At 31.9% G+C, this 41881-nt stretch carries 37 protein-coding genes; 29 read left to right on the plus strand and 8 right to left on the minus strand.

What is annotated here, in order from left to right; all coding sequences use genetic code 11:
- From C7954_RS09480 to C7954_RS09535, 12 genes are all read left to right on the plus strand, one after another.
- Window positions 1-930 (plus strand): IS1380 family transposase (locus C7954_RS09480; protein WP_134059763.1); only part of this gene is annotated, 930 nt, incomplete at its 5' end.
- A gap of 239 nt (window positions 931-1169) precedes the next feature.
- A complete protein-coding gene (locus C7954_RS09485) occupies window positions 1170-2303 on the plus strand; it encodes an aldo/keto reductase (RefSeq protein WP_134059766.1) in 1134 nt (377 codons plus the stop codon).
- A 14-nt stretch (window positions 2304-2317) separates the two neighbouring features.
- Window positions 2318-3211 carry a diacylglycerol/lipid kinase family protein gene (locus tag C7954_RS09490; protein WP_134059769.1) on the plus strand — a complete coding sequence of 298 codons (894 nt, stop codon included), beginning with the start codon at window positions 2318-2320 and terminating at the stop codon, window positions 3209-3211.
- 22 nt (window positions 3212-3233) lie between these two features.
- A complete protein-coding gene (locus tag C7954_RS09495) occupies window positions 3234-4514 on the plus strand; it encodes an ABC transporter substrate-binding protein (RefSeq protein WP_134059772.1) in 1281 nt (426 codons plus the stop codon).
- A complete protein-coding gene (locus tag C7954_RS09500; protein ID WP_089716820.1) occupies window positions 4507-6150 on the plus strand; it encodes a glycoside hydrolase family 10-like protein in 1644 nt (547 codons plus the stop codon). Before C7954_RS09495 ends, C7954_RS09500 begins: the two co-directional genes overlap by 8 nt.
- Window positions 6151-6181: 31 nt before the next feature.
- Entirely contained in the window at window positions 6182-7300 is a 1119-nt protein-coding gene (locus C7954_RS09505; RefSeq protein ID WP_089716821.1) for a CBS domain-containing protein, read from the plus strand.
- A 37-nt stretch (window positions 7301-7337) separates the two neighbouring features.
- Window positions 7338-7739: a DUF2177 family protein gene (locus C7954_RS09510; RefSeq protein WP_089716822.1), complete on the plus strand. Its 402-nt coding sequence runs from the start codon at window positions 7338-7340 to the stop codon at window positions 7737-7739.
- 139 nt (window positions 7740-7878) lie between these two features.
- Entirely contained in the window at window positions 7879-8529 is a 651-nt protein-coding gene (locus tag C7954_RS09515) for a Spy/CpxP family protein refolding chaperone (protein ID WP_089716823.1), read from the plus strand.
- 134 nt (window positions 8530-8663) lie between these two features.
- The gene (locus tag C7954_RS09520; protein WP_089716824.1) at window positions 8664-9707 is read left to right on the plus strand and encodes a TolC family protein; all 1044 of its coding nucleotides are present in this window, start codon (window positions 8664-8666) and stop codon (window positions 9705-9707) included.
- Window positions 9700-11001 (plus strand): TolC family protein, encoded by a 1302-nt coding sequence (locus C7954_RS09525; protein ID WP_089716825.1) that lies wholly within the window; start codon window positions 9700-9702, stop codon window positions 10999-11001. Before C7954_RS09520 ends, C7954_RS09525 begins: the two co-directional genes overlap by 8 nt.
- Window positions 10994-12301, plus strand: coding sequence for an efflux RND transporter periplasmic adaptor subunit (locus C7954_RS09530; protein WP_134059775.1), 1308 nt, complete (start codon window positions 10994-10996; stop codon window positions 12299-12301). The genes C7954_RS09525 and C7954_RS09530 overlap by 8 nt, the downstream gene beginning before the upstream one ends.
- The gene (locus C7954_RS09535) at window positions 12301-15342 is read left to right on the plus strand and encodes an efflux RND transporter permease subunit (RefSeq protein ID WP_134059778.1); all 3042 of its coding nucleotides are present in this window, start codon (window positions 12301-12303) and stop codon (window positions 15340-15342) included. Before C7954_RS09530 ends, C7954_RS09535 begins: the two co-directional genes overlap by 1 nt.
- A gap of 82 nt (window positions 15343-15424) precedes the next feature.
- Here C7954_RS09535 and C7954_RS09540 read toward each other — a convergent pair whose 3' ends face one another.
- Complete coding sequence (locus tag C7954_RS09540) at window positions 15425-16279, minus strand: hypothetical protein (RefSeq protein WP_134059781.1); 855 nt, start codon at window positions 16277-16279, stop codon at window positions 15425-15427.
- 382 nt (window positions 16280-16661) lie between these two features.
- Here C7954_RS09540 and C7954_RS09545 point away from each other — a divergent pair, with 382 nt between their 5' ends.
- The 3 genes from C7954_RS09545 (at window position 16662) to C7954_RS09555 (ending at window position 18236) form a co-directional block, all read left to right on the plus strand.
- Window positions 16662-17072: a bacteriohemerythrin gene (locus tag C7954_RS09545; RefSeq protein ID WP_089716829.1), complete on the plus strand. Its 411-nt coding sequence runs from the start codon at window positions 16662-16664 to the stop codon at window positions 17070-17072.
- A gap of 17 nt (window positions 17073-17089) precedes the next feature.
- A complete protein-coding gene (locus C7954_RS09550; RefSeq protein ID WP_089716830.1) occupies window positions 17090-17545 on the plus strand; it encodes a chemotaxis protein CheX in 456 nt (151 codons plus the stop codon).
- A 142-nt stretch (window positions 17546-17687) separates the two neighbouring features.
- Window positions 17688-18236, plus strand: coding sequence for a hypothetical protein (locus tag C7954_RS09555; RefSeq protein ID WP_089716831.1), 549 nt, complete (start codon window positions 17688-17690; stop codon window positions 18234-18236).
- A gap of 35 nt (window positions 18237-18271) precedes the next feature.
- On the opposite strand, the gene C7954_RS09560 is transcribed toward C7954_RS09555, so the two are convergent.
- From C7954_RS09560 to fliK, 3 genes are all read right to left on the minus strand, one after another.
- A complete protein-coding gene (locus tag C7954_RS09560) occupies window positions 18272-18568 on the minus strand; it encodes an EscU/YscU/HrcU family type III secretion system export apparatus switch protein (protein WP_134059784.1) in 297 nt (98 codons plus the stop codon).
- 126 nt (window positions 18569-18694) lie between these two features.
- Window positions 18695-19918 carry an ISL3 family transposase gene (locus C7954_RS09565; protein WP_134059788.1) on the minus strand — a complete coding sequence of 408 codons (1224 nt, stop codon included), beginning with the start codon at window positions 19916-19918 and terminating at the stop codon, window positions 18695-18697.
- Between the two features lie 119 nt (window positions 19919-20037).
- A complete protein-coding gene (gene fliK / locus C7954_RS09570) occupies window positions 20038-21621 on the minus strand; it encodes a flagellar hook-length control protein FliK (RefSeq protein WP_134059791.1) in 1584 nt (527 codons plus the stop codon).
- Between the two features lie 187 nt (window positions 21622-21808).
- On the opposite strand from fliK, the gene C7954_RS09575 reads away from it, so the two are divergent.
- The 5 genes from C7954_RS09575 to C7954_RS09595 all read left to right on the plus strand — a co-directional run bounded on the left by C7954_RS09575 (window position 21809) and on the right by C7954_RS09595 (window position 25940).
- Complete coding sequence (locus C7954_RS09575) at window positions 21809-23284, plus strand: 4Fe-4S binding protein (protein WP_134059793.1); 1476 nt, start codon at window positions 21809-21811, stop codon at window positions 23282-23284.
- A 201-nt stretch (window positions 23285-23485) separates the two neighbouring features.
- On the plus strand, window positions 23486-23779 hold the full coding sequence (locus tag C7954_RS09580; protein WP_134059795.1) for a hypothetical protein: 294 nt from the start codon (window positions 23486-23488) through the stop codon (window positions 23777-23779).
- Between the two features lie 33 nt (window positions 23780-23812).
- Complete coding sequence (locus C7954_RS09585; RefSeq protein ID WP_089716973.1) at window positions 23813-24610, plus strand: TIGR00266 family protein; 798 nt, start codon at window positions 23813-23815, stop codon at window positions 24608-24610.
- 111 nt (window positions 24611-24721) lie between these two features.
- The gene (locus C7954_RS09590) at window positions 24722-25399 is read left to right on the plus strand and encodes an HD domain-containing protein (protein WP_089716972.1); all 678 of its coding nucleotides are present in this window, start codon (window positions 24722-24724) and stop codon (window positions 25397-25399) included.
- A 40-nt stretch (window positions 25400-25439) separates the two neighbouring features.
- The gene (locus tag C7954_RS09595; RefSeq protein WP_089716971.1) at window positions 25440-25940 is read left to right on the plus strand and encodes an FxsA family protein; all 501 of its coding nucleotides are present in this window, start codon (window positions 25440-25442) and stop codon (window positions 25938-25940) included.
- A gap of 66 nt (window positions 25941-26006) precedes the next feature.
- Here C7954_RS09595 and C7954_RS09600 read toward each other — a convergent pair whose 3' ends face one another.
- Window positions 26007-26234 carry a hypothetical protein gene (locus C7954_RS09600; protein ID WP_243833667.1) on the minus strand — a complete coding sequence of 76 codons (228 nt, stop codon included), beginning with the start codon at window positions 26232-26234 and terminating at the stop codon, window positions 26007-26009.
- Window positions 26235-26697: 463 nt separating this feature from the next.
- Here C7954_RS09600 and C7954_RS09605 point away from each other — a divergent pair, with 463 nt between their 5' ends.
- From C7954_RS09605 to tkt, 3 genes are all read left to right on the plus strand, one after another.
- Complete coding sequence (locus tag C7954_RS09605; RefSeq protein ID WP_208320682.1) at window positions 26698-27180, plus strand: RpiB/LacA/LacB family sugar-phosphate isomerase; 483 nt, start codon at window positions 26698-26700, stop codon at window positions 27178-27180.
- Window positions 27181-27254: 74 nt separating this feature from the next.
- Window positions 27255-27908: a fructose-6-phosphate aldolase gene (gene fsa / locus C7954_RS09610; protein WP_134059797.1), complete on the plus strand. Its 654-nt coding sequence runs from the start codon at window positions 27255-27257 to the stop codon at window positions 27906-27908.
- Window positions 27909-27918: 10 nt separating this feature from the next.
- Complete coding sequence (gene tkt / locus C7954_RS09615; protein WP_134059799.1) at window positions 27919-29889, plus strand: transketolase; 1971 nt, start codon at window positions 27919-27921, stop codon at window positions 29887-29889.
- A gap of 447 nt (window positions 29890-30336) precedes the next feature.
- Here the strand turns inward: tkt and C7954_RS09620 are convergent, their stop codons facing one another.
- The gene (locus tag C7954_RS09620) at window positions 30337-31773 is read right to left on the minus strand and encodes a transposase (RefSeq protein ID WP_134059801.1); all 1437 of its coding nucleotides are present in this window, start codon (window positions 31771-31773) and stop codon (window positions 30337-30339) included.
- Window positions 31774-31941: 168 nt separating this feature from the next.
- On the opposite strand from C7954_RS09620, the gene C7954_RS09625 reads away from it, so the two are divergent.
- From C7954_RS09625 to C7954_RS09635, 3 genes are all read left to right on the plus strand, one after another.
- Window positions 31942-33486, plus strand: a complete 1545-nt coding sequence (locus tag C7954_RS09625) for an FGGY-family carbohydrate kinase (protein WP_134059803.1) — start codon at window positions 31942-31944, stop codon at window positions 33484-33486.
- 225 nt (window positions 33487-33711) lie between these two features.
- Window positions 33712-34572 carry a class II fructose-bisphosphate aldolase gene (locus tag C7954_RS09630; RefSeq protein ID WP_134059805.1) on the plus strand — a complete coding sequence of 287 codons (861 nt, stop codon included), beginning with the start codon at window positions 33712-33714 and terminating at the stop codon, window positions 34570-34572.
- A 76-nt stretch (window positions 34573-34648) separates the two neighbouring features.
- The gene (locus tag C7954_RS09635; protein WP_134059807.1) at window positions 34649-35902 is read left to right on the plus strand and encodes a zinc-binding dehydrogenase; all 1254 of its coding nucleotides are present in this window, start codon (window positions 34649-34651) and stop codon (window positions 35900-35902) included.
- A gap of 133 nt (window positions 35903-36035) precedes the next feature.
- Here the strand turns inward: C7954_RS09635 and C7954_RS09640 are convergent, their stop codons facing one another.
- Window positions 36036-36806, minus strand: a complete 771-nt coding sequence (locus C7954_RS09640) for a DeoR/GlpR family DNA-binding transcription regulator (RefSeq protein WP_134059809.1) — start codon at window positions 36804-36806, stop codon at window positions 36036-36038.
- A 518-nt stretch (window positions 36807-37324) separates the two neighbouring features.
- Between C7954_RS09640 and C7954_RS09645 the strand changes: the two genes are divergently transcribed.
- From C7954_RS09645 to C7954_RS09655, 3 genes are all read left to right on the plus strand, one after another.
- A complete protein-coding gene (locus C7954_RS09645; protein WP_134059811.1) occupies window positions 37325-38656 on the plus strand; it encodes a sn-glycerol-1-phosphate dehydrogenase in 1332 nt (443 codons plus the stop codon).
- 172 nt (window positions 38657-38828) lie between these two features.
- Complete coding sequence (locus C7954_RS09650) at window positions 38829-39638, plus strand: HAD-IIA family hydrolase (RefSeq protein WP_134059813.1); 810 nt, start codon at window positions 38829-38831, stop codon at window positions 39636-39638.
- 62 nt (window positions 39639-39700) lie between these two features.
- Entirely contained in the window at window positions 39701-40726 is a 1026-nt protein-coding gene (locus C7954_RS09655) for a dihydroxyacetone kinase subunit DhaK (protein WP_134059815.1), read from the plus strand.
- 225 nt (window positions 40727-40951) lie between these two features.
- On the opposite strand, the gene C7954_RS09660 is transcribed toward C7954_RS09655, so the two are convergent.
- On the minus strand, window positions 40952-41881 hold a 930-nt coding region (locus tag C7954_RS09660; protein WP_134059817.1), incomplete at its 5' end, for an IS1380 family transposase.

Raw genomic sequence — 41881 nt, forward strand, 5'->3', positions numbered from 1 at the left:
GACTTTGATGATACAGTCTGTACTGTTTTTGGTAATCAGGAAGGTTCTGAAAATGGATATAATCCAAGATATAAAGGCAGACCTTCTTTTAAAGAAAAAGTTGGTATCATTTCTAAGACTGATGAACTACTTAACCTGACACTGGAAGAAGGCACTCATCACAGCAACCATGAATTCCTTAGTTTTTTAGAATCCTGTATTGAGACTCTACCTAAAACCTGGTATCTAAAAAGGATCAGAGCAGATCGAGGTTTCTTTGACCAGAAAAACTTCAGATACTGTGAAGATAACGGTATCGAATATGTGATCAAAGCTAAAATGCAAAATGGTGTCAAAAAGATTATTGATTATGTTAATGAGAATCCAGATCAATATCCCTGGGTCAAAATTGATAACACATTTAGTGTTACTGAAATTAGAGTACCACTAAAAAGCTGGGATAGAGAGCGTAGATTTGTTTTAATCAAAAAATCATTACCAAAAAACAACAAAAATGGTCAGCTTCTTTTTGAAGAGTTCACCTATGAATATCAGGCCATAGTTACTAATGTTGACTATCTAACAGCTGAAGAAGTATTCAATGACTACAACCAACGCTGTAATATTGAAAACAAGATTGACGAGCTGAAAGAAGGTTTTGCCTTTGACCAGAACACTCAGATTAATCGCAAATGTAATGAACTGTATTTACTGATTAAAATGATTGCTTTTAACCTTAATAACTGGTTTAAAAGAACTTTCTTACCTGAAAGTATGCACCATCATGAGATAACAACGATCAGAAGAATATTTTACAAAATAGCAGGTAATATCTGCGGCAGTGGCTGGTACAAACACATCCGCTTTGCCCCAAATAAACTGCTGAAAAAAACAATTACACATCTTAGAAAGGCGTTAACAGATTTTAGAAAGAAGGTGGTCCTAAATTAAAACCACCAGTACAGTTTAGACTTATTTTTAAGCTATGAAAACCATAGTTTAGTTAAGTGCGTCTAAAATCTGGAAGCTGGATAATTTATTTAACTGGTTATTTAAATTAAGACTAAATCTTTAATTTTAATAGATTGAAATGATTTTTTAACGGCAAAAATCTAAAAAGAACTACTTTAACTTTTTACTTGCCGAATTCAAGTTTAAATATTTATTATAAAAAATGGGGGACTAAAATAATGAAGTACAGAAAACTAGGTGAGCTTGATTTAGAAGTTTCGGCACTCGGTTTTGGTGCTATGCGTTTACCGGTCATAGATGATAATTCAGCAAATATTGATCAAGAAGAAGCAGTTGAAATGATTCGCTATGGAATTGACAATGGAATTAATTATGTGGACACAGCCTGGCCCTATCATCAGGGAGAAAGTGAGAAGGTTGTAGGTAGAGCATTAAAAGATGGATACCGGGACAAAGTTTATTTAGCGACTAAACTTCCTGTCTGGAAATGTGAAACAGAAGCTGACTTAGATAAATATTTTGAACAGCAGTTAGAAAAACTTCAGGTAGAAAAAATTGATTTTTATCTTCTCCATGCTCTAAATACTGAGCGGTGGCAGATTGTTAAAGATCTTAATATTATTGAATGGGGAGAAAAGAAGAAAAAAGAAGGTAAGATTTCTTATCTAGGTTTTTCTTTTCATGACAATCACGAGGTATTTAATGAGATTTTGGATGCCCATGATTGGGATTTTTGCCAGATTCAGTATAATTATTTAGATACAGAATACCAGGCAGGTCAGGCAGGACTAAAAAAAGCTTATGACCAGAAAACAGCTGTAATAATTATGGAGCCAATTCGAGGTGGCTGGTTGGCACAGGAGCCACCACAGGCTGCAAAAGCATTATTTGAATCCGAAAATAAAGATCGTAGCCCTGTAGAGTGGGCCTTACACTGGGTCTGGAGCCAAAAAGAACCCGGCGTAGTACTTAGCGGCATGAGCAATTTACAGCAGCTTAAAGAAAATCTGCAGACAGCTTCTGAATCTGAGATAGGATTATTGAGTCAATCTGAGTTTGAAATGATGGAAAAAGCAGCAGAAGAAATGAGAGGACCAATCACCTGCACCCGCTGTGAATACTGTCTTCCCTGCCCTGAAGGAGTAAATATACCACGAAACTTTTATTTATATAATAAAGCCAAATTGCTTGATACAGGTGAAGAAATGAAAGAAAAATATTTGAAAATGGATAAAACAGCTAGAGCCAGCAACTGTGTAGAATGCGGACAGTGTGAGCCGCAGTGCCCACAAAACTTGGAAATTATTGAACTTTTAAAAGAAGTAGAAAAATACTTTGAAGATGCTGTTTAATAGGAGATGATTAAATGCTTAATAAAAAGGTTAAATTAATTTACAATCCAGCCGCTGGAGATCAAAGTTTTAATTCTTCTTTAGACATGTTTTTAAAGTATTTTCAGGGAGCTGGTTTTAAAGTAGATATCTTTAGAAGTATGGAGCCAGGCGATTTTGAAGAAGGTTTAAAAAATATTGATGACAAATTTGAAGCTGTTATTGTTGCCGGGGGAGATGGTTCAGCAAGTGAAATATTAAATTTACTGCAAACAAAAGAGATTGATCTCCCTTTAGGCATAATTCCAGCAGGTACTGCTAACGATTTTGCTTCATTTTTGGGGATGACTCAGGATATCGAAAAAAGTATAAAAAGGATTTTAGATTGGAAGATTAGAGAAATAGATGTGGGAAAAGTGAATGATAGATACTTTTTAAATGTTTGTTTAGGTGGTATTATCTCCCAGATAGCCCATGGTACGGAAACAGATATGAAAAACAAGCTTGGTAAAGCGGCCTACTATCTGCAGGGATTAAAAGAGCTACCAAATATTAAATCAATGAAATTAAAAATCGAAAGCACTGACAAAGTAATTGAAGGTGATTTTTTAGGATTTTTCGTTTTTAATAGTAAAGATGCTGGAGGTTTTAAAAACATAGCCAAACTGGCTTCAATTGATGATGGGCTTTTTGATTTATTAGCAGTTAAAACAGGTAATATTATAAAACTCAGTTCAGCTGCAGCGGATTTATTTAATGGTAAAGATATTAAAAATGATAATTTGATTTATTTACAAGATGACTATTTAAAAATAACGATACTCAATGCTGAAAAAGAAATACACTGTAATATTGATGGAGAAAAAGGGCCAGCTTTTCCTTTAGAAATAAAATTAATTCCTTCAGCTCAAAAGGTTTTTACAGTTTAATTAAAGATAAAGGAGCATAAAGATGCTGAATTCAAAAAAAATAATATTTGTTTTAATCTTAATTCTATTATTTTCTACAGCAGTTCAAGCAAAAAAAGAAATAGAATTTTGGACTATTAGTTTAAGACCGCAACATGATGATTATTTTCTAAAAAAGATTGATGAATTTGAAAGTAAAAACCCTGCTTATAAGATAATCTGGGAAGATACAAATTTTTCTTCGATTAATCAAAAACTTCGGTATCGAATTGCAGCAGGAAATGCACCAGAAGTAGTTAATCTTTCACCCCAATTAATGTCTTCACTGCTGCAGGAAGATTTATTATATCCAATTTCTGATTTAGAGCAGGATTACAGTCGAAATTTTTATCCACTGCTCTGGGAAAATGGGTTATATCAGGAAAAATACTATGCTTTCCCCTGGTATGTTAGTTCTAAATTAATGGTCTACAATCAGGAAATATTTAAAATAGCAGGTCTAGATCCAACAAAAGTTATTAATAACCGGGAGCAGTTATTTGCAGCTGCTAAAGAAATAACTAAAAAAACAGGAATCTATGCTTTAATGCCCCAATTAAAAATTCACCATGAGTTTATAGAGGCAGGGATAGATTTATTTGAAGATAATAATAAAAGAGAAAAAGCAGCATTTAACACTAAAGCTGCTGAAGAAATAATCATTAGATACCAAAAATTAGCTGAAGCCGGTGTAATTCCAAAAGATACTCTTAACTCTGGTTTCAATGTCGCCTTAGAACGCTATAAAAAAAATGACCTAGCCATCTTATTTGCTGCACCACAATTTTTAGATGAAATTGAAAACGAGTCAGATTATTTGAGGGAACAAACAGCTTTGGCGGTTATTCCAACAGCTAAAGATGGTATAGTTAATTCCCCGTTAATGAATTTAGTTATTCCAAAAGGAGCGGATCATAAAAAAGAAGCAGCAGAGTTTGCCGCACTGATAACTTCACCGGCATCACAGCGAGAATTTAGTCAGAGAACTTCAATCTTATCTTCTGCTGTAGATGATAGTGCAGAATTAGAAACAGAAAAAGAAGAAATCATCACAAAAATTGAGTCTAAAAAAGCTTTGAAAACTGAAGCTCAAAAGATTTTACGAGAACAGCTGCCAAAAAGTAAAGATCTAACTTTAATCCACCCTAAAGCAGATAAACTAATCAAAGTATTAGATGAGGAGTTTGCTAAGGCATTTGCTAACAAAATTACTGCTGAAGAAGCCTTAACTAATATGGAAAAAGAATGGAATCAGATCTTAAATGAGGAGAATAATAATGAATAGGAAAATAAAATTTATAATTTTAATTGTTGCTGCAGTATTATTTGTTTATTCCCTCAGTTCAGCTGCATATTTTGAACCAAAGGAATATCGAAAGTCATTATTAGAGCTAAGAGATGCAGAACGTGCTTTAAATAATTTGGATAAAAATTTAAAAGAAGCTGAATCTGACTTTAGGATTATAGATAAGCAAACAGTTGAATCCAATTTAAAAGAACTAGATAGTCTATACCAGGAACTTATTCAGGCATATCAGCAGCAAAGAGATCGTCAAGTCCAGGAATTAGAATATATTATAACCAATAAATCCGACGAAATACGAATGAAAATTATAGAATCAAAACCAGTACAGCTTAGAGCCTTCTGGCTGGACAATGGAACTTTTGCCAGATTAAATGGTAGAGCTGGAGTTCAAAAATTATTAGATAGGGCTCAAAAAGCAAATTTTAATGTGATATTTCCTGAAACATTTTATAAGGGAAAAGCAGTTATTCCTGATAATAAATTATTTGAACAAGATTCCCAATTCAGCAGTTGGGAAGAAGATCCTTTAGAAATTTTAATTGAAGAAGCAAAAAAAAGAAAGATAGAAATCCATCCCTGGGTCTGGGTTTTTAATGAGAATACAAGCGGCAGTCCGGGCAAAATTTTGACTGAAAATCCGGAATGGGCTAATCAAGACAAAGAAGGTAATATTGTCAGCTATCATGATTCAACCTGGCTTTCACCTGCCAGAGAGGATGTAAAAGATTTTCTGCAGCAGAGATACCTATATTTAGTTAAAAATTATGATATCCAGGGAATTAATCTAGATTATATTCGTTTTCCAGAAGAATATAGAGGTAGTTTTGGTTATGATAAAAGTACAGTAGAAGGATTTAAAGAAAAATATGGAATGGATCCCTTTCAAATAAAAAGCTCCAGTTCAGATTTTTCTCTCTGGAATAAATATAGAGAAAATTTAGTTACTGAAATGGTAAAAGAAGTTTCTAAAAAGCTAAAAAATGTTGATCCCAAGTTATTGATATCAGCTGATGTGATCCCAGGAAGAGAGGAAGCTCGCTATCGGGCGTTACAGGATTGGTCGCTCTGGCTTGAAAAAGATTTTGTAGATTTTGTAGTTCCAATGACCTATACAGAAAACCTCTTTTCGGAATTAAGACGCTGGATTAAAGAAGATCGAAATGTGCTAACTGATCCACTCTATCCTGGTATCTCAGTTTTTAAATTAACCCCCGATCAATTAATAGATCAGGTAGAAGAAGTCAATAGAATAAATCCAAATGGAGCTTCTTTATTTGCAGCAGCTCATTTAACAGCAAATGATTACCATAGTTTATCTCAGGGAGTTTATTCAGAGGCAGCCCTTTTACCTTATAAAAACAAAGCAGCTTCTTTAAAAAGCATACAAAAATTAATTTTAAAAAGGCTAGAGTTGATTAAAGAAAAAAATAAAATTGATAATTTTTCCATTATCAAAATAAGAGGCTATTTAAATCAAGCAGCTCAAGCTGATTCAGAAATTGATGTTAAATTTGAGCAATTTATCATTGATAATAAGATAGAGCTTTCTGAAAATGTGATGAGAGTTTTAAAAGCAGACTTTGATTATTTAATGGATCAAAAAAGACTTTATTAATGTTCATCATTTCTGGATTGGGGTGATAAAAATGAAAAATTCTTTTACAGTTGGTCATTTATTTGGAATACCTGTAAAAATTCATTTTAGTTTGCTGTTGGTTTTGCCGTTTTTTGCCTGGGCCTTTGGCAGTAATATTATTTATCTAACCGAAAATACGGACATTGCCAGGAGAGAGCTGATTTTAAACCCTTATTTATTAGGCTTTATCATGGCAGTGATGCTTTTTATCAGTATTTTAATTCATGAACTGGCACATTCACTTGTAGCTAGAACTAAAGATGTTAAAACAACAGATATTACTTTAATGCTTTTTGGAGGACTGGCAAATATTGAAGAAATTTCTAAAGATCCTAAAAATGAGGTTAAAATTGCAGCAAGTGGTCCTTTAACTAGTCTTTTTATTGGTTTTCTATGTGTGGCTGCAGCTCGTTTTGCTCCAACATTTATATTTGAAGATCTGCGTTTAATCATTTTATATACAGGTCAGTTAAATATATTCCTTGCTATTTTTAACTTGATACCTGCTTTTCCATCGGATGGTGGTCGGATGTTAAGGGCTGTAATTGCTCAAAAAACATCATTTAGAAGGGCAACTGAAATCGCATCTAGAGTTGGGAAAGCATTTGCCTTGGTTTTTGGTATTTTTGGTTTTATGAGCGGGAACTTTCTCTTAGTTTTTATTGCTTTTTTCATTTATATTGGAGCATCACAGGAACATCAATTCAGTAATATTAAATTTGCTCTCTCTAATTTAAAAGTAAAAGATTTAATGACAACAGATGTAAAAACAGTTCCGGTAAACATGAGTATTCACCGCTTAATCGAAAAAATGCTTGCTGACAAACATTCTGGTTTTCCTGTTTTAAGAGATGAAAAAGTGGTTGGGATAGTGACAATGGAAGATGCAAAAAAGATTCCTCAGGATGAATATCGCAATACTCCAGTTCAAAGTATAATGAATAAAGATTTACACTGTGTTAAAGAAGAAGATGAATTATTTGAGGCATTTAAATTACTTTTTCAAAAAGATATTGGAAGACTTTTAGTTATGAAAGGTGATGAATTAAAAGGCATAATCACTCGTTCAGATGTAATGACAGGCTTACGGGTCAGACAGTTAGAAAATATTAAAGTAGAAGATGATTGAAAATATAAAATAATAGAAATAGAAAAGAGGAATAAAGATGTTTTATATAAAATCATATTTAATTGCAATTGTAGTCTTTTTTTCTGTTGATCTTGTCTGGCTAGGTGCCGTAGCTAAAAATCTCTACAGAGAGCAGCTTGGCTTTTTACTTAAAGATAATTTTAATATGACAGCAGCTGCAGTATTCTATATCTTTTATATAGCTGGCCTGCTCTTTTTTGTAATAAATAGAGCAGTAGAATTATCAAGCTGGCAATATGCCTTAGGTGTTGGTGCTTTCTTTGGCTTCATTACTTACGCTACCTATGATATGACAAATCTAGCAACTATCAAAGATTGGCCTGTGATGATTACTGTGATCGATATTATCTGGGGTAGTGTATTATGTGGACTAACTTCACTGATAACTTATCTTTTAATTAACTATTTTAAGATATGATAAAAAACTAAAAAACAGAAAACCTCGATAAAAATTTAAAATTAATTTAAGAAATTCATAATTCCTTCATATTTCACTCTTATAATGAAGTCAGAAGTTAAGAAAAGCAAATAAAAAATACTTAAGGAGTGAATTAGATATGAAAAAATTATTAACAACTTTATTGGTGATGCTTTTATTAGGAACAGTATTTACAGGTGCAGTTTTTGCTCAGGGGGCACAGTCTAAAATGGGAGCTGCAAATAATCAACCCCGTTACAATCAGGATCAAAGAGATTATGGTGTTGGCTATAACAGAGTTGAACTAAGTGAAGAACAGATCAATCATATTGCTGATTTAAGAGAAGAATTTTATAATGAAACTGCAGATTTAAGAGCTCAACTACAGGATTTAAACCGTGAAATAAGAGATTTAGAATTCCGAGGAGCATCTTATGCAGAAATTGGAGCAGTAGAAGATGAAATAGAAACTGTTTTAGTTGAAATGGATGAAAAAAGAATTGCTCACCAGGAAAATATAGAAGCAGTAATGACAGAAGAACAACTACAGCAAATTGAAGAAAATCGTTTAAATTATGAAGAACGTTTCCAAGGTCGCTATAACAATGAATTTGGTCCAAGATCTCAGATGGATTATGGCAGAAATAGTTTTTCCAACAGAGCTTTTGGCCACCATGGATTTGACGAATATGGCTATGGAATGATGGGAAGATCTTTTAACGATCGTGGAAGAACTGGTAGCTTTAGATCTAATAGAGGATTTGGATATGGAGCCGGTTTCTGCCACTAAATAAATTTAAAAAATAAATAATATTTTAAAAAAGGCCGGATATTTTCCGGCCTTTTAAAGGTTTTAAATGGTTTTTGCAGAAAATTATTATAATAGTAGGAATTATTTTATTAATAATTTTGGGGGGCAGTTAAATGCTAAAAAAACAGATAATAATTTTATTCATTTTAGCAATTTTATTTATCTCACCTTTGAGTGAAGCAGCAGATTTATCATTAACTGATGCTGTTAAATTGGCTGAGAAAAATAATAAAGATTTAAAAATTGCAGAATTTGAGCAGCAAATATCAGAACTGGAATTAATAAAGACAAGAGCTGAAAATAATGCGGCTGAAATAAATTCTGAATCTTTAAAAGCTGAAATTAGATTTTTTAATAATAGTGAAAACTACCGCAGCAAAAAAAGTAATATTATTAAATCTGTTATTAATGATTATTTAAGGCTATTATCGTTGGCTGAAGAAAAGAAAGCAGAAAAATTGAAGCTGGAAGTAGAAGCAAGGCTTTTAGCAGAAATGGAGAAACGCTTTCAGTTAAAAGATATTAATAGAAGAGAATTAACAGAACAGCAGAATGACTACCGAGAAAAGCAGATTATTGTCGAAGACTTAGAAAATAATTATCAGCTGCAGAAACTTAATTTTAAAAATGAATTAGGTCTTCAGAATGAAATTGAATTAGAATCAGTTAAAGAGATTAATTATTGGAATATCAAAGAAACCCAAATTCTAAAATCAGCTTTTGATAACAGTTTTTTGTTAAAAATTGCTGAATCAGAAACTAAACTGGCTGAAATAGAAAATAAAGTTTCCAATATTGATGCAGCTGAAATTGATCAAAAAATAGCTGAAATTTCTATTGAAAAAGCAGAAAAAAATTATGAAAATGAAAAAGAAGAATTGGAAAATCAAATTAAAGCAGAATATCTGACCTTAACTCAGGCAGAGGCTAAAATTGAAGTTCAAAAAGAAAGAAAAGATAGGGCAGAAAATGTATACCAACAGAGTTTAAAAGAATATGATCTGGGAATAATAACTAAAACTGCTGTCTTAGAAACTGAGGCTGCTTTTTTAACTCAAAAATATCAGTATTTAAACTCAATCTTAGATTATTATCAGGCTGCTGAAGAACTGGCCCAAACAGCTGGTCTTGAGGCTGGAGTGATTTTAAATGACTGAAAAAAACTTTAAAACAATGGTTCTGAGTCTATTAATTTTAACATTTTTTCTAACAATTTCTCCTAATGCAGCAGCAGAAAAAGCAGCATTTTTTGAAGCATTAAGCAGAGAAATAGATAATAATTCAAATTCTTATACAAATAGTTTTTCGGAACAGTCAGTTTATGATGGCAGTAGAGCAAATTTGAACTTTAAACGTGAATTTCTTTCAGGAGCTGAGATTTCCCAACGAGCTATTTTAGATGACCAGGGCAGAGAAAATTATAACTTTAGCTTTTCTTATCCCTTATTACCAGGCACTAATAGTGAATTAGAAAATCAATATTTTGAACTTAAAAAAGAAATAATTTTAGCTGAAGCTGAATATTTAAAACTTAAAGATCAAATAATTATTGAACTTAGCTCTGATTATTTAAATCTTTTAAATCAAAAAAAAGAAGTAGAAAACTTGTCTAGAACCAAAAATGATGCTGCTCTGGCTTTAAAAAGAGCGGGAAGAAAATCAGAAATTAATGAAATTACTAAAAGTGAAATGCTGGCTGCAGAAATTTCTTTTTTGGAAGCAGAAAATTCTTATTTAAATTCAAAAAATGAATTTGAAAAACAGAAAGATAGTTTAGAAGTTGATTTAAATTTAACCCAAGAAGAAAGTCTATTGCTGGAAGATAGAAAAAAATTAGAATCAGAGCTAAAAGCTTTTGTTTTTGATTATAACTCGTATCAATTTGAAGAGTTATATGAGTTTTTTATTCAAGAAAACAGTGAACTTTTAGCCAAAAATATAAATATAGAAATTCTAAAAAATGAATTAAATACTAAGGCAAGATCTGATTTTGAACTAAATTTAAGCGGAAATTATGATTATGATGAAGATGAGAGTATATTAGGAGTTTCTTTAAGTTATGATTTATTTGATAGTGGTTCTAAAAAAAATAATATAGAAAAAATTGAAGCCAGATTGAAATTAACTGAGAAAGAAATATCAAATCAAGAAAAAGAGCTGAAAATTGAGCTGCAGTCTATGTTAAATCAACTCTCAAATTTCAATAGACAGCTACAAAAATCAGAGTTGGAACTAAAAAAAGCAGAACTAGATTTAAAAGAAGCAGAAGAAAAGCAGAAAAAAGGTATAATAACAGATAAAGATTATCTGCTTCAGGAAATAGATTTTTATCAAAAATTAACACAGCTTCAAGACAGCAGAGACAGAGTTTTAATTGAAAAACTAAAATTAAGCCAGGCTTTAAATAAAGGAATTTTTAAGTTAGATAAGGGGCGGAGAGACTATGAATAAAAAAACAATAATTGTATTAACACTATTATTAAGCTTAGTTAGTTTTAATTTCAGCAGTACTTTTTTTATTACTGCTGAACCTGCTGCAGTTTATGCTCAGAGTGGCGGTGGAGGTGGTGGCGGACGCGGCCAGGGAGTAGAAGCCGACTCTGATGCTGCTTCAGTAGCTGTTGAAACAGTAGAAAGCTTTAGAGGTGACTTTACAGACGAAATCACAGTCACAGCCAAAGCAGAGGCAAAAAAAGAAGTGAAAATAACTTCGGATATTAGAGATTTCATAACTTCAGTTAACTATCAACTGGGTGATGAAGTTGAGAAAAATGATCTTTTAATTGAACTGGACACCAGTGATTCAGAGCTGGATATTTTGGAGGCTGAAGCTGCCCTAAAGAGTGCGGAAGCAGATTTAGAAGAAGCTTTAAATGGTCCTTTAAAGGCAGAAATTGCACAGCAGGAGGCAAGAGTAAAAGAAGCAGAATCTGAATTAAAATTGCAGCAGGAAAATTATCAAAGACAAAAAGAATTATATGCAGATGAATATATTTCAAAACAGGAATTAGAGCAAGCCGCAAACAAGCTAACTGCTGCAGAGAGCAGCTATATTTCTGCAGAAAAATCTTTAGAACTTTTAAAAGCAGGAGCCAGAAAAGAACAGATAAAAAAATTAGAATCACAGAAATTAAGAGCAGAACTAAACTTAAAAAGGGCAGTTAAAAACCAAAATGACAGGAAAATAAAAACGCCAATTTCTGGTATAGTTTCTTATCTTAACGCTCAAGCAGGTGAGAAAATAACAGCTGATACCACAGCAATCATTACTGATATTAGTCAGATCGAACTAACAGCTTATATTAGTGAATTATATATTAATGATTTAGAAAAAGGAGAAACAATAAAAGCCTATTTTAATTCTATTGATCAGGAATTTGAGGGTGAAATAATTGGTATTTCTCCCAGAACTGCTGAAGCAAGAAATACATTTCCAGTGAAAATGCAAATAGATAATCCAGAAAAAGTAATAAAAGCTGGGATGAATGCCGCTGTTAGTTTAATTACTGCTAGAGCCAATGATGTAGTAATCATATCTCAAGATGCACTTTTAGAAGAAAATGGAGAGAATTATATTTATATTATCAAAGATTCTACTGCAAAAAGAAGATCAGTAAAAGTATTTTTAGAAAATGAAGATCATGCTGTTATTAGTTCAGGCCTCGAAGAAGGAGAAAAAGCTGCAGCAGTTGGAAAAGAAAACTTAAGAGATGGAATTAAAGTTACTACAGCTGCTGGAGGTGAACAGTAATGAAAATTTCAAATCTATCTGTTGACCGACCTGTAGCGATAACTATGATTATTTTAGTAATTGTTCTGATTGGAGGAGTTGCCTTGACAATGCTCCCCTTAGAGCTTACTCCAGATATTGAAATGCCTTTTTTGATGATTACAACCTCCTACAGTGGTGGCAGTCCAGAAGAAGTAGAAGAATTGGTAACCAGACCCATAGAACAGAGTGTAGCTACTTTAGATGGGCTTGATACTTTAAGTACAACAAGCAGGGAAGGATTTTCCTGGGTAATGCTCCGGCTTAATTATGGTACAGATTTAACCGAAGCTAAGAATGATTTACGAGATTTGATGGCAGAAATAGAAAATAGGCTGCCTGATAGTGCTGAAACCCCTAGAATTAGAAACTTTGATCCCAATGCCGAGCCAATCATGGAAATTTCTATTGCTGGGATGGAAGCAGAACAATTAAAAACTATTGCTGAAGATAGTATTCAGCCTGAATTAGAAAAGATTAATGGAGTAGCAGCTGCCGAAATAAGTGGTGGTCGAGAAAGAGAAATAAAAATAAATATTGATCAAAACCTGCTAGAGGCCTATCAAATTAGCCTAGATCAGATTGCTTCTGTTATTAGAGCCTCAAACCAGGATGGTGGACTGGGCAGTGTTATGGTGGGAGAAGAAGAAATTTCAGTTAGAGCCCAGGGAGAATTTGAAATTGTAGATGATATTAGGAATCTTAAAATTAGAACATCTGCTGGAGATGAAATACCACTGACTTTAATTTCAAAAATAGAAGACAGTTATAAAGATGTAAGCAGCATTAGTTATTTAAATGGAAGAGAAAGTGTTGGTCTTTCAATTCAAAAACAGGGTGACAGTAATATTGTATCTGTGGCCAATGAGGTTGAAACTGCTGTAGAAAATTTAAAGCAGAGTTATAGTGATTTAGAAATTGTTATTACCAGTAATAATGCTGAATATATCAAAGATTCCCTAGCAAGTGTACAGCAGAACTTTATTATAGGTGGTATTTTAGCAGTAATAATTTTATACTTATTTTTGCGAAATATCAGCAGTACTATAGTTATTGCTACTGCAATTCCAACTTCTATTTTAGCAACTTTTGCAATAATGTTTTTTACAGATCTAAGCATCAACACAATTACTCTTGGTGGTATTGCTCTTGGAGTTGGAATGATCGTTGATAATTCAATTGTTGTCCTGGAGAATATTTATAGAAAAAGAGCAAAAGGCCTGGATAGGTTTAAAGCAGCTAAAGCAGGTAGTTCTGAGGTGACAACAGCAATTTTTGCTTCTACCTTAACTACTGCTGCAGTATTTATTCCAATTGTTTTTGTTGAAGACATGATGGCAGAACTTTTTACTCCAATGGCTTTAACAGTAAGTTTTTCTTTATTTGCCTCACTTTTAGTCGCTCTAACCTTTATTCCAATGTTATCTTCTAAAGCCTTAAAAATTAGTCATAATGAAAATAATAATGCCTTAAAAGATAAAAAATATCTAAATTTTTATCAGAATATACTCAAAAAAGCACTGAAAAATCGCTATAAAATACTAGTCGGATTAATAGTCTTTTTTATCTTTTTTGGATCAGGAATTTACTTTGGTTTTATTCCAATCACCACCGAATATATGCCAGCTTCAGATCAGGGTTCAATTAGAGTTTATGTTTCGATGCCTGATAATTCGACAATTGAACGCAGTGACCAAATAGCAAAAGAAATTTATAATCAGATTAAAGAGATTAAAGAGATAGAAAATGTAACTGCTAGGGTAAACAATGGTCGGGCTCGTTTTAGTATTGAATTAATTACTCAGGATCAGCGCCAGCAGGATGTTGAAGCGGTTGCAGAAGCAATTAGAAATAAAACTGCTGCCATTGCCGGTCCAAGAATTAATGTAGCTGCCCAGAGCTCAATGCGAGGTGGCAGTGGTAGTTCGATTGAAGTTAAAATAAGTGGATCAGATTTAGAAACACTACTTAACTATGGTGAAAATGCAGAAAGACTACTCAATAAGATTGAGGGTATAAGAAATACTGATCTGTCGCTTGAAAGAGGAAACCCGGAAATTCATGTTAATTTAAACAGGCGAGAAATTCAAAATCAGGGATTTACTGAAAGAGAAATTATAACTTATGCTGAAATGGCATTAGACGGCAGTACTGTCGATCAATTAACAGAGGCTGGAGAAGAAATCGATATAATTATTCAGCTGGCTGAAGCTGACCGCCGCTCTTTAAATAATTTGAGAAACTTAAAAATATTTAAAGCAAATGGAGATTCAGTTTTATTATCTCAATTAGCCGAAATTGGCCCAGGTAGTGGTTTTTCAGCTATTGAGCGCGAAAATCAGCAGCGTTATATTACTGTTAGTGCTGATACTTTTGAACGTGCACTTGGTGAAGTCCAGCAGGATGTTGAAAAAATAATGGCAGCAGAATTGAATCTTCCGACAAACTACCTTTTAAGCTATGGTGGTGAAGCCCAGGAGATGGATGAGTCTTTTTCTCAGTTAATTATAGCAGCGGTAATGGCCATCTTATTAGTTTATATGGTCATGGCAGCTCAGTTTGAGTCATTAATATATCCTTTTGTCATTATGTTTACAGTTCCTCTTTCGGCTGCTGGGGCTGTGATAGCTTTAATTATTACCGGTATGTCATTGAGTACTTATGGTATGATTGGAGCCATAATGCTGGTTGGAATTGTAGTTAATAATGCTATAGTTATGATTGATTACATTAATAATCGCAAAGAGAAAATGAATCGTCGAGAGGCTATTTTAGAAGCAGCACCGATAAGATTAAGACCAATCTTAATGACAACATTAACTACTGTTTTGGCAATGATGCCGCTTGCAGTTGGAATTGGTACAGGTGCTGAAACTCAACAGCCTTTAGCTGTAGTAGTTATTGGCGGATTATTATTTTCTACAATATTAACTCTAATTATTATTCCAGTTGTCTATGATATTGTCGATGAATTTAGAAATAAAGTAGTTAATTATTTAAGAAAAATTGTTCATAATGAGTAAAGTGAAATTAATAGAACAGATCAAAAAGGGACCAGATTTTGGTCCCTTTAATCTTAAAAAATCACTTTAAAGATTTAGTAGATTAATTGAAAAGATCACTCAAATCAATTTCAAGATCTAGTTTTACATTGATATCATTATTATCATCGTTATCACTATTATCATCATTTTCATCTTCATCCCAATCATCGTCATCATATTTGTCATCATCGTCCCAGTCATCATGATCGTCATCCCAGTCATCATCATCTTCCATCTTATTATATTTTTCTTTTAATTCTTCGTAAACATTATATTTATTAGCTTCTCTACCTCTGCCTGATTTTTTGATAGTTCTACCAGTATTTAAATTTTTATAGTAGTAGCTATATTTATTATTTGCATGATGCACATCAAGCATTTCTATCATATTACGATCTTTATAATAATATTCATATTTCTGATTTTTAATTTCTATTTTTTCTTCGACACCTGTTCGTTTATTATTATACTTGTAGTCATAGTTATTTCCTCTAACCTTAATAATTTCAGTGCCACCTTTAAATTCATACTTTTTATCATATTTTTTAGTATCTAAAGGTGGAAAATGTCTATCCCTTTTAGGATGTCTGAATCTTACTAAATCGTCATCAAAAATAATCTGGGGTAAACCATAATATCTGTGGAATTCACTAATTCTTTCTCTATTTCGAACCAATCGATCAAGTTCATCTCTGTCCAATCTTTTATCTGAATTACTGTAATAATATAAAATCAAGCTAATATCCTTACTGTCCAGACCCAGTCTGGCCATATATTCTAAATCATCATCATTAACATCTTTAAATACTCTAACAAGTAGATTTTTATCAAAATCATCTAGTTCTAGAGCTGCTGCCGAAATCGAAGCAAGTAATAAAATGCTGATTAAAAGAAAAGAAGTGAATTTTAATTTCATTATTAATCCTCCTTATATTTGAAATTATTAGTTTCCTAATTTTATTATATCCTTGTTCATTATAAATTACAATTCTTAAAAATTCTTTTTAAAAATAAATATAAGTAATTTTTTTGGTATTAATTTGATAAAAGTCTTGATATATATTAAAATATAAATAGTTTTGATTAGAAAATCCTGTTCACTCTTTTAATTTTTAGCATATAATTTACGATATCAATAAAATTTAACTTTAATTGATTGCAGATTATATAGATGATAATTTATTCTTCAAAGCAAAAATCAATTCAAAAAAATAAATTAAAAGCAGGAATAGTTATTATTATAAAGAATAAAGTTATATAAGCTTAAATTTTTTGATAATCGATAAAGGAGTGAAAAAATGATCTGGAAAGATGAATACAAAATTGGAGTAGAACTTGTTGACAGCCAACATGAAGAGCTTTTTAAGCGTTTAGGTGACTTTATAGTAACTGTAAGAAGTGACCAGGACAAAGAAGAAAAAAGAAAAGAAATTGAAAAAACTTTAGATTTTATGGGAGAATATGTAGTTACACATTTCAATGCTGAAGAAGCACTGCAGAAAAGATATAATTATCCAGACTATGAAAATCATCATAAGATACATGAAGATTTCAAAGCAGAAATTGCTGAATTTAAAAAAGAATATAAAGAAAATGACTATGATGAAGATTTTGTTCTGGAGTTTAGTGGAAGGTTATTAACCTGGTTGATTAATCATGTAGCATCAACAGATCAGGATATTGGCGAACATATTAATTCAGTTAAATAGAAGGAGGAAATTAATTAATGGATGTTAAATACTTAAATCCAATAATTGCAGCAACTGATTCAGTTTTTGAAACTATGTTATCTCTTAAACCTGAAAAAGGAAAAATGTCTGTTCAAGAAGAGTTGATAACTGATAAGGAAGCTAATGTTATTATTGGCATGACTGGAGATATAAGAGGATCAATTGTTTATAGCTTTTCTGAAGAAATGGCCCTAAAAGTAGTAGCTGCAATGTCTGGTATGGAAATGGACACACTCGATAAATTTGTTACATCTGCTATGGGAGAATTAGGTAATATAATAAGTGGGAAAGCTACAGTAGGTTTATCAGAACAAGATCTTGAATGTGATATTGTTCCACCTCAGATTGTAACCGGAAAAGAAATCAATATTACTTCTGAAGCCGATTCAGTGCTTATGGTTAACTTTAACACTGAACTTGGCGATTTTGATGTTAGCTTTGCTATAAAATAATTTGAATAAATTAAAAGCTCCTGCGGGGAGCTTTTTCTTTTACCAAGCAGGATTATAATTCTATCTCTAGAATAATAAATAATAACAGAATTAAAATAACAAGAATAAATTTTAATAATTTACTGAGATGGAGGCAGCAAATATGGAAGATACTTATCAATACAACAAATATAAATTTTTAGAGAAGCTTTATACTCCAGTTGGAATTTTAATGGCAGGTATTTTACTGCAATTTTTTTACCCGGGAATTGGATTTTATCAAAAACTTTTAATTTATTTAATTTACCTTTCAGCAGTACTTTTATTTGCTTTTGATACCTTAGCTGTTATTATCAGCAGTTATAAAGTTTGGGATAAAGAAATAATTTTGACAAACAGAACAATAGTTGTCAAAGGCAATGATCATTTAAAAACCAAGGTGGTAAATAGAAAAGATATAGAAAGAATTATTTTTCGGTCATTAAGAGGAGAAGATGTAGAAATACCACACTTTAGAAAACTTGAAGATATTGATGATAAACTTTATGAACTTGCCGGCAGGAAGTTTGTTATAAAATATGATGAAGAAAATTCAGATGACATAAAAACTATAAATGCTGAAAATGAACTCGTAATTCATTTAGAATTACTTCCAGCAGAATTTATAGAAGACTTTATTAAATGGTACCAGGCCGATATTTCTTTAGAGTAATTTCAATTTGAATAAATTATAGCATCTAAGTCTTATTATTTACTTTGAAGCTCTTCTAAATCATAAAAAAATGAAAGAATTTCAGCAATAATAGTATAAAGTTCTTCGGGAATTTCATCTCCAACATTTAATTCTGCGAGTACTTGAACAACATCCTTATCTTCTTTGATAGGGATGTTTTCTTCTTTAGCTTTTTTTAAAATTTTTTCGGCAATATTTCCTTTACCACTGGCGATAATTTTTGGAGCACTATCTTTAGTGTGATCATATTTTAAAGCAACCGTTTTTTTAAGATGTTCTTTATCCAAATTATTTTTGCTATCTGCTGCCATCTTTTTTCCTCATTTCAGTTTTATATTGGCTCTTCGCTATTTAGTGTGGGTAACACAAATGTCATATATTAACATTAATGGTAACATGGAATATAAATACACTCTCAATACAGCATAAATTTAGACTTAAATAAATGCTTGAGGTAAATCAAAATCAAGTTTACCGCACTTTAAATAGATAGCTGTCATGAAATTATTTAAATTCCTAAATCCTCTGGCTTTTCTTTTTATGGTCTGAACAATACTGTTTAAGCCTTCTAAGATTCCATTGTTAATATGACTTTCAATATAATTCATTATGCCCTGCCAGTGTCTGTTAATAAATCGACCTATTTCAACCATTGGTTCCAGCTGACTGCGGATCGCCCAGAGATACCATTTTTGTAGATAGCTTGCTGCTGTTGTGAGGTCATCTATATCCCAAAACTCCTGTAAAGCTAATTTAAGATTATAGGCTCTCAATGTTTTTAGATTCATCTCAGATAATGATTTGAACTTTTTCTGTTGTTTTTTAGTTAGATTGTTCTTGTTTTTAAGCCAGATGTATCTTGTCTTTTTGAGTTCCTTGTTATCAGACTGTTCATTGCGTCTGACCTGATCTACAGCTTTGTTAACGGCTTTCATTACGTGAAACTTATCAAAGGTAACCTTAGCTTGAGAAAAGTTTTCAGCAACGCCTTTAATAAAAGCAGGAGACATATCACAGCAGACTTTTTTAATGTTTTTAGGATCACCATTATGTGATTTTAGACTTAAGGCAAAAGAATCAACAGTTGAAGAGTCTTTACCTTCAGTAATATAGATTATTTTTGATTGATCCAGATCTACAAATATTGTGATGTAATTATGTCCTTTTTTGCTTGAAGTTTCATCAATACCAATTTTATTGGTGCTGCTGTAGTCTTCTTTAGCACGGGCTTCATCGACATAACGGTTTAATATTCTCCAGAGTCTTGTATCGTGTTCGCCGACTAAATCAGCTATTTCATTGACAGTCATTGCTTTTGCTAATTCCATAATGAAGGCTTCAAAAAGCATTGTAAAGCCTGAACCTGGTTCAGCCCAGGGTGCTTTCACCTGAAGCACTCCATGTTCTGTACATTTTGTTCTCGGCATTTTAGCATGTATATAGGCTCTATACTGAAAGAAGTTAAGATGTCTCCAGGTTCTTTCTTTAGTATCGTGAATGGATGATTTTTTACCACACTCAGGGCAGGGGAATTTACTGCCTCTTTTATGAGAAATGTAGATATCAAGTCGACCATCATCTTTATTAAAATCTAATTTATCAAGTTTCCATGGGTCATTAATTCCTAAAGCCTGGGTGAATAAATCTATATTATTAAACATTAAAATCATCTCCTGTTATAGTATAGGTAAAGTATACCATAATTGGAGATTGAAATGAACAAATTCAACGAGATTAAATAAAAGAACAATGAAAACCCACACTAAATAGCGAAGAGGCTTTATATTTTTATATCAATATGCCTATATTTACCTTCTTGATTGCTATCATTTAATTCAGGAAGAATAATTTTATTAAAAAATTTAGTTTTTTCTTCTTCGAAATCCTCAAAATTTTCTATATGAACTCGATTAATTTCAAAATCATTTTTATAGAGAGCTGACTGTAATTTAGCAATATTATCTTTGATCAATTCTGCAGTTTCATGGCTTTCAGTAAAAAAACTGGTGTTAATTTTTTTTTGGTTAATATTAATATTGCTTTTAATTGGTCCTATGTTTTCAAACTCCAAAATAAAAGTAATGTTATAACCTGTATTACTTTGTTCAGCTTTATTTTCATCACCACTATTTTTTTCGATTTTTAAGAGCAGTGAAGACATTTTATTTTCTTGTAATTGGACTGGAATTTCTAAAGCCAGCATTAGAGGAGTATTTATATCCTGCTGCTGTAAATTAATTATTTTTTGTCCCAAAAAATTATCAGCAATTTTTTCTTCACTTTCACCACCACTTTTATTAAAAAGTGAAACTATTTGATCAGAAATCTTAGAAAAATCATTTAATTTTGCTGCAATTTTAGCTGCTTCTGTATTTAGATCTAAAGTTGATTCATTTTTATTAATAATTGAAGAATTATTTTCAAGCAGATTTTTAAACAACTCATTTTTGCTTTCAATTTCAGTAATCATATTTTCAAGATTAGAATTCTGAAAATTTGTTTTCATTTCATCAACTAAGCTTTCGGCTAAAGGAAGCTGGTTGTTCTCTAGAAAAGCAAATGATTTTAATACAGCAGTCTTTTCAGAAAAAGATTCAATATTATTTTCAGCTAAATAATTATTTAGGATTTTAATAGTATTTTGATCAAAGTTTTTAGCAGTAGTATCTAGATTATTTAAAATTAGAGTTTTTGTCTCCTGGTCTAAATTATTAAAACTATTCAAAAAATCAGGACTTAAGTTACTAATGTTTTCATTATTTGCTGGAGGAGCCGGAGTGGATTCAGGATTTTGTACATTTAAATTTTGAGTTGAAGCAGCCGCTTCTTTATTTAGTGTGTTTTGAGATGGTTCAGTTAAACTATTTAAATCTATTATAGATTCTTTTAGTTCAGATAAAGATGAATTTTCTAGAAGCTGACTTAGTTGTTCCTCACTTATTGAATTATTGGAGTTGATATATTGTTCAAGATCAGCCGCCAGATTTCCATTATTATTAAAAATTGATCGTAATGCATCAACAAATTTTTCTGAGTAGGGAAGACCATTACTTTCTAAAAAGGCAAAAGCTTTTATAACCGCCATTTTATCTTGAGTATTTAAGGCCGGTTTATTACCCAAATACTCTAAAAGTTGACCTACTGTTTTTTCATTTAACGGCATTTCTAATTTAGCCCAGCTGTCGAGCAGCATTTTTTGGGTATCATCTTCTAAAGATGCAATCAGCCTAAAAATCTCTGGTAAATGTTCAACCCCTTTATTTTTGACCTTGCTTTCATCTGTATTTAAATTATCAGTATTTAGAGTCTGCCTCAAAATACCGATATCAAGTTTTCTAATTGGTGCTAATCCATTTAAATCCATAATGTCAACTCCTTCAAATATAATGCATGTATTCATTCAATTCTATAAAATTGATTAAAATCCTTTAATTTATTCAGATAAATAAGCTTAAATTAGTTTAAAAATTTAATTTTAGTTATTGACATTTGATTATAATTATTATATTGTTATATTCAAATAATACAATATTATAATTGGAGGGATTTAAATGGAAAATATTGAGTCATTATATTATATTGAGACAAATAGAACTTTTACTATGCTGAGAAAATATGCCTGGATTTTTACCCTGACAGTTGCTATAGGTGGTTTATGGTTTCCTAAACTTGGACTTTTTGTTTTACCAGTAATGCTTGGTTTATCATTAACATCATTTTTTAAAGGAAGATACTGGTGTGGGAATATTTGTCCTCACGGCAGCTTATTTGATGCAGTGATGTTGAAATTTAGTAAAAACCGAGAAATACCCAAATTTTTTAAATCAAATATTTTAAGAATTGCTTTTTTAGCATTTTTCTCTTTTCAAGTTGGTAGAAAATTGATCAGAGTTATGGGGATTTATGGTCAGGCTCCATTTTTAGATAAATTAGGTTTTATTTTTGTAGCAAGCTATTTAATGGTTACAGTTTTAGGAGGAATTACCTCAATTTTTTATTCACCCAGAACCTGGTGCCAGTTCTGCCCAATGGGAACTATTCAGCAGGCAAGTTATAAGGCGGGAAAAGCTTTAGGGGTAAACCAAAAGACTGATGAAAAAGTAACAATTGAATCCACTGATCTCTGCCATGAATGTGGTATGTGTGCTAGAGTCTGTCCGATGCAGCTTGAACCATATCTAGAATGGAATGAAAATGGTCAATTAGATAACGAAAAATGTATTCGCTGCAATACCTGTATGGAAAACTGCCCAGCAGGAATTCTAGAAATCAAAAATGATGCAGCTTCTGATTTTAATGTCTGGGAAGAAGGCGAATTAGATTACTATAAAAAAGATGAAATTTCAGCGGTGATTGAAAATATTGAAGAGATGTCAGAAAATATCAAAGAATTTTCATTTAGACTGCAGAATCCAAATCAGATAGATGTTGAAGCTGGCCAATTTATTTTGGTAAAAGTTTCTGAAAAGCATCAGATGTATAGAGCCTATTCTATTGCAGGAATAGAGGATGAAGGCAGTTTAATTAAAATAACTGTCATGAAAGTTGCTGATGGATATGGAACCAGCATTATTTTCTCAAAATTTAAAGAGGGGCAGGCGATTGAACTTAAAGGACCAATGGGTCATGAACTAGTTGTAGATACTGAGGCAGAAAATATAATGCTAGTTGGCGGAGGTATAGGAATAACTCCATTTATTCCAATTGTAGAATCTGTTGTTAATAACGAAAATAAGATTAAAAATGCCAAACTAGTTTATGGGGTTAATAAAGAAAATCAGTTTTTATATAGAGACTTTTTTGAAAAAATGGAGGCTGAATCTGATAAATTCGAATTTATCCCGGTAGTAGCCTTTGATGATAATTGGGAAGGTGAAAAAGGATTTGTAACAGATGTTATGGATAAATATGATCTAGATGATTATAAGATTTACATGTGTGGTCCAGGACCAATGGAAGCAGCAGCCCGTAAACTTTTAGAAGAAAAAGATTTTGATCAGAGTCACCTTTATGCAGAATCAACTTAAAAAATTAAGTTTATCTTCTAATAAGCTTTATAAAACAGCTGTAGTTTTAAATTGAATTCACCATAAAATATTCAATAGCAGCCTAAAACATCCTTATTTATTACAAATAAGGGTGTTTTTTTTATTTTTAATTAAATTTTAAAAAAACTATGTTATAATAGTTGTAGAAAATATATTAATGAATTGATGGGAGGGAATATAATGTCAGAACACTGTGGAAACTGCGGCGGTGGTTCTAATGATTGCGGCAGCAGTGATTTAGATGAGGCTCAAATAGAAGAAATACTTGCAGAAAAAGAAAATCACAGAAGAAAATATACAGTTGAATATAGAATTAGCTTAGAAGAGATGGCCTGTCAGGCAGAAGAATTAATTGATAGAGTTAAAGCTTATACAGGGATAGTAGATGAAGTAGAATTTACAGAAAAAGAGCTAATTATTTCTTACGATGATCGTTTGGTTACTCCTGCTGAAATTTCAGATTTAGTTCAATAAGTTTGTAAAATAACAAGGGAAGAAGGGGTTAAAATGAAGAGCCACGAAATTGACTTCGAAATTATTGGTGATGACATGCAGGTGGTAGAGGTAGAATTAGATCCAGAAGAAACTGTAATTGCTGAAGCTGGAGCAATGAACTGGATGGATAATGGAATTTCATTTGATACCAAAATGGGAGATGGCAGTGAAGCAAATAACTCTCTATTAGGGAAGGTTTTTGGAGCTGGTAAAAGAGCAATAACCGGTGAATCAATTTTTATGACTCATTTTACTAATACCGGTTATTCTAAAAAGAAAATTGCTTTTGCTGCACCGTATCCCGGAAAAATAATTGCTTTAGAACTTTCGGAGTTACCCTTAAATCAATTCACCTGTCAAAAAGATGCTTTTTTATGTGCTGCTTTGGGAACAAAAGTTGATATCACTTTTAATAAGAGATTTGGAAGTGGTTTATTTGGTGGCGAAGGATTTATTCTTCAAAAATTAAGTGGAGATGGGAGAGCTTTTGTTCATGCTGGCGGAACTGTAGTTAAAAAGGAATTAAACAATGATGAAATAAAAGTGGATACAGGCTGTCTGGTTGGATTTACAGCAGGTATAGATTATAATATTGAAAGAGCAGGAAATTTAAAATCAATGGTTTTTGGTGGGGAAGGATTATTTTTAGCTACTCTTAAGGGTAAAGGAACTGTTTATCTGCAGAGCCTGCCGTTTTCCAGACTTGCTGATAGAATTATTAAAAATGCTCCTCGTATTTCAGGTAAACAAAAAGGCGAAGGATCTGTTTTAGGTCAGATCGGAAATATTTTAGATGGAGATAATTTTTAACTAAATTGTAATCTCCTTAACTTGCAATACCTCCCGGGATATTAGATAATATATATTAATACCTATAATAATTAAAATAAATTTATTGAAATAAATTAGGGAGGTAATATTATGTTGACTTTAAAAGAAATAAAAGCAAATCCTGATTTCCAGCATATGATCAAAGAGGCTAATCATTATCTTTCAGAAAAAGGTTATACAGAACATGGTTTTAGACATGTTAATTATGTTTCTGAAACAACTGAAAGAATTTTAAAAGATTTAGGTTTTGATGATAAGACTGTTGAGTTTGGAGCTATTGCAGGATATTTACACGATGTTGGTAATATGTTTAATAGAAAACATCACGGAATTTCTGGGGCAAATATTGTCTATACAGAACTGAGAAGATTGGATGTGCCTTTAAAAGATATTACAAAAATAACTACAGCAATTGCCAATCATGATGTTGATATTGGTAAAGCAGTGAGTCCAATTACAGCAGCTTTAATTTTAGCTGATAAAAGTGATGCCCATAGAACTCGTGTTAATAAAAAAGATTCTACATTTATTCATGATCGGGTTAATTTGGCAATTATGGATTCAACAATATCAGTTGATTCAGAAGATGAAACAATAACTTTGAGCATAGATTATGATTCTTCGATCAGTCAGGTAATGGATTATTTTGAAATCTATTTATATAGAATGGAAATGTGTAAAGAAGCTGCTAAATATCTAGGCTGTCGTTTTAGATTGCTGATCAATGATTTAGAGCTTTTAGGTCATGTTAATTATCAAGAAGATTAGATTCTAAAAATATGATTATTTTTAACTGAGGAAGGTAAATATGTTTTATAAATTCTTATTGATCTTTATAGTAGTACCCTTAATCGAGTTATACTTTTTACTTGAAATAAGTCAATTTATTGGTGTTTTTACAACTGTTATGGTAATAGTATTTACAGGAGCAGCAGGAGTTAGCATTGCTAAAAGGCAGGGTTATCAAGTAGTTAATAATATTCGTTCAACCCTTAATTCTGGTAAGATGCCAACAGATGATCTAATTAGTGCTTTACTAATTTTAATTGGTGGAGTAACCTTACTAACTCCAGGTTTTCTAACAGATATAACAGGTTTTCTATTAATCTTACCTGGCTCAAGAGATTTGATTGGGGCAGTTGTGAAAAAATACTTCCTCAAATATGTTAAAGAAAATAAAGTGGAAGTTCATTATGGTGGTCAATTCAATCAAAATCAGCAGCAAACTAATAATCAAAGAACTAATGATGATCAAAGTTATAAAGAAGATTTCATTGATGTAGAAGCGGAAAAAGTAGAAGATGATTAAAAAAATAAATATCTGCAAAAAAATAGGAGCCAGTTTAAACTGGCTCCTTTAATATTGTTATTTAGTTTATGCATTTTGATAGAGCAAACGGTGTCTTAAATTGAATACATGTGCAAAAGAATAATTTTCTTCAAGCTGCATTTCATATACCAATTTATTTGTCATTAAGACACAAATTCTAAAAGCTGATTCAATATCATTTTTAAAACTGTATTCCCTCTCTAAAAATTCCTGATGTTCTTTTTCTATAAAAGTTTCTAAATTATTTCTATAAACAAATTTCTCTTCTCGCATTAATTCTCTATTTTTATGTATATTTAAAAAATTATATATCTCTATTTTTATCTATTCAATTCTATCTCCACATAGAACAGAAATAATATTTTGAAATTAATTCATAACTAGAAAGAATAATAAATTTAATTTTTATTATATTTCATTTATTTTTATAAAAAAATAATTAAAATCAGAATAAATATATATTTAAAATAATTAATAACGTCTTTATATGGGGATTAATAAATAAATTCCGGTATTATTTTTGATATTATGTTATTATGAATAAAATAATTAATTATAAAAAAGGTAGTTTAAAATTATAAAATGAAAAAAAATAAAAAAAATGATAAAAAACGCTTGTTTTTATTTTTTTTTTATGTTAGTATTAAATTAACGAAAAAGTTAGTTAATTCATTTTATTTAAATTTTAATTTTAAATACCTTGGCCAGGTAATGTAAAAATCTAGGAGGGACTAAAATGACAGAAATATCTAAGAAAAAAATTGTAATTGGTGCAGCGACTGCTGGAATAGAACTTAAAGAGGTAATTAAGGAAATGTTGGATGAAGAAGGGATAGCATACGAAGATGTGGGTCTTGATTCTGTTGATGATGAAATGTATTATCCATCAGTAGCAAAAAAATTATCAGAAAGAATTATTGCTAGTAATTATGAAAAAAATGGTATTTTAATCTGTGGTACAGGAATTGGAATGGCAATAACTGCTAATAAATTTCCAAAAATTTATGCAGCTCAGGTTTATGATACATTTGCTTCTGAAAGAGCATCCTTAAGTAATGATGCTAATGTTATTACACTTGGATCAAGAATTACTGGTCCTAGACTTGCAAAGAAAATTGTAAAAGAATGGCTCGGACTTGAGTTTGAACCGGGACGTTCAACTCCAAAGCTAAAAGAAATTTATGATATTGAAAAAGAAAACTTAAAAGGTATTGAATAAGCTTAGGTAAAAATTACTTGAATCATGAAATAAAAGCAGCAGCTTAAATAAAATTATAAGGAGAGTGAAGATTAATGAAATTTTTTATTGACACAGCAAATCTGGAAGAGATTAAAAATGCAGAAAGTTATGGAGTTATAGATGGTGTAACCACAAATCCGTCACTTGTTGCAAAAGAAGGAGATATTGATTTTCAGACAAGAATTAGTGAAATTTGTGATACTATAGATGGTCCTGTAAGTGCAGAAGTTGTTGCACTTGAAGCAGATAAGATGATTGAAGAAGCAAGAGAGCTTGCAGAAATAGCTTCAAATGTAGTAGTAAAAATCCCTATGACAATGGAAGGTCTCAAAGCTGTTAAAACATTAAGTGATGAAGGTATAAATACAAATGTAACCTTAGTTTTCTCAGCAAATCAGGCACTTTTAGCTGCTAAAGCAGGTGCAACTTATGTTAGCCCATTTATTGGAAGACTGGATGATCGGGCAGCAAATGGCATGGATCTTGTAAGAGAGATTGTACAGATATTTGATAATTATAAAATGGATACAGAAATCATTTCTGCAAGTATTAGACATCCAATGCATGTAAAAGAAGCGGCTTTAGCAGGTGCAGATATAGCTACAATTCCATTTAACGTAATTGAAAAACTTTCGCAACATCCATTAACTGATATAGGAATAGAGAGATTTTTAGATGACTGGAATAAAACTCAAGGTAATAAATAAGGGGGAAAAGATGTTAAATGAAATTGCAAATGTTGTCTGTGGCTTAGCGGCAGATTCAGTAGAAGATGCTAACTCCGGACATCCAGGTTTACCGATTGGTTGTGCAGAGATTGGAACTGCTTTATATGCAGACATATTGAAACATGATCCTCAAAAACCGGACTGGCCAGATAGAGATAGATTTGTACTCTCTGCTGGTCATGGATCAGCACTGCAGTATGCACTGCTTCACTTAAGTGGTTATGATCTTTCACTGGAGGAATTAAAAAAGTTTCGTCAGCCTGGTTCTAAAACTCCAGGACACCCAGAATATGGGATGACTCCAGGCGTAGAAACTACTACTGGTCCTTTAGGGCAGGGCTTAGCTAATGCAGTTGGAATGGCTCTTGCTGAAGAGATAAAAGCTGCAGAATTTAATACATCTCAACATAAAATAGTAGATCATTATACTTACACTATTGCTGGAGACGGATGTATGATGGAAGGTGTAAGTTCAGAAGCGGCTTCTCTTGCCGGTCACCTTGCTCTTGATAAGCTAATTGTTATTTATGATGATAACAATATTTCTATAGAAGGTAGTACAGATATTACTTTTACAGAAAATGTAGCTGATCGATTTAAAGCATATAACTGGCACGTTATTGAAGATGTAGATGGACATGATCTTGAACAGATTAAAAATGCAGTAAAAGCAGCAAAGGCAGAAAAAAACAAGCCAACACTTATTATGGCTAAAACTAAAATTGCCTGTGGTGCACCTACAAAAGAAGGAACTGCAGCAGCTCATGGAGCTCCACTTGGTGAAGAAGAAATTAAAGGATTAAAAAAGAATATTGGTCTTCCTGTTGATAAAAAATATTATATATCAGAAGAAGTAAAAGAATTTTTTGCAGAACGTCAAGTTGTATTAGAAGCTAAAAGAAAAAAATGGGAAGCAGAATTTATTGAATGGGCTAAAAACAATCCTGAATTGAAAGAAAAATGGGATAAAGCAGAAGCACTTCTTTTACCAGATAATCTTAAAGAAACTATCGAAGAACTTGAAATTGAAACTCCAAATGCTACAAGAAAAGCTTCTGGAGCTGTTCTAAGAAAACTTGCAGATGAGATTGATTATTTACTTGGAGGTTCAGCTGATCTTGCTCCTTCCAATAAAACATATTTAGATAAATATGCAGAAATTCAGCCCGGAAATTATATGGGTAGAAATATTAGATTTGGGGTCAGAGAACATGCAATGGGCTCAATCGTAAATGGAATGTTTTTACATGGTGGACTGCGACCATTTGCTGCAACATTTTTGGTTTTCAGCGATTATATGCGTCCCGCAATTAGGATGGCCGCTTTAATGAAGCTACCAATAATTTATGTATTCACACATGACTCGATTTATATCGGAGAAGATGGACCTACTCATCAGCCAGTTGAACACTTAGAAGCTTTGCGTGGAATTCCTGGACTTAAAGTTTTAAGACCGGCAGACGAAGAAGAAACAAAAGCTGCCTGGTATGAAGCTATTAAAAATACAGAAGGTCCAACTGCACTTGTATTTACAAGACAGACTCTTCCTCATCTGGACAAAGAAGATGATTTCTGGACTGGTATGGAAAAAGGTGCTTATAAAATAAGCTCTACAGATTCAGATACTTATCATTATACATTCCTTGCAAGTGGTAGTGAGGTATCACTAGCAGTCGAAACAGCTGATCTTCTTGAAGAAAAGGGAAAAAACGTACAGGTTATTTCTATCCCAGATAAAGATACTCTTGATGGAAATGAAGAATATTATTTTGATGAACTGCTTTCTAAAACAGAGAAAACTGTTGTTATAGAAGCAGGTATAGGTAGAGCCTGGCATAATCTACTTAATGGAGATTATGAATTAATTACCGTAGAGGACTTTGGTGAAAGCGGACCGGGTAATAAAATAGCTGAAAAATTTGGCTTCAATCCAGAAAAAATCATTGAAAAAATAAGCTAGTAGAGTTAAATAAAGCTGTAGAATTTTATTTCTGCAGCTTTTAAAATACATTTAAAATTCAGAATATTGATTATGGATGTAATAAGAAAGAATATATATTAATTTAAACTAAGTTTTTAATCTAAAAATATGTTTTCACCAATATAAAATTGTTAATTTTAGTAATTGTCTTTATCTAGTGATTATTCCTGAATTTTTGGTTTGTGAATAACTTTATTGTTTGATTTTTTAGTACAGATGTTTATGAGAAATTTTTTAATTCTCATTTAACATATATATAGGTGTTTGCAAAATAGACAAAGAAAATAGTAAAAAACTGTAAGTAATGGGTTGAGTTCAATTTTAAAAATTTAAAAATTGAATAAGAAAATGTTCTAATAAAACTAAGCATGACAAAATAAACCTATGAACACAGGTTTTAAAAAAAGATATTAAAAGATTTAAATTCTAAGCAATTAGTGATCTTAAAGATCTAATATTTTCTGGTTTATCCATTTTATCAGCTAAAATCAATGTTAAAAGCTGAGTTATTCCAGCCAGAAAAACATCTGCTTTAATACTCTTTAGATTCTGAGTTTTTAGATTACCAGTAACCATAGCATCTTTAAAATAGTTAATTGTCTGTTCAACCACTCCGCGTTTTTTGTAGAGATCTATCCAGTCATCTGTATCTCTAATGATACCAGGATAAGTTCTTAAATCCTGATTTGGATAAGTATAGATAACTCTACCATAACTGGAGTCAGTACAGGGGTTTTCACAGCAGCAGTTTCTTTTACCGCCTTTATGATTGGTTTTTGGACAGACAAATTTAAATCTGGGGCTGCGATTCTTTTCGCGTGACCAGCCAGCTGGTTTCATTGGTAAAGAGGAATCTTTAGGACATAAAGGCCAGCCGTTTTCATTGTAATTTGGTTGGGGTAGATCTGAACTACTATTTCTAGGATTAAGTGGAATGACTGCTTTATCAAAGCCAAAATCCTTAATTAAAAAGGGGTAAGTCTGATAATTATCAAAGGCAGAATCAGCGATAAAAGTGGAATAATGTTGATTACTATGAAGATTGAAATAATCTTCTAAAACTGGTTTTAAAGAAGTTGAATCTCCAATTGATTTGTCTTCATCAGGTGAGTCAGATTTTTTCTCAATAGGTACTTCAGGGTGATTATCTTTAAAGTCATCATCAAAAAAGGAGATATGACGGATAATACCAAGCCCATTAGTGACAATACCAGCTTTGTAGACATAGCAGAAATGACCATTGATATAGAGCTGTTTAATCTCTTGATTAACATGAGCTGAAGAAGGCATAGACTGATAAGCGAAGGAATATATATTAACATTTTTATCGTTTCTGTAGATGTTTTTAAGTCTGCGAATGATATTGTTTATGTATTTAGGATTGTTTTCAGTCACATAGGGTTCAAAGCCAGTTGTATCATAGATGAAAAGATCAGATTTTAGAGGGTCAATTTTTCTGCAAAGAGGTTCAGTAACATCAACAAGATGATAGAAAAGATCTTCTAAGTGATCTTCAAACTTTGTCTTAAAACGAGAAAACTGAGAGATATCAGGAACAGATTTAAAACCACAGAAATCTCTTAAGTCGCTGCTCAATGCAAAAATATTAACTAAAAGTACAAGAGTTGGAATTCCTAATATTTTTTGAAGGATAAAGGCAGAAAGTATTGATTCCAGACCATATTCTCTTTTTCTACCAAAATATTTGTAGTAAGCATTGTAGAAACTGGCAGGAATAAATTCAGATAAATCAAGATATTGATCGAGCATTTCAAGGAATTGAGGTTTATCATTTTGAGCCCAATCTTTGGCTTGTTCATAAAGATCACCGAAAGACAATTGCTTTTTAGAATTAAAAGACATTATGATTTCCTCCTTTTGATTTGTGGTATTTTTAGTATCTCTAACTATATTATACCATATCTTAAGGAGGAAGTCACCAAAAATTTATGTCATGAGCCCTGTTATTTCGGGCCTTAGACATTATACAAACGACTATTAACATATATATAAATTAGGAGGGGAAATTATATGAAATATGTATTAGGAGTAGACATTGGTACTGGTGGAGCAAGGGCAGCAATTATTAATGAAAATGGAGAATTTGAAAATTCATTCTATACTGATCATGATTATAAGATACCTAAAGCAGGTTGGGCTGAACAGGAAGCAAATGTATATTGGGACAGTTTTTGTGAGGTGGTTCAAGAGGCTACAAATTGGGTTGAAGAACAGAATGGCGAAATTGTAGGGCTTGGTATTAGTGGTTTAACTCCAGATGTTTTACCTATAGATAAAAATGGAAAGGCTTTATATCCCGCAATTCTCTGGCTGGATAGAAGAGGTACAGAAGAAGGTGAATGGATAAAAGATGTTATTGGTGTAGATAAAGTATTTGAATTAAGTGGAAACACAGTTGACCCTTATTATGGATTAGTAGAACTTCTTTGGTTAAAAAATAAAGAACCAGGCATTTATGGACAAGCAGATAAGTTTGTAAATATTAAAGATTATATTATTAATAAAATAACTGGAACAGTTTGTATGGACTATACTCAGGCAGCCTGTACAGGTATTGGTTTTGATATTCGCAAAAAGCAGTGGGATCCTGCAATGTTCGATAAACTTGGTCTGAATATTGACAAGATGCCTGATCTAGTTAGACCAGAAGAAGTAATTGGAAAAACTCTGCCAGAAATAAGTGAAAAAACTGGTTTGAAACCTGGTATTCCAGTAGTTGCTGGAGCAGGGGATTGTTTTGCAAGTGTAATGGCTGCTGGCGTTAGTGAAGTTGGAGAAAATGTTGTAGCACTTGGCACATCAGCTGTTTGGGGCTTTTTAGGAAAATCAGATGATTTTGCAAAAAATATGCTTGTTTCACCTGCACCAGGTTACCCTGATATGTATCTTACTAGTGCTGCTCCAGCTTTTACGGGTGGAGTTTATAAATGGATTAGAGATAATATCATGGGACATGAAGGTGAAGATGCCTATATTAAAATGAATAAAGAAGCTGCAGAAATCAATCCTGGCTCAGATGGATTAACTATACTTCCATATTATGCAGGTGAAAGATCACCTGTCTGGGATGCAAGAGCTAGAGGAGTTATGTTTGGTTTGTCCACGGACCATACTAGAGCTAATATATTTAGAGCTGGACTCGAATCTGTAGCATATGCACTGCTTGATAGTTTGAAATACATTAGAGCTTCAGGTACTGAGATTGGTAAAGATATGGTTGTAACGGGTGGTATGGCTAAAAGTAAATTATTGAGAGAAATTTTAGCCAATACTCTAAACATGAATGTTATTTACATTGGTGGTCATGTAAGTGCCGAAGTAGGTTCAGCTTATATTGCTGGTAATGGTGTTGACCTATTTGAGAGCTATGAAGTTGCAAAAGAAAAACTAGATCTTATCGATAAAATTGAGCCGGATCCAAAGATCAACGAAATTTATGAGGAATACTATGAGAGAGTCTACAAACACCTACATCCAGCTCTTAAAGATATATTTAGTGCTAACTATGAAATTAGAAATAATGTTGATAAGTTAATAAATTCATTTAATTGCTAAGTTATTTGATTTCTTAACTGTACTATAAAATAATTATTATATAAATGATTAATAAATTCTAACCTGTTTTCTCGTAATAAGTCAACAATTTTAATAAGAGAGAAAACAGGCAATAATAATCATATAAATATATTTTATGACTTTAGATTTCAAAATATTCTTAAAAATTTTACTTATTTTTATTAATAACTTACTATTCTAAAGCTAAAAAGGAGAATAATAAATATGCTTACAAACTTAAATGAAGTATTACCTCAAGCAAGAAAAGAAGGCTATGCAGTGCCCGCATTTGACTGTATTGAAGATTTTATGGTCAGAACTATTTTGGATACTGCAGAAAAAAATAACTCACCCGTAATTTTAATGTCTTTAAGACACGATCTTGAAGGTAAAGGATTTAGTTATATTGCAGGTTTGATTAATAAAGTTGCTCCAAAATATCACATACCAATTGTGCTTCATCTTGACCATGCAGAAGATTTTGAGTTCATAAAAAAAGCTATTGATAATGGTTTTAGTTCTGTGATGTATGATGGTTCTAAGCTTCCATTTGAGGAGAACATAAAGAATACAAAAGAAGTAGTTGACTATGCACACGCTAAAGGAGTTACGGTTGAAGCCGAATTGGGCCATGTGGGTGGAATGAATCTTGATGGAAGCAAAGAGGGGGATTCCCAACTTACAAAATCGGAAGATGTGAAAACATTTATCGAAAAAACTGGAGTTGATGCCTTAGCAGTTTCAATTGGTACAGCTCATGGTGTTTACGAATCCGAGCCGAAATTAAATATTGAACGGTTGAAGGAAATTAATGAAGTCAGTTCGGTTCCACTTGTACTCCATGGTGGTTCTGGCACACCTGTAAAACAGGTTCAAAAATCTATAAAAAATGGTATTACTAAGATCAATATCTTTGCTGATTTGAGAATCTCTATGTATAAAGGTCTTTTAAAAGCTGCTGAAAAGGCAAAAAAAGACGCTAGAATTGATCCAACACCAGATATGCTTTTTGAACCGATCAAAAATTATTTAAGTAACACTGTGGCTACAAAAATAGAAGAGCTATTTTCTGATAATAGAGTTTGATTAACTATTGAACAGAATATGGAAAACAAAATATAATTAGATTTGACGTAACGAAATGTTAACTGGGAGGAATAATATGAAAACTAGAGCTCTGAGATTATATGAAAAAAAAGATTTAAGGTTGGAAGAATTTGAACTTCCCGAAATAAAAGAAAATGAGATTCTGGCAGAGGTTGTCACAAACAGTATTTGCATGTCGACATACAAAACGGTTCTTCAGGGAGCCGACCATAAGCGTGTTCCTAATGATGTTGCAGAAAATCCAACTATTACAGGACATGAATTTGCAGGAGAAATTTTAAAAGTCGGTTCAAAATGGCAGGATGAATATCAGCCTGGACAAAAATTTACTGTTTCACCAGTTTTAGATTACAAGGGTAAATCCAATACTGCAGGTTATTCTTATAAATATTTTGGCGGCAACAGTCAGTATGTAATAATTCCAGCAGAAGCGATGGAGCTAGGATATCTTTTTAAATATGAAGGAGATGCTTTTTATGAAGCATCATTAGCTGAACCTATCTCCTGTGTGATTGGTGGTTATAAATCCGTTTATCATAATGTTGATGATTATACTCATAAAATGGGAATAATTGAAAATGGAAGCACAGCTCTTCTGGGAGCTGCTGGTCCGATGGGTATTGGTGCTTTAGATTATGCCCTTCACTCAGAAAGAACTCCTTCTCTTTTAGTTTTGGTAGATATAAATCAGGATAGATTAGATAGATTGGCAAAGATTTTCCCACCAGCAGAAGCAGAAAAAAATGATATTGAATTACATTATATTAATCCACAGGATGAAAATGATCTGATTGAAAAATTAAAAGAACTTAATGGAGGCAGTGGTTATAATGATGTATTTGTATATGCTCCTGTTAAATCTCTAGTTGAAGATGGAGATAGGCTTTTAGGTGATGATGGAAATCTGCATTTTTTTGCAGGCCCTACAAACAAAAACTTTTCAGCTGAAGTTAATTTTTATAATGTGCATTATTCTGCTACTCATTTTACAGGTTCATCAGGTGGCAATGATGAGGATATGAAAGAAGCTCTCAGACTTTTTGCAGAAAGAAAACTAAAGCCTGCTAAAATGATTACCCATATAGGTGGATTAAATACTGCTGAAGATACTATTTTGAATCTTCCTAATCTGCCAGGTGGGAAAAAATTGATTTATACAGGAATTGATATGGAATTAACTGCATTAGATGATCTTGCTGTACGCGGAGAAGAAGATGCTCGTTTCACTGAATTGGCAAAAATAGTTGAAGACAATAATGGAATATGGTCAAAAAAAGCAGAAGAATATCTTCTCCAGAATTTCAAATAAAAAAGAATAAAATTATAAAAACCTCATTATAAAAACAGCAGTTTTACTTTGAGCTGTTTAAATATGGGGTTGCTTTTTTTGATCTGTTTAAAGTTACATAAAATTTTAAATTGAGATTAATTAAGAAGAAGTTTTATTTACCAACTATGATATCAATTCCTGCTTCTTTAATTTTCTTTACATCATCTTCTTCTATACCAGAATCGGTTATTAGTAGATCAATATCACTTGTTTTTGCAAACTGAGCTGCAGAAGTATGGCCAATTTTAGTATGATCAACTAATGCAATAAGTTTACTGGATTTAGATACCATTTTCTTTTTTAATTCTACTTCATAAAAATTGAAATCTGTTAAACCATTATTAACATTAAATCCATGTGAAGAAGTAATCATTAAATCAGCTGAAATATCATCTAACATACAGCTACCAATTAAGCCTTCAACCGATCCTGATTTAGGTCTTACAATTCCACCGAGAAGGATTACATTAAAATCTTCTTCATTTTTTACTTCAAGTGCTGTGTAAATACCATTGGTAAGAACGGTTAATTTTTCACAGTTGGAAAGATAAGGAATAAGATAAAGGATTGTTGAACTGGCATCAAGTATAATTGTCTGACCACTTTTAATATAATCTTTTGCTAACTTACCAATTGCTTTCTTTTCTTCAATATTTTTTTCACTTCTTTTGTGAAAATTACGAAAACTATCGACCTCATCTTTATCCGGAAGAACAGCTCCACCATGGATTCTTTCTATAAGACCTTGTTCTTCCAATTGGGCTAAATCGTTGCGAATAGTTGCACCTGAAACATCTAGTTCTTTTTCCAGTTTTTGAGTAGATATTTGCTTATATGTTTTAAGCAACTCTAAAATTTTATTTTTTCTGGTATGTGAAAGCATAGAAAAGACCTCCAATCTATAATTTTTAATAAAATTATCTTATTTGAATTTTATGATCAATATTGAATGTTCTTATTAAAGGTCCATTTAGAAGTTTATTTGGATATTAAGGCCTTTTATATTTTTAATTGTATTTTATAAAATTTCAATTGTCAAGCATATATTCAGTAAAATTAAAAAAAATTTAAAATTACTTCTTTTTTATCTTTGAAATAAAAATAAATAAAAAAATATTCAAGAATTAAAATTTTAGTTCAGGCAGAATTATCTAGGTTTATAAATGTATTTAAAGCTTAACAAATTAGAGATTAAAGCAGATAGCAAAAGATAAATAAATATAGAATACTAAAAAGGTATATGAAAAAATAATAAAAATATATGAAAAAATATGAAAATAAATAATAGAAAATACTTGCTTTTAGTTTTATTTTATGTTAATATTTAATTGACGAAAAAGTTTTTATATTCTTTATTAAGTAAAATAATTAAAATTGGTTTAATCTTAAGGAGGAATTTTAATGGATTTAAATCTTAAAGAAATTTCAGGAAAAGAATGTTCATGTGGTAAAGTACACGAGGTACCTATAAAAGAGGTTGTAATTGAAGAAAATGCTTTGAGTAGAATCCCAGATTTAATAAGTAGAGTATCTGAAGAAAAAAAGGTTTATGTTGTTAATGATAAGAATACAAAAGCTGCTGCAGGTGATAAAGTACAATCGTTGCTGAAAGAGTCAGGTTTTGAAGTTGAAGAAATATTACTAAAAGAAAAAGAAGGTGATGATCACCTAGTTCCAGATCCAGATGCAATTTTTGGTGTTTTATCTGGTGTAGATGATGATGGATATATTTTGGCAGTTGGGTCAGGAAGCATCAATGATCTTACCGCTTATGCAGCTCGTAAAATGGGCAGACCATATTCTATCGTAGCTACTGCTCCTTCAATGGATGGTTATGCTTCTTCCATTGCTTCTATTACTTATGAGGGTGTAAAAAAATCTTATGATATTATCCCACCAGATTTTATAGCTGCAGATCTTAATGTACTTGCTGAATCACCCTGGAAGTTAATTCAATCAGGACTTGGTGATTTACTTGGTAAAGTGACTTCACTGCTGGGATGGAAGATGCAGCGTGAATTATTAGATGCATATTTCTGTCAGGAAGCTTATGATATGGTTGAGAACGTATTGGATGATCTTTTCAATGACTATGAAACGATTATTGAACGTAAGATTGAAGGAATTGATGCCCTGACAAAAGGATTGATTTATTCAGGTATTGCAATGATGATGGTTGGCAACTCAAGACCGGCTTCTGCAGGAGAACATCAGATATCACATTTCTTTGATATGTATTCTGGTATATTCCAGGAATCTGTGCCTACACATGGAATAAAAGTTGGAACAGCAACAGTTATTACTAGTGAATTTTATTTAAAACTGCTTGAAACAAATTTTGTTGATCTTGAATTAAATCATGATAGAGAAGCAAGAGAAAAAGCAATTAAAGAAATTTACTTGGAAAAAGCGCCTAAGATATTAGAACTATTAGATCAAAGATGGGAACGCGAAAAGATAAGCAAAGAAAAACTGCTTGAAAAAGAGGGAAACTTAAAATCTTATATTGAAGAATATAAAGAAAATCTGAAAAAAGTAGATGAAATTCTTGATGATTTTGGTTTTTTTGACAGAGAAGATGTTAAAGGACTTAATCATGATTGGTTGCGAAAAGCTGTAAATTATGGTTTTGAAATAAGGGTTCGCTATTCTATCTTAACACTATTAAATCAGGCTGGACTTCTGGAAGATTGGGCAGAAGAAGCAATTGATAATTTAGAAACAAGACTTTAGATTATACTTTAAATTGAAAAGAAAACTAAATTTTTTTTCTAAGATATAGCTCTTTATTAAACTACAATAAAACTCTGAAAATATTTGCTTAATGTTTGCTTAAAATTTTTTAATATCAATAAGATTGATGAAATAGATAATGCGATAAATTTTTTAAAGGGAATGATAATAAATGACTAAAATTAAAGATATCAATTGTTTTTTACTTGACATGGATGGTACCATTTATTTGAGCAATAAATTAATTGATAAAGCAGTAGATTTTATTAATCTACTTGATGAACAGGGTAAGGATTATGTTTTTTTTACAAATAATTCTTCCAAAAATACTAAGGATTATCAAAAAAAGCTAAAGCGTTTTGGTCTAGAAGTTCCAGTCGAAAGAATTGTTAATTCAGGTCAGGTTACTGCAGATTATGTCAATAAGAAGAAAGAAGGAGCAAAGGTTTATCCTTTAGGAACACCTTCTTTAGAACAGGAATTAGCTGATGCGGGATTAAAAATAGCAAAAGATAAAAATGAAGATATAGATTTTGTTGTTTTAGGTTTTGATAAAACTCTAGAGTATAAGAAACTCTGGGATGCACATGATTTAATACTGGATGGGGTCGAATATATAGCCACAAATCCCGATTATGTCTGTCCACTTGAAGGTGGCAAAAGCATGCCTGATTGTGGCTCGATGATCAGTCTTCTCGAAACATCTACAGGTAAGAGACCACTGGTGATTGGGAAACCTAATACTATGATGGTTGATTATGTATCTGATACTCTCGGTGTAAAAAAAGATAGAATGGCTATGGTTGGAGATAGGCTTTATACAGATATTAAGATGGCCATTGATGCTGATATTACAAGCATACTAGTTTTAAGTGGTGAATCAACTAAAGAAACGCTTGAGGAGAGCCCTCATGAACCTGATTATGCTCTCGAATCTGTTGCAGATATAATGGATGAACTAAAAAATAATAATAGTCAGTAGTTTTTTTAATTAGCTTCAAATAAATTAAATTATTTTCAAAATAATTTAAAGGAGGAATTATTATGGGTAATCCAAATTATGAGAAGTATCTTAATGATCCGGAAGATTTGATTGAAGAGATGATTGATGGTTTTGTTAAGTCATATGAAAACAAAATAAAAAGGGTTTCGGAAAGATGTGTTGCGAAAAAAGAAGCCCCTATTAAAGGTAAAGTAGGAGTAGTCTCTGGAGGTGGCTCAGGTCATTTACCTGCATTTATGGGATATATTGGTCAAGGAGCATTAGATGCAGTAGCAGTAGGAGATATTTTTTCCTCGCCTTCGGTTGATCATATTTATGAAACTATTAAAGCTGCAGATGGAGGAGAAGGAGTTCTCTGCTGTATAGGTAACTTTAGTGGAGATATCATGAATTTCGAAATGGCAGCAGAAATGGCTGAAGAAGATGGAATAGATGTAGATACAGTTATTATTAATGATGATGTTGCTTCGGCACCAAAAGAAAAGATGGAAAACAGACGTGGTGTTGCAGGTGAGGTAATTATTTGGAAGATTGCTGGAGCAATGGCAGAAAGAGGATACAGCTTAGCAAAAATGAAAGAAATTTCCGATAAAGCCCTATTTAACACACGCAGTATGGGAGTTGCTCATAAACCATGTATTATGCCGACAAATGGTGAACCCAGTTTTGAGTTAGCAGAAGGTGAAATGGAAATTGGTGTAGGACATCACGGTGAGCCAGGTATTAGAAAAGAAACTATGAAAACAAATAATGAGGTTACAGCTGATTTAGTTAACATAGTTCTTAAAGACCTCCCCTATAAAGAGGGGGATGAGGTAGTTGTTTTAATCAATGGTCTTGGAGCCACCTCTCCTCTTGAAATGTATATTTCTTATCGTAAAGTATATAATATGCTTGAGGAAAAAGGAATAGATATTGTTAAAAACTATATTGGTGAATTATTTACTTCACAAGAGATGGCAGGTTATTCTATTACACTAACCAAAGTTGATGATCAACTAAAAGAATTGTTTGCTGATAAATGTGATGCAGTATCCTTTAAACAAATGAAAGAGGATATTAACTAAATTCACATATAAAATAAATTTAACTTGAATTCGGCAAGTAAAAAGTTAAAGTAGTTCTTTTTAGATTTTTGCCGTTAAAAAATCATTTCAATCTATTAAAATTAAATATTTAGTCTTAATTTAGATAACCAGTTAAATAAATTATCCAGCTCCCAGATTTCAGACGCACTTAACTAAACTATGGTTTTCATAGCTTAAAAATTAGTCTCAACTGTACTGGTGGTTTTAATTTAGGACCACCTTCTTTCTAAAATCTGTTAACGCCTTTCTAAGATGTGTAATTGTTTTTTTCAGCAGTTTATTTGGGGCAAATCGGATGTGTTTGTACCAGCCACTGCCGCAGATATTACCTGCTATTTTGTAAAATATTCTTCTGATCGTTGTTATCTCATGATGGTGCATACTTTCAGGTAAGAAAGTTCTTTTAAACCAGTTATTAAGGTTAAAAGCAATCATTTTAATCAGTAAATACAGTTCATTACATTTGCGATTAATCTGAGTGTTCTGGTCAAAGGCAAAACCTTCTTTCAGCTCGTCAATCTTGTTTTCAATATTACAGCGTTGGTTGTAGTCATTAAATACTTCTTCAGCTGTTAGATAGTCAACATTAGTAACTATGGCCTGATATTCATAGGTGAACTCTTCAAAAAGAAGCTGACCATTTTTGTTGCTTTTAGGTAACGATTTTTTGATTAAAACAAATCTACGCTCTCTATCCCAGCTTTTTAATGGAACTCTAATTTCTGTAACACTAAATGTGTTATCAATTTTGACCCAGGGGTATTGGTCTGGATTTTCATTAACATAATCAATAATTTTTTTGACACCATTTTGCATTTTAGCTTTGATCACATATTCGATACCGTTATCTTCACAGTATCTAAAGTTTTTCTGATCAAAAAATCCTCTATCTGCTCTGATTCTTTTTAGATACCAGGTTTTAGGTAGAGTCTCAATACAGGATTCTAAGAAACTAAGGAATTCATGGTTGCTGTGATGAGTACCTTCTTCCAGTGTCAGGTTAAGTAGTTCATCAGTCTTAGAAATGATACCAACTTTCTCTTTAAAAGAAGGTCTGCCTTTATATCTTGGATTATATCCATTTTCAGAACCTTCCTGATTACCAAAAACAGTACAGACTGTATCATCAAAGTC

Source organism: Halanaerobium congolense, from assembly GCF_004366375.1.
Lineage (GTDB): Bacteria > Bacillota > Halanaerobiia > Halanaerobiales > Halanaerobiaceae > Halanaerobium > Halanaerobium congolense.

Coding starts and splice junctions, on each gene's coding strand:
- C7954_RS09485 (WP_134059766.1), top strand. CDS start 1,170: ATGAAGTACAGAAAACTAGGTGAGCTTGATTTAGAAGTTTCGGCACTC.
- C7954_RS09490 (WP_134059769.1), top strand. CDS start 2,318: ATGCTTAATAAAAAGGTTAAATTAATTTACAATCCAGCCGCTGGAGAT.
- C7954_RS09495 (WP_134059772.1), top strand. CDS start 3,234: ATGCTGAATTCAAAAAAAATAATATTTGTTTTAATCTTAATTCTATTA.
- C7954_RS09500 (WP_089716820.1), top strand. CDS start 4,507: ATGAATAGGAAAATAAAATTTATAATTTTAATTGTTGCTGCAGTATTA.
- C7954_RS09505 (WP_089716821.1), top strand. CDS start 6,182: ATGAAAAATTCTTTTACAGTTGGTCATTTATTTGGAATACCTGTAAAA.
- C7954_RS09510 (WP_089716822.1), top strand. CDS start 7,338: ATGTTTTATATAAAATCATATTTAATTGCAATTGTAGTCTTTTTTTCT.
- C7954_RS09515 (WP_089716823.1), top strand. CDS start 7,879: ATGAAAAAATTATTAACAACTTTATTGGTGATGCTTTTATTAGGAACA.
- C7954_RS09520 (WP_089716824.1), top strand. CDS start 8,664: ATGCTAAAAAAACAGATAATAATTTTATTCATTTTAGCAATTTTATTT.
- C7954_RS09525 (WP_089716825.1), top strand. CDS start 9,700: ATGACTGAAAAAAACTTTAAAACAATGGTTCTGAGTCTATTAATTTTA.
- C7954_RS09530 (WP_134059775.1), top strand. CDS start 10,994: ATGAATAAAAAAACAATAATTGTATTAACACTATTATTAAGCTTAGTT.
- C7954_RS09535 (WP_134059778.1), top strand. CDS start 12,301: ATGAAAATTTCAAATCTATCTGTTGACCGACCTGTAGCGATAACTATG.
- C7954_RS09540 (WP_134059781.1), bottom strand. CDS start 16,279: ATGAAATTAAAATTCACTTCTTTTCTTTTAATCAGCATTTTATTACTT.
- C7954_RS09545 (WP_089716829.1), top strand. CDS start 16,662: ATGATCTGGAAAGATGAATACAAAATTGGAGTAGAACTTGTTGACAGC.
- C7954_RS09550 (WP_089716830.1), top strand. CDS start 17,090: ATGGATGTTAAATACTTAAATCCAATAATTGCAGCAACTGATTCAGTT.
- C7954_RS09555 (WP_089716831.1), top strand. CDS start 17,688: ATGGAAGATACTTATCAATACAACAAATATAAATTTTTAGAGAAGCTT.
- C7954_RS09560 (WP_134059784.1), bottom strand. CDS start 18,568: ATGGCAGCAGATAGCAAAAATAATTTGGATAAAGAACATCTTAAAAAA.
- C7954_RS09565 (WP_134059788.1), bottom strand. CDS start 19,918: ATGTTTAATAATATAGATTTATTCACCCAGGCTTTAGGAATTAATGAC.
- fliK (WP_134059791.1), bottom strand. CDS start 21,621: ATGGATTTAAATGGATTAGCACCAATTAGAAAACTTGATATCGGTATT.
- C7954_RS09575 (WP_134059793.1), top strand. CDS start 21,809: ATGGAAAATATTGAGTCATTATATTATATTGAGACAAATAGAACTTTT.
- C7954_RS09580 (WP_134059795.1), top strand. CDS start 23,486: ATGTCAGAACACTGTGGAAACTGCGGCGGTGGTTCTAATGATTGCGGC.
- C7954_RS09585 (WP_089716973.1), top strand. CDS start 23,813: ATGAAGAGCCACGAAATTGACTTCGAAATTATTGGTGATGACATGCAG.
- C7954_RS09590 (WP_089716972.1), top strand. CDS start 24,722: ATGTTGACTTTAAAAGAAATAAAAGCAAATCCTGATTTCCAGCATATG.
- C7954_RS09595 (WP_089716971.1), top strand. CDS start 25,440: ATGTTTTATAAATTCTTATTGATCTTTATAGTAGTACCCTTAATCGAG.
- C7954_RS09600 (WP_243833667.1), bottom strand. CDS start 26,234: ATGCGAGAAGAGAAATTTGTTTATAGAAATAATTTAGAAACTTTTATA.
- C7954_RS09605 (WP_208320682.1), top strand. CDS start 26,698: ATGACAGAAATATCTAAGAAAAAAATTGTAATTGGTGCAGCGACTGCT.
- fsa (WP_134059797.1), top strand. CDS start 27,255: ATGAAATTTTTTATTGACACAGCAAATCTGGAAGAGATTAAAAATGCA.
- tkt (WP_134059799.1), top strand. CDS start 27,919: ATGTTAAATGAAATTGCAAATGTTGTCTGTGGCTTAGCGGCAGATTCA.
- C7954_RS09620 (WP_134059801.1), bottom strand. CDS start 31,773: ATGTCTTTTAATTCTAAAAAGCAATTGTCTTTCGGTGATCTTTATGAA.
- C7954_RS09625 (WP_134059803.1), top strand. CDS start 31,942: ATGAAATATGTATTAGGAGTAGACATTGGTACTGGTGGAGCAAGGGCA.
- C7954_RS09630 (WP_134059805.1), top strand. CDS start 33,712: ATGCTTACAAACTTAAATGAAGTATTACCTCAAGCAAGAAAAGAAGGC.
- C7954_RS09635 (WP_134059807.1), top strand. CDS start 34,649: ATGAAAACTAGAGCTCTGAGATTATATGAAAAAAAAGATTTAAGGTTG.
- C7954_RS09640 (WP_134059809.1), bottom strand. CDS start 36,806: ATGCTTTCACATACCAGAAAAAATAAAATTTTAGAGTTGCTTAAAACA.
- C7954_RS09645 (WP_134059811.1), top strand. CDS start 37,325: ATGGATTTAAATCTTAAAGAAATTTCAGGAAAAGAATGTTCATGTGGT.
- C7954_RS09650 (WP_134059813.1), top strand. CDS start 38,829: ATGACTAAAATTAAAGATATCAATTGTTTTTTACTTGACATGGATGGT.
- C7954_RS09655 (WP_134059815.1), top strand. CDS start 39,701: ATGGGTAATCCAAATTATGAGAAGTATCTTAATGATCCGGAAGATTTG.